Genomic DNA, 57671 nt, shown 5'->3' on the forward strand with positions numbered 1-57671 from the left:
TTACTCGCGGCCGACACATTGCCGGCTGCGTCACGGGCGAAGACGGTCCAGTCGTACGAGGTCTCGGGGTTGAGGCCCTCCACCGTGGCGGCGAGGGTCGCCCCGTCGACGCTCTTCATCAGCTGGCCGTGCTGGTAGATGTCGTAGGCCGTGACCTTGATGTTGTCGGTGGACGCGTCCCAGGCCAGCGAGACGGTGCTCGCCGTCGGCTCCTTGTCCTTGCGCAGGTTCGCGGGCGGCGTCGGCTTTTCGGTGTCGGCCGGGCCGCTCGCGGTGACCGTGAGCTTGTCCAGATTGGGGCCGTCGGTCGCGGCCGTGGTGGCGCGGATCTTGTTGCTGCCCGCCTTGAGCGCGGCGTTGGCGGTGGCGGTCTTCCAGGTGGTCCAGGCGCCGGTGACCGGGAAGGCGAGGTTGTCGGCGACCGTGGTGCCGTTCACGGTGATGTCCATCGGGCGGCCGGCGGGGGAGCCGTTGGCGTACCGGAAGTCCAGGGTGGCGTTGGCGGCCTGTGCGGAGTCGACGGTGAATTCGACATACGCGCCCGTCACGGCCTGGAAGTTGACGAAACCGGTGCCCGAGAAGCCGGTGTGGTTGGACTCGACGGCGCCTTGGGAGACGGTCCCGGACTCGGCCTCGTAGTCCGTTGCTGAGGTCCGCGCTGCGGGCTGGGCATTGCTCACGGTCGGCAGGGCCACGGTTAACGCTGCGATGGCCGCAGCCACGAGAGGGCCGATCGCTCTGCGCGACCGACGGGAGATTGGTGCCACGGATCCCTCCCACTTTCGTTGCGGGACGAGGGGTGATGGGGCTGTGCGTACGGCGTTCTGATCTCGCGATCTCCTAGTTAGGAAACTTTCCTAACACCGAACCAGAGCACACCGTCGACGCGTCCACGTCAAGAGACGTGCAAGCGATTGCTGGAGACGAATTTGGCCCTGCATGCGCCGAGGAATCGGCAGGCAGGGGGCCATACACACGCTGACCGGCGGTTCAGTCCCGGACGAGGTCACCCGGCCCAAATCCGCGAGGCGTGGGCGTACGCCACATGCCCCGCGGGTAACCTCCGTCGGGTCCTCGGCGGCGTCGTCGGCGTCCGGGTCCGGCGCGTAGTCGCCGAGCTGTGACCGGAACGCCTAGCTGGTGGAGTCGTACGTCCACCGCTGGTTCGGTCCGCCGTTGCACGTCCACAACTGCGGGTACGTAGGCGCGGGACGTCCCGAAGCGGACGACGATCGCTTCGGTGCCGTCAGGCGTCTGGATGGGAGGTGTGCGTCTCCTCCACGGACGTGTCGGCGGTCCGGACGCAGGAGATCTGCGCGTCGTCCAGCCAGCCATTCTCCACTTGTGCAGGGCCAGGAAGTCGGGAGAGCCGGCGCCCAGGTAGCCCATCAGGTCGAAACCACCGGAGCGGCGGCCGGTCCCGCCACTGGACCGGCGGCCGCGTGGGCGACCGACGGTCCGGCCAGGACGGAACCCAGAGTGCACAGAGCGGCTAACGCTGCGGCTGCTCTGCGTCTGTCGGGCAGCATGATCTGCGGTTGGTGTCCGCTGGAGGCGGGCGCGGCTGAGGGACTACTGCTCGTTGAGCCGCCAGTGCTGGCTGGTGTCACCGGTGTCGTTCTGCTGGGTGATCTTCGCCCCGTCCGCGGTGGAGCTGCCTTCGACACCGATGACCTTGCCGCTGTGGACGCTGACGAGTTTCACGTAGCCGCCACCAGCGTCGGTGACGCGCCACTGCTGATTCGGGCCACGGTTGGCGGGCCATTGGACGATGGCGGCGCCGTGGGACGTGGAGCCGCTTTGCACGTCGATACATTGCCCCGAATGGGAGTTGGCCAGGGTACTGATCCCGTGGCCCAAGGCGGCGAGGCGCCACTGCTGGTTGGCATCGTCGTGGCGGGTCCACTGGATCAGCTGAACGCCTTGGCTGGTCGAGGCGTCGGGTACATCGAGGGCCTTGCCGCTGCGCCGGTTGGTGAGCACGTAGCTGCTCTGCAGGACGGTGGCGAAGCTGATGGCTTGGGGAGTTGTCTGGTGCAGGTCGAAGACGATGATCTGGTTCTGGCCGACGGTCAGCCATGGTGCGGGGCAGTACAGGCGTTGCTGCGGACCCATGGACCAGTAGCGGCCGAGGTTACGGCCGTTGACCCAGACCACGCCCTTGGTCCAGCCGGACATGTCCAGGTAGGTGTCGCCGACCTTGTCGAGGGTGAGCGTGGCGCGGAAGAAGAGGCCGGCTTTCTTGGGGTCGCTGATCGTCGGGCGCAGGCCGGCCACGAACTTCTCGTCGACGGGCAGCGAGTAGGTCTGCCATCGGGTGAGGGGGCCGTTGAGCGAACCGGCGTTGGACAGCGACACCTGCCCGGTGATGCCCTTGCGGTCGATGTAGCGGCCGAAATTGACCCGGCCCAGGCCCTCAACCAGGACGTCGAGCGTCGGGTTGGTGTTTGCGGCGCCGAGGTTCAGGCTGCTGCCGGTGGTCACCTTCAACGGCCCGGCGTACGACGGGGACAGCGCGGGCCGGCTGAAGCCGCCCTGGTAGGCGCCGTTGAGGAAGACGGTGGCGTAGTCGTGCACGCCCGAGACATTGAGCGTTCCGCCGCTGTATCGGGAAAGCCGGCGGCGGTAGAGGATGAAGCCGGAGTTCTGGCCGTACATCTCCATCGGCTGGGTATTGACCGTCTGGGACGGGGGAAGCGCTGTGGGGAGGTTGTCCCACAGTGAGGCGTACGCCGTGGGAGTCACCGGGCTCGGGGTGATGGTGGCGATGGGTGCGGGGATCGAGGGCAGCGAACCGTCCAGATAACCGTCGATGAGGTTGCGGTACGCGGTGTAACTCGCGGTCGGGCGTCCCTGCTCGGTGATCGCCGCACTGTAGTCGTAGCTGGTGATGTCGGGTGTGTACTTGCTGCCGTCGCTGTCGGCGTTGGCTCCGGCCCAGTAGCCGTAGTTGGTACCGCCGTGAATCATGTAGATGTTGAACGACAGCTTCGACTGCATGAGCCCGCGCAGTATGGCGGACTTGTCCTTGCCGATTCCGCCGAAGGTGCTGTCACCCCACGCGGTGAACCAGCCGGCCCACGACTCACCGATGAACGCGGGTACTGCCGGGAAGCTCCTGCGGCAGTCCGCAATGGCCGCGGCGTCGCCGTCGGACAAGCCGATAGCCCCGCCGGGCACGTTGGTGTGATTGTTCTTGACCTGGTCCAGGCCGTCCTGCGTGTAGAACGGGCCGGTGATGCCGGCGTTGATCCAGGCCTGGCGGATCTCGGCCAGGTAGGTGGCGTCGTTGCCGAACGAGCCGTACTCGTTCTCGATCTGCACCATGAGGACGGGGCCGCCGTTGCTGACCAGGAGCGGCTTGACGACCGGCGCGATCTTGTTGATGTAGCGGGTGACCGCGGGCATGTAGTTCGGGTCCTGCGAGGCCCGCACGCGCAGCTTGGCCGTGGGGCTGGCGAGCAGCCAGGCGGGGAGGCCGCCCAGGTCCCATTCCGCGCACACGTACGGCCCGGGGCGCAGCAGCACCCACATGCCCTCCGCTTGGCACAGCCGGATGAACGCCGCGAAGTCGCGCCGGTCGGTGGTCAGATCGAATACACCGGGGCGCTCCTCGAGGTAGTTCCACATGAGGTACACGCCGATGGTGTTCATGCCCATGGCCTTGGCCATCTGGATGCGGTGGCGCCAGTACTGCACCGGGATGCGGCACGGATGCAGTTCGCCGCTGCGGATCTGGAAGGGCTTCCCGTCGAGCAGGAACTGGCTGCCGTCCGCTGAGAAGCCGAATGTGTGGTCGGCGGCCGACGCGCGGCCCTCGGCGGCCAGGGTGGCGCCGAGCGGGGTGAGGGCGCTGATGATCAGGAAGTTGCGTCGATCCATGGCGGCACTCCGGGTTGAGAAGAAGGCGCTGTCGCCGCGGTCCGTTCAGGCAGGAAGCGACGATAGCGGGTTCCGGTGGTGATGACGGTGCGGGAGTCTCTTGGCTACGGGCGGCTCCATCGCTGGTTCGGGCCGCCGTGGCAGTCCCAGAGCGCCAGTTGGGTGCCGTCGGTCGGCTTGGAGTTCGGCACGTCCACGCAGCGGCCGCTGCCCACGCCCTGGATCGGCCCGCTCGTCGAGTTACCGGGGCCGTCGCCGGTCGGGGGCGTCCCGGTGGGGAGCGTGGTTCCCGCGGCCGTCACCGTGAACGCCACCCCGGTCGGCTTGGTGCCCGTCTTGACGTACAAGGCCCCGGACCGATCGGCGGGGTCGAAGAACCAGCCGGTGCTGGCTGCGTCGTAGGCGGCACGGGTGGCGTGGCGGGTCAGCGTGGTGCCGTCCACGGTCACGGTGGAAGGCGCGTCGGCCACGTGCTCGACGAGCTCGTAGGGGCGGGACGCCGGTTTGCCGGTGTAGGAGCCCTGGGACGCGCCGACGGTGACGGTGACGTTGCCGGTCCCGCTGGTGGGCGCGGTGACGTCGATCTTCTGGCGGGCGGACTCGCCGCTGCGGTGCTTGCGCGTGACCCCGTCGTCCTCGTACAGGCTGAAGGTGGATGAGCCGCGGGGGTAGACGTCGAAGGTGATCGGGCTCGCGGGCTTCTCCCCTGCGTAGTTCATCTTGGGCCACATCGGAACGATCGATCCGCCCTTGACCAACAACGGGAGCCGGTCCAACGGGGCGTGGTAACCATCGATCCAGCCGGGTCCGGTCCAGGTCTTGCCAGTCCAGTAGTCGGTCCACGTCCCTGCGGGCAGGTAGATGTCGTTCCGGGTGGAGGTGTCGGAGGTGACGGGCGCAACGAGGAAGGCGTCGCCGGCCATGAACTGCTGGGTGGTGGCGTTGCCGCGGGAGACGGCGTCGCCGGGGAACTCCAGAGCCATCGCCCGGACCGTCGGCACACCAGACTGCGAGGCATGGGCCGAGTGCGTATAGAAGTAAGGGGTCAAGCGCATCTTCAGCTGCAGGTACTTGCAGTTGACCGAGAGGTAGGGGTCGGGGAACCGCCACGGCTGCTTGTCCTTGTACCCGGCGGCCGGGTTGGTCGAGCCCCAGCCGGACATCGTCATGAACGCCGGGGTGAAGGCCTTCCACTGCAGGTCGCGGGTGAAGGTGAGCGGCGAGCCGGAGTAGATGCCGTCGATGTCGCCGGCGGCGTAGTTGAGGCCGGAGAATCCCGCTCCGGCGATGGATGGGACATGCCAGCGCATGTCGCTGAAGTTGCCGTAGGTGTCTCCGGTCCAGACGACGGCGTTGCGCTGGGTTCCGGCCCAGCCGTCGACGGTCCACACGAAGCGGCGGGCGTCGGAGTTGTTCTCGATGCCGTTGACGGCGGACTGCACGCCGTCGAAGGCGGGCTCGTAGCCTCCGCCCACCCACGCCACATCGGTTTTCACGGCACGGGTCCCTGCGGTGCCGACCTCCCAGCCGATGTTCGACAGACTCCGCTGGGTCCACAGGCCCGTCTGGAAGCCCAGCTTCTTCAACTCGCCAACGATGTAGGGCAGTTCTTCATACTCGCAGCCGTACCCGTCGTTGGGTAAGAACCAGCCGGACGGCATGTCCTTGGCGCGGGCCTCCCGGGCGTAGGCGATGACGTCCGGGGTCTTCAGATGCCCGGGCCGGCCTCTCGGCCCCTGCTCGGGGTCGGTGTTGTACGTCGACCAGCAGTCGGCGTTGCCGAGTTCAAGGCCCCAGATCGGGGCAAGGAACGGCTTGCCGGTGACGTCGGTGTAGTCGCCCAGGAGGTTCTTGGGCGTGTCCCCGACGAAGAAGTAGGCGTCGTAGCGCCTCTCGTCGTGCTTGGTCATGACCGGGGAGAGGAAGTTGTACTGGCCGGGCTTCCAGGTGTTGCGCATGACCGCGTACCCGTTCGTGGACATGTAGAACGGGGCCGGGCTGGCATGGGTGCCCTCGCGCCAGGTGTTGGAGACCTTCACCGGGACGCTTTTGTCGCGCAGCGCCCATTCGCCAAGCCGTAGCCCGGTGCCGTAGAACTGCTCGTCGCGGCCTCGTGACAGGGTCTGGGTGGCGCTCGCTCCGTCCCAGGTCAGACCTGTGGTCTCGGACCAGATCGGAGTGGTGTTGTCGGCCTTGTAGAGCGCGAACCGCAGCGGGTTCTTGTAGACCCACAGGTTGAGGGCGCGGGTGGTGATCCGGTAGTGGCTGCCCGCGTCGACGTAGGTCGGGTCGACCGTGCCGAACTCGGTGCTGATCGCGAGCTTGGCGCCGACCGGGTCGGTGAATGTGCCGTCGGGGGCGAGCCAGAGACGGAAGATGTCGGCGCGGGCGAAGTCCACCCGGACCTTGGCCGCTCCCGCGGTGATCGTGAACGTGTCGCCCGCCGCGCTGAACCCGGTGAGGTTGCCGATCGTCGAGGCGGCGCCCGGTGGCCCGGCGGCCTGCCGGGTGCCGGGGGTACCGGCGACGGCCTGCCCGCCGGAACCGGCCAGCGCGGCGGCTGTGGTGGCGACCGTCGCGGTAGCCAGGGCGACGAATGTTCGCATCGAAGCCTCCTTGGGGGCGTTGCCTTACCAGTCACACGTGACATTGCACAATGGAGGTTCCTACGTTAGCCCGATCGAGTACATGTCAACAGGGCACGCGGACTCAACCTCGAATCCACTTGGTCAACTACTACGCACTGTCGACGAGGCCGGGAGTGCCATCGGCGGTCTGAGCGCGGTAGACGTGATCACGTCCGCGCCGGACCGCTCCACCCTTAGGTTTGGGGACGTCACCAGATCCCGGTACCGGGAGCGGCGGCAGGTCCAGGCGGCGGAATCGGCGCGCAGCAGGTCGACGCGCTGGTCACCGGCGTTGCGCAGCACGGTCCGGCGCTCGATCACGTCGGTGTCGTCGCGCACCGTGTTTCGAAGTTACGGAACACCCGGCGCTCATAAGCGACTTCGGACACCCAATCAGCCGCCTCATTGCATGCACGCAAGGTGACCCCCAGCACCGCCGCCTGCTCCAGCGACGGCAGGAGCTTCACCTGCACCACCAGCTTCACGCCCACGACGCTACAAGCTGCCACTGACAGCACGGTCTGAGCCGCGAAGCGATGCCGCGGCGCTCCGCGCCGCACACTTCAGGATGCGATTCCTCCCAGGGCTGAAGCCCTGGGGTTCCTCGCAAGAGTCCGCTGAATTTCTCGGTGCGGAAGAGCAACCTTTCCGGTCCCCCGGAACCACTAAAGATCGTCGGGCCGACTGGAATGACTGAAGGAGAGCATCGAACATGACCCCATCGCACCCGCGCCGCCGCCGGCGCCTGGCGCTGGCGACCGTCGTGTCGGCGACCGCGCTCGCGGCCGTCGCCGCTTGGTTCCTCGGGCCATCCCAGGTGGCCACCGGAACCACCCCGAGCGCGGGCGGCACGTACACGAATTCCCCGTCACCGGCACCGTCGCCCGCCGCGAGCGCCCTCACGTCGCCGTCCCCGACGAGGACCAGCGCCAGGCCCAGCAGGACAACGACGACCACGTCCTCCCGCCGTTTCCGGTTGCTGGCGCCCGGCGCCGCGCTGCCGTCGGGTGCGCGGTGCGCCACCGCGGTCCGCGCCGTGCCCATCGCGGAGAACAAGGCAGACAACGCGACCGCCAACCGCACCGCCGGGAAGAAGGTGCCGGGCGCCAAGGGCCTGATCACCCGCGTCAACGGGAACTTCACCGGTACCACCGGGCAGATCCTGCGCTGGGCCGCCTGCAAGTGGGGCATCAACGAAGACATGGTCAAGGCGCAGGTGGCCGTGGAGAGCTGGTGGCGTATGAACACCAAGGGCGACTGGGGCACCGATGCCTCGCGCTGCCCGGCCGGCCACAAGCTCGGCGCGGACGGCAAGCCGGGAACCTGTCCGGAGAGCTACGGGCTGCTGCAGGTCCGGTACCCCTACAACGTGACCGCGTTCCCGGGCGCCGGGAAGTCCTCGGCGATGAACGTCGACTACGGGTACGCCGTCTGGCGGGAGTGCTACGAGGGCCGGATGACCTGGCTCAACACGGTGGAGCGCGGATCCGAGTACAGGGCCGGGGACGCGTGGGGCTGCATGGGCGTCTGGTTCTCCGGGCGCTGGCACAACGCCGGGGCCGACAAGTACATCGCCCGGGTCAAGGAATACCGGGCCCAGCGCATCTGGGAGACTCCCAACTTCCAGCAGCCCTGACCGCGGGATCTCCCGAAACCGCCACGGTGGTACCCCAGCTCCTCATTGCCATGTGCCGATTGAAGCGCCGACAAGGGCCGCCGGCCACATCCATCTGGCGACTTCGCAGGCTGTTACAGTGGGTCCCGCTGTATTCCACTGCGCCGGAGCCGACCGTGGTGAGTCTGTTCGACATCGAGGGGATCTTCCCTGGTGACGGCGTCGAATCGGGGCGGTTGCCGCGCCGGCAGTCTGGCAGCTCCCCTCAGGAGCTGACGGCGATCCTGATCGCCGACTACACGTTTCCCGCTCGGGCATGGTTGCCGTCGGCGGCGATCGTGGCGTTGCTGGGCGAGTTCGGAGTGACCGTCGGCGCCGCCCGCACGACGATCAGCAGGCTGGCGCGGCGGGGCGTGCTGGAGAGCAGCCGCCAGGGGAGGTACAGCTCGTACCGGCTTACCAAGGAAGCCGCCGCCAACCTGTGGAGCGGCGGCGGCTCGATCGCCGCGTTCACTGCGCACTCCGACTCGTGGGACGGGTTCTGGACGCTCATCGCCTTCTCCATTCCGGAAGAGCACAGCACGCGGCGGCGGGCGCTGCGAACCGAGTTGCGGTGGCGGGGATGTGCACCGCTGTACGACGGGGTGTGGGTGTCGCCGCAACCGCTGACGCCGAGAGGGCGAGCCGAGTTGTCGGCCTTGCCGCTGGGGATGATCAGCGTGTTCCGTGCCCAGCATCTGGAGCTGGAGACGGGGGCCGACCGCAACCCGGTCGAGGCGTGGGACCTCCGCGGCATTGCCGACCAGTACAACGCCTTCATCCGTCGGTGGAGCAGGCTGGTACCCCGCATTGCGGCCGGCAGCGTCACCGGTGCCGCGGCGGTGCGCGCCCGCACCGAGGTGATGGACGCCTACCGCCGCTTCCCGGTGCTGGACCCGCTGCTGCCCATCGACCTGCTGCCGCCCGGCTGGCCGCGGGCACGGGCGCGTGAGGTGTGTGTCGCGGTCTACGACGGGCTGGCCCAACCAGCCGAGGAACATGTCCGCGCCGTGGTGGCCCGATTCGCCGACGGGCCGCAGCGTGATATCAGGGCCCACACGATCGCCGGAATGAGTGCCGGTATCAGCCATAGCCACCCCTGAGGCGGCCGGTGCGGCCATGACCGCGGGGTTCAAGAACGCGCGAGGTCGAAATCCACGTCCGCCCCGAGAGCGGTCACGCCGACCAACGCGACGCAATGGCCGCTGATGCGAACCCCGCTCGCGCGACCGGTCTCTCGGCACGCGAGGGACACTGTTCCGGTTTCATTGATTGACAGATGGACGCCCGATCGGGAGACTCGCTGTTATACGCGGCTGCCGACGGCTCGTCGTCCTTCCGTGTGGACGCCACGTTTCGCCAGGTTTCCGGCCTGTCGGACGCCTCGTGAGCGTCGTTCCAGTCGCACAACGAGCCCGATCGCTACATCAAACATCAGAACTACCGCCTGCGGTTCGACCCGATCATCGACGCGCTCGGCCGCAACGACAGCACGTTCTGCGTGGCGACCTGAGCACTTGTCGGCCACCGACCTGCCGACGCGGCCCCCGTTGTTCGACAGGTCGGTGTGCCGATCCGCCGCCTCCGAGATCGACGGCATCGCCGCCTCTGCTCCACCGGCCCTCTACGGGCGATTTGTCATGGACGCGCCATTAGCTCACTGCGTACCAACTCGACTTCCGTGGACACGATAAGAGCAGGGAGAAAAGGGGCAATGCACTCGAATATCACAGATGTCCAGGTGCCAGACGGCACTGGGACCAGTCAGGCGAGATCCCGTCCGAGGAGCAGGATGGTCAGGCTGAGGGCGGCCGTGGTCGCGGCCGTGATCGGCCTGGTCGCTGCGCTGTTCTCGATTCAGCTGGCGTCGGCTCAGCCGGCGTCGGCTCAGGGCAACCCGTACGAGCGGGGCCCGGACCCCACGGTGAGCAGTGTCGCAGCTCAGCGGGGAACGTTCGCCACCGCGGAGATGAACGTGGCGCCCGGCAACGGATTCAACGGCGGGAAGATCTACTACCCGACGGACACCAGCCTGGGCACCTGGGGTGCGGTCGCGGCCGTGCCCGGCTACACCGCCCGTTGGGACGCCGAAGGCGCCTGGATGGGGCACTGGCTCGCGTCCTTCGGGTTCGTCGTCATCGGCATCGACACCAACAGCCCCAACGACTATGACACCGCCCGCGGAACCCAGCTTCTCGCCGCGCTGGACTACCTGACGCAGAAGAGCCCGGTGCGCGACCGGGTCGATCCCAACCGGCTGGGAGTGATCGGACACTCCATGGGTGGTGGCGGCGCCATCAGTGCCGCCGAACGGCGGCCGTCGCTGAAGGCCGCCGTCCCGCTCGCGCCTTTCTCTCCCTCGCAGAACCTGTCCACCCTGCGGGTACCGACGATGATCATGGGCGCACGGGACGACGGCACGGTCACCCCGTCCTACCTCGACGGCCTCTACGCCCGTATGCCGGCCAGCACGCAGAGCGCCTATATCGAGCTCACCAGCGGAGGCCACGGTTTCCCCACGTGGGGGAACTCGAACGTGACGCGCCGCATGATCCCCTGGCTCAAGATCTTCCTCGACAACGACACCCGCTACACCCAGTTCCTGTGCCCGTCGCTGGCGGACTCCAGTGGCGTCTCCAGGTACCGCACCAAGTGCCCGTACGTGCCACCGGGCGGCACGACCCCGCCGCCGAGCGGCGGGTCGGTGGTCGGCGCCGGCTCCGGCCGCTGCCTGGACGTCCCGGACTCGTCGCAGACCAACGGCACCCAGGTGCAGCTGTGGGACTGTCTGGACCGGACCGGACAGCAGTGGACACGCACCGACGCCGGGGAACTACGCGTGCACGGCGGCAAGTGCCTGGACGCCGAGGCCTCCGGCACCTCTCCCGGCACACGGGTCATCATCTGGGACTGCCACGGCGGGCAGAACCAACGGTGGAACGTCAACGCGAACGGCACGATCACCAGCAGCCGCTCCGGCCTGTGCCTCGACGCGTACAACGCCGGCACCAACAACGGTACCCAGGTAGTCCTGTGGAACTGCAACGGCGGATCCAACCAGCGGTGGACCCTCAAATAGGACCGTGTTCTATGGAGCATCGATGAAACTCAGACCCGCCCTCATTGCCTGCGTCACCATGCTGGCCGGCACGGTCATGGTGTTGGCAACCACCCCCGCGATGGCGGCGCCAACCCGGTACGAGGCCGAAACTGCGCCGGCGACCTGTAACGGCACCATCGACTCCAACCACCCGGGTTACTCCGGGGCCGGGTTCTGCAACGGCACCAACGCCGTCGGCGCGGCGGCGCAGTTCACCATCAACGCCTCGACAGCGGGCACCGCGACGGTGGGAGTCCGCTTCGCCAACGGCACCACGACCGCCCGGCCGGCGGACGTCATCATCAATGGCTCCCGGATTACGGCGACGTCCTTTGACGGCACCGGCGCCTGGTCGACGTGGGGCACGAAGACGTTGACGGTGTCGGTGAACTCGGGCAGCAACACGATCCGGTTCAGCCCGACCACCGCCAACGGCCTGCCCAGCATCGACTACCTCGACTTCGAGGTGATGGGTGGGGCACCGACGGGCAACGGTCGCCCGAACGACCCGAACATCCAGTACTACGGCCGCTGGAACCGGTCGAACTCGTCGTACTACTCCATGGGCTGGGCCGGCGGTTACCTCGAGACCCGCTTCACGGGAAGCTCCATCGGGGTGCGCCAGCGAAACACCATCGACCTGTACTACTCCATCGACGGTGCGCCGCTGCGGTGGCGCCGCAACGTCTCCGGCAACGTCACTCTCGCCACCGGGCTGACGGGCACCTCGCACACCATCCGGATCGGCTATCGCGAGCGGGCCGGCTCGTACACCGGCGACCCGGTCTTCGGCGGCGTCATCCTCGCCAGCGGAGCGCAGACCGCACCGATCGCCAGGCCGCAGGACTTCGTCGAGTTCATCGGCGACTCGATCACGGTGGGCCAGCCCAACGCCAACCGTCCCTTCACCGCCTACCCGTGGCTCACCGCCGAGGCGATCGGAGCCGGTCACACCCAGGTCGCCCAGGGCGCCGCCTGCCTGGTCAGCCGGGACGGCTGCTACGGGATGATGGACTGGTTCCGCCGGTCGTCCGCGTGGGTCAGCTACGACGACTGGGACTTCTCGACCTACCAGGCGACCGCGGTCGTGATCAACCTGGGCACCAACGACGTCGGTCACGGCGTGCCGACGACGCAGTTTTACCAGAACTACATCGTCATGCTCGAGCGGGTCCGCCGGGCCTATCCCAACGCCCACATCTTTGCCATGGGGACCTTCCGGAACCGCTACGTGCCCGAGACACGCAATGCCGTCGCGGCGCGCAACGCGGCCGGCGACAGCAAGGTCCACTTTGTGGACACCGCAGGCTGGATCAACCCGGCCACGGACACGTATGACAACGTCCATCCGACCGACGCCGGCCACGCGAAGATCGCGCAACGGCTGACCCCGATCCTCGGCCAGTACCTCTAGGAAGCCGCGCTCACATCGCACCGATCGCGGGTCTAACCAGGTTAACGGTGCCCCCAAACGCTGGACCGGAACATTCGGCGACTCGGCTATCACCGGTGCCAACGACCAGTCAGACCGCCCGATCCAGCTTGGGTCCGGCACACAGGCGACACGCCTGTCGCAATTCAGGGATGGGTCAGGGACGGGTCAGGTCGACTGGCGCTTCACCAGTTCCGTCGGGAGGATCACGGCCGCATGGTCCTCGCCGCCGATCTGGGCGAGCAGGACACGGACCATCTCGGTGCTGATGCGGTCCCAGGGCTGGCGGATGGTGGTGAGGGCGGGGGTGGTCGCGGTGGCGGCCGGAGAGTCGTCGAAGCCGCCTACTGCGACGTCCTCCGGGACGCGGCGTCCGGCTCGGTGAAGCGCCGCCAGGACGCCCTGGGCCATCAGGTCGGAGGCGACGAAGACGGCGTCCATGTCCGGGGCCTGCACGAGGAGTCGTTCGGCGCCCGCCTCACCGCCGGCGCGGCTGTAGTCGCCGGAGACGACGAGGCGTTCGTCAAGCTCGATTCCAGCCCCGGTGAGCACCTCGCGATACCCGGCGAGACGCTCGACACCGCCCGAGGTGTCGAGCGGACCGGTCACCGTGCCGATGCGGCGGCGGCCCAGCGACAGCAGGTGTTTCACCATGTCGCGGGCGCCGTCCCGGTCGTCCGCGGCGACATAGCTCACCTTGGAGCCCAGTTCCATCGGTTTACCGCAGGCGACTAGCGCGACCCCGGCCTTACGCAGTTCCTCGACGACCGGGTTACCGGAGTGGCTGGAGACCAGCAGTATTCCGCCGACGTGGCCGGCGGTGATGTAGCGCGTGATGCGGCGGCGTTCGTCCTGGGTGCCTGCGAGCATGAGCAGGAGGGGGATGTCGTGCGCGGCCAGGGCCTGGGTGCAGCCCCGCAGCAGGACGTTGAAGTTGGGGTCCTCGAAGAGCTTCTCCTGCGGCTCGGTGAGCAGGAAGCCGACGGAGTCGGACCGTCCGGTGATCAGGGAACGGGCGTGCCGGTTCACGACGTAACCGGTCCTGCGGATGGCGGCGTTGACCGCCTCATGGGCCGCGGGGCTGACGTAGCGCCCGCCGTTGAGCACGCGCGAGACCGTGCCGCGTGAGACACCGGCCTCACGCGCCACGTCATGGATCGTCGGCGGCTTGCGCCGACCCGCGTGGTTCATGGTCACGACTTTACGGCTCCGGACAGGAGATCGAGGCGCCAGAACCGCTGAATGATTAGGAAGAGAGCGATGAGCGGGATGATCGCGAGCAGCGCGCCGGTGATCACCAGCGTGTAGAGCGCCGGGGTGCTGGACCCCTGCTCGAGGAGGGTGAACAGGCCGATGGTGAGCGGGAACTTCTCGTCGTCGCTGAGCATGATGTACGGCAGCAGAAAGTTGTTCCAGACGGCGACGAACTGGAACAGGAACACCGTCACCAGACCCGGGAGCATCATCGGCAGTGCGATGCGGATGAAGATGTGCCACTCGCCCGCTCCGTCCATCCGGCCGGCCTCGACCACGTCGGCGGGCACGGCCGCGGCGGTGTAGATCCGCGCGAGATACACGCCGTACGGGGACAGGACCAGCGGCAGCAGCACTGACGCGTACGAATCGGTGAGGTTCGCCTTCGCCAGGAGCAGGTACTGCGGGACCGCGAGGATCACCGGTGGCATGAGCACACCGGCCAGGAGCACGTTGAACACGGTCTCGCGGCCCAGGAAGCGGTAGATCGCCAGTGCGTAGCCGCTCATCGCCGAGACCGCGGTCGACAGCAGGGCGCCCAGGCCCGCGTAGAGGGCGGAGTTGCCCATCCATTTCCAGTAGACGCCGTCGCGGTAGGCGTCCAGGTCCTTGAGGTTCTCGGCGAACCCGGTGCCCGGCAGGAACGTGAACGTCGAGAACAGCTCACGGCCCGACTTGGTCGCCGCGATCATCACCCAGGCGACGGGCAGCAGGCAGTACAGGGCGCCAAGCAGCAGTGTGAGGGTGGGGACGAAGGCGATCCGGCGACGCGGCTGCGGGCCCCGGGGGATGCCGGGCGTGATGCCCGCGGCCGGTGCGGACCTGCGGAGGGTGAGAGAACTCATCGTGCCTCCTCTTGCCGGGTCCGGGCGTTCGCGACGCGCAGGAAGCCGAAGGACAGCAGGAGCGTGACGAGCGCGATGATCACCGCCGCTGCAGCGGCCGAGTAGGTGTCGCCCTTGACGAAGGCGTCTTGGTACACCTTCATCAGCGGGCTCCAGGTCGTGGAGACGGAGTTGGTGAGTGGTTTGAGGGTGGTCGGCTCGCTGAACACCTGGAGCGTCGCGATGATCGAGAAGAAGAATGTGAGCACCAGCGAGGGCGCCACCATCGGAATCTTGATCTTCAGTGCGATCTGCAGTGGGGAACAGCCGTCCAGCCTGGCCGACTCGTACACCTCGGTCGGAATGGCCCGCAGCGAGGTGTAGATGACGATCATGTTGAAGCCGGTGCCGCCCCAGACGGCGATGTTGGACAGTGCGAGGTACAACGGCCCGCCGTCCAGCAGGTCAGGCTGCGGCAGCCCCAGCTTGCCGAGCACGAAGTGGAAGGGGCTGACGTCCGGCAGGTAGAGGAAACCCCACAGCAGCGCGGCAACGACGCCGGGGATCGCGTACGGGAGGAAGATCGCGAGGCGGGTGAAGGGCGTGAGCCGTACCCGGTCCGTGTCGAGCATCAGGGCGAAGAGCAGGGCGAGGCCCAGCATCACCGGGATGACGATGGCGGCATAGCCGAGCACGCGCAGTGCCCCGTCGAGCAGTTCGGAGTCGGTGAGCGCGTCTGCGTAGTTCTCCAGGCTCGCCCACACCTCGTTCCGGGCGCCCGCGCCCAGACCCAGGCCCTTGACCTCGACCTTGTGGAGGCTGAGCCATACCGCGTAGCCGATGGGCAGCGCGAAGAACAGGGCGAACAGGACCACCGCGGGGAGGAGGAAAAAATAGGGGGCGCGACGCGCTCGTTTGAGGGTGGTGGGAGACGGGTGGGCGAACGGGGCGGCCCTGAGCCCATGGGACTTCCGGCTTGCGGTGGTCACCGGGCGACCTCGAAGCCCTGCTTCTTCAGGTCGGCGACCGTGTCGTCCTGCATCGCCTCCAGGGCGGCGCCGAAGTCCGACTTGTTCTTGGCGGCCGCACCGAAGGCGTCGTTGAACGAGGCGTAGGCGACGTTCACGTTCGGACCCCACGCGGAGGGCACGGTGGTCTTGGCGATCTCAGCGGCCTGCAGGTAGAAGTCCGGCTGGTTGGGGAAGAAGACAGGCGGTGCGGAGAACGTGTCACCGGTCTGCACAGTCGTGGCGGCCGGGTAGATACCGCCCTCCTTCACCAGCGCGGCCACCGCCTCGGGATCGGTGTTCAGCCAGGTGGCGAACGTGGCGGCAGCCCTCTTGTGCTGGGAGTCGGTGGTGACAGCAGTCGAGGAGCCGCCCCAGCTGCCGGTGACGTTCTCGCCGTCCGACCACTGAGGCAGCGGGGCCATCGCCCACTTGCCCTTGGTGTCAGGGGCCGCGGTTGTGAGCGTGCCGGGCGCCCAGACCGCGCTCACCCAGGCGATCTGCCCACCTGTGTTGAGCGCCTTGTTCCAGGCCGGGGTGTACATAGGCTGGTTGTCGATCGCGCCCTCCTTGACGAGGCCGCCCCAGAACTCGGCCACCTTCCGCGTCGCTGTGTCGTCGATCTCGACATTCCACTTCCCGCCCGAGGTGGTCCACCACTTGGCGTCGACCTGCTGCGCCAGACCGGCGAACAGACCGGCGTCGTTGGCAGAGAAGGTGGTCAGATAGGTATCGGGGTGCTGCTTGCGCAGCTTCCGGGCTGTCTCGGCGAACTGCTCCCAGGTCTGCGGCACGTCCAGGCCGTACTCCTTGAAGAGGTCCTGGCGGTAGTAGAACATCATCGGCCCGATGTCCTGGGGCAGCGCGTAGACCGCGTTCGAGCCGAGCGTGACCTGCTGCCACACGGCGTCGGCGAACTTCCCCTTCACGTTGTTGACCTCGCCGGATATGTCGGCGAGCGCATCGTTGCTGACGAGGGTCGGCAGGGCCTGGTACTCGACCTGGACCAGGTCCGGCGCCTTCTTCGCCTTGTGCGCGGTCAGGATCTTCGTGACGAGCGTGTCCCCGGCCCCCTGCTTCTTGAACGTGACGGTGATCTGCTGCTTCTTGCCCGGACCCTTGTTCCATAGGTCCACCGCCTGGTCCATGCCGGGCGTCCAGGACCAGAAGACCAGCGACACCGGACCGGACTCGGCTCCCTCGTCGTCGGACGAGCCGCAGGCGGTGAGCGTGGCGCCACCGAGGGCGGCGGCGAAAGTGGTGGCCACGAAACCGCGGCGCGACATGTGCGGCATGGATCGTTCTCCCCTGACCTGGTAGGTCTCGCGGTCTCCCCCTGCTGCGGAGAACCGCCCCGTTTATGTGAACGCTCACAGTAGTGAAACAGCGAGGATCCTTGTCAATGGCCCTCACGTGCTGTTTCGTTGGGCCCACTTCCGAGGGTATATCTGTGCACGTTCCCAACGATCGACAACCCCGGGAGACATGCATGCCGGAGACCACCCCGAAGGGCCTCACCGGGCTCGCCTTCGGTGGGGACTACAACCCCGAGCAGTGGCCGCAGTCCGTCTGGCACGAGGACGTCCGGCTGATGCGCGAGGCGGGCGTCACCATGCTCAGCGTCGGCGTGTTCTCCTGGGCGCTGCTCGAACCGGAGCCGGGGACTTACGCGTTCGGCTGGTTGGACCGGGTGCTCGACCTGCTGCACGAGAACGGCGTACGCGTCGCCCTCGGCACACCGACGGTGGCGCCGCCGGCCTGGTTCTACCGCGCGCACCCCGACGCCCTGCCCGTCGCCGCTGACGGCACCCGCTACGAGTTCGGCTCGCGCGGCGCCATCTGCCACAGCAACGCCGAGTACCGGACCGCCGCCGCGGACATCACCACGCGGCTCGCCATGCGGTACGCCGACCATCCCGCGCTGGCGCTGTGGCACGTCCACAACGAGTACGGAGTCCCCGTCTCGGCCTGTTACTGCGAGTCCTGCGCCGTGTGGTTCCGCCGCTGGCTCTCGCGGACGTACCAGACCGTCGACGCGCTCAACGAGGCTTGGGGGACCGCCTTCTGGGGCCAGCGGTACGCGGACTTCGACCAGATCAACCCGCCGCGGGTGACACCCACGGTGGGCAACCCGGCCCAGGCGCTGGACTACCGGCGGTTCGCCGACGCCACTATGCGCGAGAACTTCACGGCCGAGCGGGACATCCTGCACCGTCTCGCCCCGGGCATCCCGGTGACCACGAACTTCATGACCGCGCTCAGCCAGTGCGACTCCGTCGACTACTGGGCCTGGGGCCGCGAAGTGGATCTCGTCGCCAACGACCACTACCTGATCACCGACGGCCGCCGCACCCATGTGAACCTGGCGATGGCCGCGGACCTCACCCGCTCGGTTGCGGGCGGCGCGCCCTGGCTGCTGCTGGAGCACGCCACGTCGGGCGTCAGCTGGCAGCCCCGCAACCCCGCGAAGGCCCCCGGTCAGATGGCCCGCAACTCGCTCGCCCATGTGGCACGCGGCTCCGACGGAGCGATGTTCTTCCAGTGGCGGCAGTCCCGGCGCGGCGCCGAGAAGTTCCACTCGGCGATGCTTCCGCACGCGGGCACGGACTCACGCGTGTGGCGCGAGGTGGTCGAGCTCGGGGCGTCGGTGGACGCGCTGGCGCAGGTCCGGGGCACCCGCACCGTCGCCGACGTCGCCATGCTCTGGGACTGGCACTCCTGGTGGGCGCAGAGCCTCCAGTGGCGCCCCAGCGAGGACCACGACCCGCGCGAGCGCGCCGATGCGTTCTACGAGGCTCTCTACGACCGCCACCTGACCGTCGACTTCGCCCACCCCGAAGCCGACCTGTCGGCGTATCCCCTGGTCGTCGTGCCCGCGCTCTACCTGACCACCTCGGCTGCCGGAGACAACCTCAAGGAGTACGTCGCAGGCGGCGGCACCCTCGTGGTCTCGTACTTCTCCGGCATCGTCGACGAGCACGACGCCTTGCACGAGGGCCCTCACCCCGGCCCGTTGCGGGATGTGCTCGGTCTGACGGTCGAGGAGTTCTCGCCGCTGCTTAAGGACGACCGCGTCCGCGTCTTGAGGACTCCGGGGCGCAGCCCTGCAGTGGCCGGGGAGGACCGCGAGCTCATCGGCGACGTGTGGACGGAGTTCGTGGTGCCGCGAGGCGCCGAGACCATCTGCACTTACGGCGACGGGCTCACCGCGGGCCATCCCGCCATCACCCGGCACCGGCTCGGTCAGGGCTCGGCCTGGTACGTCTCGACCCGCCTGACGTCCCGGGGCCTGGACACCCTGCTGGGCTGGGCGGCCGACGACGCCCGGATCGCACCGCGTGCCGAGCTGCCGCCCGAGGTCGAAGTGGTGCGCCGCACCGGCGAGTCGGGCACGTTCCTTTTCGTGATCAACCACGCCGCCACCGACGCCAAGGTGCCGCTCGACGCGCCCGGCGCGGAACTGCTCACCGGCGAACGCGCGGCCACCTGCTTGGCCTTGCCCCCCGGCGCCGTCCGGGTCGTACGCCTCGATGGCTGATCCAACCGTCGGACTCCCTACCGAATGGAGATCGGAATGCCGATGTACACCCCCGGCCGCAGAGCGAAGATCGCCATGCTGACAGCGGCCGTCACCCTGCCGGCGACCATGCTCACCGCGTCCACGAGCGCCTCCGCAAGCGCCTCTGCCGTGAACTCGCTCAGCATGCTCGGCGCCGACGTGTCGACCGCGCAGCGGGCCCTCGACCTGGGCGCCAAGTACTACGACGCGAACGGCAACGCCAGGGACCCGCTCGACATCCTCAAGGGCGTCGGCGTGAACTACGTCCGCCTGCGCATCTGGAACAACCCGGCCAGCGGCTACAACAACAAGGCGAAGGTGCTGGCGTACGCGAAGACGGTCAAGGCCAAGGGCCTCAAGTTGCTGATCGACTTCCACTACTCGGACACCTGGGCCGACCCGGGCAAGCAGCACAAGCCCGCGGCCTGGGCCAGCCACGGCATCAACCAGTTGCAGACCGACGTCTACAACTACACCTACGACGTCTGCAACAGCCTCAAGTCCCAGGGCACCACACCGGACAGCGTGCAGATCGGCAATGAGATCAACACCGGCATGCTGTGGAACGACGGCAAGGTGATCAACAACAACTTCACCAACCTCAGCCTGCTACTCAAGGCGGGCTACAACGCGACCAAGGCGTGCAACAGCGGCACCAAGGTGATCATCCACACCGCGAACGTCGAAAGAGCCTCGGAGGCGCGCTGGTTCTATGACGGGATCAAGGCGAAGGGCGTCAACTGGGACATCACCGCGCTGTCGTACTACTGCATGTGGCACGGCTCGCTGTCCAACATGGGCAACGTCGTCGCCAACATGAGGTCCCGGTACGGCAAGGACGTGGTCATCGCCGAGACGGCATACCCCTTCACCTCGGCGAACGCCGACAGTACCGGTAACGTGGTCACCTCCGGGTGCTCAGGCTACCCGCGCACCTGGCGGGGCCAGGCCGCCAACTTCACCGCCGTGCAGAACACGGCCCGCAACGCCGGCGCGATCGGCATCTTCTACTGGGAGCCGACCTGGTACGCGGTCCCCGGCAACGGCTGGGATCCGGCCGACATCAACAACAGTGGAAACGAATGGGACAACATGGCCGTCTTCAACTGGACCGGCCACATCAACCCGAACATCAGGTGGAGATCGTAGGCATCTGACGGTACCGCCCGTGCGGACCGGGTGGTCCGGACCGGCGCTACCCGCGGGAGCGTCCGCTGCGCGTGGCCTCTGCGGGCAAATATGACGTCGTCAGGGTGATGACCAGGTGCTTCGCAACGCCGTCCGGCCACCACCAGGTTCTCGCGGTATTCCGCGCAGATGTCCATGAAGGCGTTCGCCGCCGCGTAGCCCGTCCGTCCCACGTCACCGACCGGTTGGGGCATCACACCCTCGGTCCTGAACGACACCCACGCCGTCTTCGTCGCCCCCATCACCACCGGCGTGCTGGCCCTGGCCCGGCTGACCAGGCTGACCGTGCCGTCGCCGTGGTCGACGATCCTCCACTGCTGGCTGGCGGCGCCGGTGTCGGGCTGCGAGGTGATGTCGGTGCCGCTCCCACTGGATGAGTCTCGCCCCGGCGGCGGTGGAGGCCTCGTTGATGTTGGCGGCCTTGCCGCTGTGCTGTGCCACCAGGGTGTAGGCGGCCGGGCCGCCGGGCTAGTCGCCTAGCTGGGCTTCCCACCTGGTGTTGGGCCCGGCCGCGTCGGCCGGAAGGCGGTCCCGTGCGGCGGTGTCGCCGTACATGGTCCAGCGGGCCCAGTCGACGACGGTGTTCGGGAAGCGCTTGTCGCTCCAGAAGCTGGTGTGGCTGCCGCCGACGAAGGTGAGGAACGCCTTGGGCCAGGTCATCTCCGTGTACGCCCGCCGGGCCGAGTCGTACCGCGTGAGGTTGTCGCGGTCGCCGTGGACGAACACGACCTTGGCCGTGATCGAGGCGGCGGGGGTGCCCATGTCCTCGCACGACTGCGGGTTGGCCGAGACGATCCGGCTGTCGGGCCAGGCGGTCAGCAGGCCGTGGGTGGTCATGCCGCCCAGGGAGTGGCCCGAGACGCCCACGCCGATGTCGGTGTTGATGTGCCCGGCCAGCGGTCCGCTCGAATTGAGGGCGAGGGTCTGCGTGATGATTTCGGAGACGTCCTTCGACGGCTCGCCGCGCCGGACTTCGCCAGCGCCGTTGTAGTTGAAGTGCGGGGCGGGGACGATGAAGCCCGCCGCGGCCAGCGGCCGGATGAAGAACAGCGAGCCCTGCGGGCTGCTGCCGAAGCCGTGGGTGTAGTTGTAGACGGGGAAGACGCCGTCGGCGACCGGGGCGTTCGTCACCGGGTTGCCGCCGGGGGTGCCGGTGGCGGGGTAGTAGACGTAGGTGGTGCACCGGCGGCTGCCGCGGGTCCAGTCATACCGGCGCACACCGACCGCGAACGGTTTGGTCGGCGCCGGGTCGCGCGTGCCGATGGTGGCGAGCGCCTGCCCGGCACCGAGCAGGGACAGGCCCATGCCCGCCGCTCCGGCCGCGCTCAGGCTCAGGAAGGTCCGCCGTTGCATGGTCATGGATGACTCCTTGTGTGCAGGGATGGTCGTGGGTGTTGGGGTCTTGGTTGGGTCCGCTGTCGGGTGCGTCCAGTCGACGGCCGGTCGGCCGGCTGCGTGGTGCGAAAGTGGAGGTGGGCGCTCCTGCCGCCCGTGAGGGGTGGCAGGGAGCGTTGTGGTGCGCCGTCAGGGGGTGGCGAAGCTGGGGTGCGGCGGCTGGTTGTACGCCGTGTTCTGCCACGCCACCGCCAGGCGGTACTGGCGGTCCCGCATCAGCGACGGGCGGCTGATGCTGGTCGGGTCGGTGGTGGAGTAGATCCGCAGCGCCCGGTTGTCGCTGGTGCGCCAGATGACCTCTTCGCGCCAGTCGCCGAGGATGTCCGCCTGGAGGACCGGGGTGGACTTGGTGCCGTTGTTGGACGCCACCCCGGAGCCGGTCAGCAGGCGGGTGTCGCCGCTGGTGCCGTACTTGTCGATGTGCGTGCCGTCCAGCAGCTCGCGCTGGGCGTCGCCGTCCCACCAGATCACGAAGTTCGCGCTGCCAGGCGTCCTGCCCACACTGCCGCCGGAGGAGTTGAACAGGTTGGTCAGCCCGGTGCCCCTGCCCCAGAACTCGGCGCCGGCGTTACCGGCGTACACGTCACCGGCCACTCCGCGGGCCGGGCCCTCGCAGTTGCAGGTGTTGTTCTTCTGCATGATGACCCTGCCGTTGTTGGCGTCGCGCAGGGTGGCGGCGGCGCCGGAGCTCTGCTCGTGGATCTGCCAGATCTCCTTGCCGGAGCGGCTGGGCACGAAGTCGCCCACGTGCAGGGCGTCGCCGTGGGCGTAGAAGTTGGTGGTGTACCGGCCGGTGCCGTTGGCGTTGATGGTCATGCCGCCGTAGATGATCTCATCGGTGCCGTTGGCATCGACGTCCGCGATCGACAGGGAGTGGGTGCCTCGGCCGGTCCACTGCCTGCCGGCGCTGCCGGAGTCGAACTTCCAGCGCAGGGTGAGCTGGCCGTTGCGGAAGTCCCACGCCGCGATCGTGCTCTTCTCGTAGTAGCCGCGGCCCATGATCAGGCTGGGCCGCTGCCCGTCGAGGTAGGCGGTGCCGGCCAGGAACCGGTCACCCCGGTTGCCCTTGCAGTCGCCCCAGTCGCAGATGTTGCCGCGGGCCGGCTCGAAGTTCACCGTGGACATGACCGCGCCGGTGAGCCCGTTGAACACGGTCAGGTACTCGGGTCCGGTGATGATGTAACCGGAGGAGTTGCGGTGGTCGGCCGACGCGCTGCCGATCACCTTGCCGGTGCCGTCCTTCGTCCCGTCGGCGGTCTTCATCGCGACCTCGGCCTTGCCGTCGCCGTCGTAGTCGTACACCTGGAACTGGGTGTAGTGCGCGCCGGAGCGTATGTTGCGCCCCAGGTCGATCCGCCACAATCGCCTGCCGTCCAGTTTGTAAGCGTCGATGATCGTGTTGCCGGTGTAGCCGGACTGGGCGTTGTCCTTGGCGTTGGTGGGTTGCCACTTCAGCACGATCTCGTACTGACCGTCGCCGTCCAGATCGCCCACGCTGCCGTCGTTGGCCTCGTAGGTGTAGCTGCCCGACGGCGTCGACCCGCCCGGCGGGATCTGCAACGGCACATCCCGCGTGCTCGCGGTGACACCCACCCCGCCCTCGGTGTGCGCCGCCATCCGCAGCGACCGCTCCGCCGAGGCGGTGCTCGTCTGCTCGACCTCGTTCACCACCGGGCGGACCGTGTACACCGCGTCCGCCGCAGCCCCGCTGTCCACGAAGTTCGTCCGCGTGATCGGCGTCGCCGTTACCTTCCTGCCGTCGCGATAGACATTGAAGGCCGTGCCCGGCGCGTCCTGCGCCAACAACCTCCAGCTGAGGAAGTTGCCGTTGCCGGTGTGAACACTGATCAGACCGCGATCCAGTTTCTCAACCTGTGGGGTGTCGGGTGCGGCTGCCACCGTCGGGTACTCGGCGGGCCCCGCCACCAGGGCCGCCGACGACACTGCGACCAGCAGTGCACGCCTTGCCTTTAACTTGTACATGACAAACTCCGCTCGTCAAGGTTGGTCGTGAAGGCGGCGGATGGGTCGAACACCCGGCTGCATGACCGGCGCTGGCATTGCCATGGGTGCGGCACGCCGCGGAGGTGCCGGGTTGAGTCGGTCACGATGACCTCCGGTGCATGTGGGGGAGAGTGAACGCGGCGCCCGGGCGGAGGGCGTGACGACGGTGGTCCACTCAGGAGGTGTCGGAACACACTGTTGGGAACGCTCCCAGCCGGCGAGACTAGGAAAGCCCTGACGCGAGGTCAAGTTTTTTGTACAACTTTGTTGTTCGGTCATGTTCGAGTTCGAGGGGATGCGGCAATCCCCGAGCCGGCGCATCCATCGGCCGAGCCTCCGGAGAGCGCCGGCTGACCTGCACCGATTCTGGCAAGGCGCCGACACGGCGTGGCACAGGCCGCGCTTGCTCTGCCAGCACCGATCGAACAGGCCATCCCAGCAATTGATGGTTGCCTGTTGACAGTTGGGTGCCCGATCAGGAAGCTGCGTGTTGTACTTCACGCTCATTCGACATCGATCCGAACCAGAACTGTGAGCGTTCACAGACCTGATCCCGGGTGAAGCTACGGTTTGCGGCGCCAAGTTCGGCCAGGGGCGCGGGCCGGTCGGGCGTGGTCTGCACCGCGGACGCCGCGCAGGAACCGTCCCCGGTACATGCCCGGGACAACCCTGGCAAAGGCCAGGGTGGCTCCCTTCCCCCGTATGCGTCCTTCACAAAGCACTCTTGTGCCCGTCGTTGCTACACCAAGGAGGTTCATCGCCATGCCAAAGGGATGAATCCAAGCTTGCGCCCCCGGGGGAACCGCGGAGTGTAACGGGCCACGTGATCGCGCGGGGTCGAGCCGATTGCCCGTGCTAACAGCCTCTTGGGCAGCGGTGGAGCTCTGATCACAGGCCGACGGGTGTCGTCCGCGCCAAGGCCGATGCCCTCGGCACGCGAATCCCGATCCCCTGGCTGAAGAGCTTCGCGCGCAACGAGACCTGCTGCCTTCTGCCACGCCCGCGCGCCGACAGGTTCCCCCCGGCCTCTCGAAGTACCGCATAAGTGCCGGCTCACCGCATGCGTCCGCCTCCGCCGCATTCGGCTCCCCCCCGGCGCACCGCTGGCCGCCCCGCTCACCCTCGCCGTCGCGAAGAAGCGTCTCTCCCCCACCGGCTGCCGGCCGACGCGCCGTCTCGCGCGCGACCGGCGGAGCGAAAGGACCGACCATGGCCGCACCGTCCCCCGGATCCGGTTCTGAAGGCATCAGCCGCCGGACCCTGATCAAGGCCACCACCGCAACCGCCGGGGCGATCGCCACCGCTGTCGCGTTCGCCGAACTCGAGACGCCGGCCGCGGCCGCCGCGGATTTCGTCAAGGGCGTCGACATCAGCTGGGCGCCGCAGATGGAGGCGCGCGGCTACTCCTGGAAAAACGCGAGCGGTCAGACGCAGGACCTGCTGACCATCCTCAAGGGCTACGGCATCAGCGCGGTTCGGCTGCGCACGTTCGTCAACCCCTCCAGTGATCCGGCCAACGGGCACTGCAGCATCACCGAGGTCGCCGCCTTCGCCAAGCGGGTCAAGGCCGCCGGAATGTCGATCATGCTCGACTACATGTTCGGCGACACCTGGAACTCCGTCGGCGTGCAGAACCCGCCCGCCGCCTGGAAGAAAATGAGCTACAGCCAGATGCTCACCGCGATGAGCACGTACGTGAACCAGACCATGACGGTAATGAAGAACAACGACGTGCTGCCCACCTGGGTGCAGATCGGCAACGAGATCAACAGCGGGATCTGCCGCCCCGTCGGCAGCGTCTCCAACCCGGCGCAGATGACCTGGCTGCTCAACGCGGCGTACACCCAGGTCAAGGAGGTGTCGCCGAGCTCGACGGTGTGCATCCACCTGGCCCAGCCGCAGAAGTACGACTCGATGACGACGTTCTTCAGTCGCTACGCCGCCAACGGCGGCAAGTGGGACATGTCGGTGTTCTCCTCCTACGGCAGCGCCGACCTCGCCCCCGGGATCGTGGGGAACATGAAGAAGATCTCCGCCGCGTACGGAAAGCCGTTCATGCAGACCGAGTTCGGCGGTCGGGTGGACAGGGCTTCCTCCACCCAGGCCTCACTGGTCGCTTACATCAAGGCACTCAAGGCCAACGGCGGGCAGGGCATCTTCTACTGGGAGCCGGAGTGCATGTCCCCGTTCACCGGCTACAACATGGGCGCCTGGGACTCCTCCACCAAGCGGCCCACCGTCATCATGAACGGCTTCACCCAGGCCTGAGCGACGGGCCGCAGACCTCAACCCGCACATCTCCGTGGTCAAGAATGGATGCGTGATTGTAATGGACATGGCATGGTCGCGCTACGGAAGACATGGGGCCCGGCTGGGAGCAGCAGGCATCCTGACCCTTGCGGCGCTGGCCGGTACCGGTGTGGCGTATGCCGACACCGCCACGCCGCAGGCTCCGCCGGCCGGCTGTTCCGGCACCTCGCCGATCACCTGTCACTACGCGGTCTCGCCGGGCAACTACGACGTGACGGTCTCCATCGGTGGCGCCTCCGCCGGGCAGACCGAGATGTGGGTGGAGGCCCGGCGTCTGATGCTTCCGGCGACCAGGACGGCTCCCGGAGCCGTCACCACGTACTCGTTCACGATCAACGTACGCCAACCGGAGGGGCAGCCAACCGGCCAGGGCGGCACCGGAAACCCCGGTCTGGACATCCGGTTCAGGGGCTCCAGCCCGCAGGTCTCCGCCGTCTCGGTGAAACCGGCGACCCGCCCACTGGTCGCCTACCTGGCCGGTGACTCGACCACGTGCGACCAGCTGATCGCTCCCTATACCGGATGGGGACAGATGATCACGACTGCGGTGGGTCCCGGCGCGGCCATCGCCAACTACGGCGACTCGGGGGAGAGTTCGGGCAGCTTCCTGCGCAACTCGGCCCTCTTCCCGGCTCTGCTGTCGAAGGTCAAAGCCAACGACCCGGTCTTCATCCAGTTCGGCCACAATGACAAGCAGACCAGCGCGTCCACCTACCGGAGCAACCTCACCTCCATGATCACTCAGGTCCGCGCCAAGGGCGGCGACCCGGTGCTGGTGACGCCACCGGTCCGCCGGCGGTTCAACGGCAACCGGCTCACCCCCACGGCACTGCACGTCAACGGCGTCGGCGTGGACCTGCCCGCCCAGATGCGCTCGGTCGGTGCGGCGCAGAAGGTGCCGGTGATCGATCTGACCACCAAGAGCAAGACGTTGGTCGAGTCCCTCGGCCCGTCCGCCTCCGCACAGCTCTTCCTCCGCTCCTCCGTCGACGGCGTCACGGACAACACCCACTTCTCGCAGTACGGCGCGACCCAGTTCGGCGGGCTGGTGCTCCAGAGCATCCGCGAGCAGCGCCTGCCCCTGGCCGAGTACCTGCGCTGACGACGCGTGGTGCCCCTCGCCGGAGAGACCCGAAAACCCGCCGGATACTCATCCCGGCCGCGATGCCTCCCGTACGGCCCGCGGACAGAGAGGACCGACCGTGCTACCCCTATCCCCCCGACAGGCTCCGGGCAGAGCAGCCGCCGGAGCCTGTTCAGAACCCTAAGGACGTGGCTTCGCTGCGGACGGTATTGCGTCGCTGACGGCGATCCGCGTCGGCCCTGCGCTCGTCCTCGGCAGTGTCTTCGAGTTCCTGCGCAATTGCATCGAGTTCGTCGGCCTTGGGCACGGCCTTGGCCAGGCGCGTGCGGGCGCCGATGTCCAGCCGCCTTCCTCCGCGGTCTGTGAGCCACAGGTCGGGAAGGGCCGCTCCCTGGTGCTTGGCGCGGGCGCGCAGGTAGCGGGTGATCGCCCGCGCGGTCCTGGGCCCGAACCGCACCCGCCGGTCCCGGCTGCCCTTGCCGTGGTAGTGCACGGAGTCGCTGTTCAGGACGATGTCGTCGAGGGTGACGTTGCCGACCTCGGACAGGCGCGCTCCGGTGTTGCAGTACAGCCGGATGATGGCCTCGTCCGGGAGCTGGAGAAACGTCTTCCCTTTGCAGGTGGCGAGGGCCTTTTTCGTGTCATCGTTCCGGATGACGGGGATGAGTTTCTGGGGCGTCTTCGGTTGCCGGACCCGTTCCATCGGGGAGCGGGGATCTCCTCCTCGTCGACCATCAGCAATTTGAAGGACTGCTGCAGGCCCTTGTGCTTGTTCAGCGTGGTCGCCGCCGACCGCGTTTCGATCATCCACGCCTGGAACGCCTCCACATGCCCGCGGGTGACCTCGGTCGGGTCCTCGGCCGCGTCGTCGGCGTCCGGGTCCGGCGCGTATTCGCCCAGATATCGGGCCAACTGCGCGGCGGCCAGCAGATAATTGTAGCGGGTGGTCTCCGGATAGGTTCCCGCCCGCAAGGAGCGGTCCCAGTCCCGCAGGAAGCCCTCCCAGGTCTTCGGGAGCCCCGCGGTCACGGATGGCACCAGGGTGCCGTCCACGATGTGCACAGTGTCCTTCCGCGGGCGCCGTGCCGACGAGATCGCCAGCAGCGGCGCGAGGTGCTCGATGACATCGGCGAGGGTGCGCGGCCGGATACCGCCACGCCAGACGACCCACATCGTCCGGGTCGGGTGGCCCTGCCGGTCCACGTCCACCGACCGACCGGCCGGAGTGGTGGGGAACGTACCGGTCACACCTCCCCGCCCGGCCTCCCCACCGCTCCCGCCACGCCGAACAGTTCCGCCTCCACATGGTCGAGGGCGAGCCGGACCGCGCCGAGCGCCACCGACTCGTCGCCCAGGACCGAGGTCTCGACCTGCACCGGGAAGAGGCACAGCCGGGCCAGCTCCGCGCGCAGCGGCTCGGCGAGCAGGTCGCCCGCCTGGGACAGTCCTCCGCCGATCACCACGAGTTGGGGGTCCACGGTGAGGACCGTGGCGGCGACGCCCGTGGCCAGGTCCGCGACGAATGCCTGCACGATCGCCGCGGCTCCCGGGTCCCCTGCCCGTACCGCGTCGAAGACCCTCTTGGCGGCCTCGCTGGACGGGCCCGACGCCGGGTCGTCCTTGCCGTAGGAGAGGAAGCCGTCGAGGGCCGTGTGCCAGCCGAGCTGGCGCAGTACGCCGATCTCGCCCGCGCCGCCGTTGTAGCCCTTGTGGATCTTGCCCCCGAGCAGCACACCGACCGAGATGGACCGGCCGACGAGCAGGTAGATCACGTCCCCCGTGTCGTGGGCCGCGCCCCGCCAGTGCTCGGCCAGCGTTGCGAGCTTGGTGTCGTTTCCGGCGAGCACCGGGTAGGGACGCCCCGAGCCCAGCTCCGCGACGAGGTCCACGCCCTCCCAGTCGGGCAGCCGGTCGCTGCGGACAACCTTGCCGGCCGAGACGATACCGGTGGTGCCGACTCCAAGGACCCGCACCCTGCGGCCGCCGGTGGCCTCCTTGACGGCGGAGTGCGCAGCGGCGAGCCGCTGGGCGGCGCTCATCTCGGGGCGTACGTCGACCCGTGCGCTGCCGACGATTTCGCCGCGCAAGTCGGAGACGAGGCACAGCACCTTGTGCGGGCCGATGTCCAGGCCCGCGAGGCACCCGGCGTTCTCCCGGAAGCGGTAGCGCTTCGCGGGGCGGCCGACCGGTCGGGGCGCGCCCGGCTGCACCGTGACCTCCACGACGAGGCCTTGCTCCTCCAGGTCGGCGATGATCTCCTCGACGGTGGGCCGGGAGACCTCGCTCGCCTTCACCAGTTCCGTGAGGGTCAGTTCACCGGCGTCGTACAGCGAGCGCAGGACCGCGACGACGTTGAGACGTCTGAGCAGTGACGGGTCCCCGCGCGACAGTCTCGCCATGTGTCCCCCTGTCAGTTCGGCTTCCGTCCGAAAGTCGCGTGCACGACTCTTGCTGCCCGCTCGGACCCGGTGCTAGACAAGGAACCGGGCTGGATTATTAAACCACCCCAGATTAAATAACTTCCAGAGTTCGCGGTACCCGTGCTGATTCTCGGGCTGAACAGGGAGGACCAGGGAGAGCCGATGAGAGAGCCGACGAGCAAGCCGAGAAGGACGGCCGTCTGCCTCAGCGCGCTCGCACTCGTCGCACTCGCGGCGTGCGCGCCCGCGGGAAGCCAGTTACCCGGCGACGGCGAGACGTCCGGGGGTGGGAAGAAGACGATCTCCTTCCTCGTCTTCGAGACGCCGAACCTCACGCCCGAGTACTGGGACGCGGCGATCAAGCGCGTCACCGACAAGCATCCGGACATCAAGGTCAAGAAGATCGTCGCGCCCAGCGCCGGCGAGCGGAACGCATACGCCAAGCAGCTTCTCGCATCCGGCCAGCTTCCCGACGTCATGCAGGCCATCGCCCCGGCGGGCTTCGCCGAGAGCGGCAATCTGTACGCGTGGAGCGACAAGGAACTGCAGCAGTACGAGTACCCGCGGTCCAATCCGCTCGGCGGCAAGATCTACCAACTCCCCTACAACACCCAGCCGACCCCGCTGGTCTACTACAACAAGAAGCTGTTCGCCGACGCGGGCGTCACGGCGCCGCCGAAGACGTACCAGGAACTTCTCGATGTGTCGGGCAAGTTGAAGGCCAAGGGCATCAACCCGTTCGTGGTCGGCGGCGGCGGCAAGGACGCGTTCGCCGCCGGGTACCTGTGGATCGCACTCGTCGGCTCCGATGTCTACAGCCAGAAGCCCGACTTCCTCGCGCAGCGGCGCGCGGGCAAGGTGACGTTCTCCGACCCGCTTTTCGTGAAGGCGACGCAGAAGTTCGCCGACCTGGTGAAGAAGGGGTACGTCGACAAGGCGGGCCTGTCGCGTGACTATCCGGCGACCGAGAAGGCGTTCCTGAGCGGCAAGGGCGCCATGTACCCGATGGGTTCGTGGTTCGCCGCATCCGCCGACGCCAACAAGCCGTCGTTCGACGTGGGCGTCTTCGCCTGGCCCACGGACTCTGGCAAGACCGTCATCCCCGCGTACACCGGCGGCGGCCCGATCGTGAATGCGAAGTCGAAGCACCTGGACGCTGCGCGGACCTTCGCGTTGGAGTTCAACCAGAACGCTGCGAACAACGACGTCCTCGTGCAGACCGACGCGGCGATCATCGCGATCAAGGGCTACGAGCCGCCGAAGGTCGGCCCCGTCTACACCGAGACGCTGAACGTCCTGAAGTCCGGGTCCGTCGTGAACGCCTTCACTGTGGAGACCGGCGACGACGCGCTGCTGCCGGGTGTCGGCGACAAGGTCTTCGCGATCGCCCAGCAGATCATCGCCGGGAAGACGGACGGCGCCGAGGCGGGCAAGCTCCTGGACCGGGAGTGGGCCAAGGCCGGCGGCGAGTGACCGGCATGCTGGTCGACGGTAAGACGTCCGGCCGCGCCACGGCGGTAGGGAAGCGCACCGACGATCCGGCCGGCGGCGAACGCCCGCCCGCGGGAGGGTTATCTGCAGCGCCCGGCGACGGGGCGGGCGCTGCACACCGGGCCACCCGCCGCCGCGCCGGACGACGAGCGAGTTGGTCGTACGCGCTCGTGTTCGCCTCCCCCGGCCTGCTCGTCTACGCCTGCTTCGTCCTCGCGCCGATCCTGCTCAGCTTCGGATACAGCCTCACCAACGCCGATCTCTTCCACCACGACGTACAGTTCATCGGCGCGCGCAACTACACGACGCTGCTCGGCGACGAGGCCTTCCTGCGCTCGCTGCGGGTGACAACCGTCCTCACGCTGATCATCGTGATCCTGCCGAATGCCGGCGGGGTCGCGGTGGCGATGCTGCTGGACCGGCGGGGCTGGCTCTACAACGCGCTGCGCAGTGTGTTCTTCGTGCCGGTCGTGCTCAGTTCCGTCGTGGTCAGCGTGGTGTGGATGGCCATGCTGTCCGACGAGGGGCTGATCAACACGCTCTTGCACGGGCTCGGTGTCGCGAGCCCGCCCGGCTGGCTGTCGGACCCAGATCTGGCGCTGTACACGATCGGGTTCGTCATCTCCTGGCAGATGCTCGGGTTCTGCTCGGTCGTCTATCTCGCCGGGCTGCAGAGTGTGCCGAAGGAACTCCTGGAGGCCGCGGAGATCGACGGCGCGGGCGTATGGCTGCGCTTCCGCAAGGTCACCTGGCCGATGCTCGCTCCGGCGATGACGCTCAACACGGTGATGCTGCTGATCACCGGCTTCAAGGCGTACGACCACGTGCAGGTGCTGACCGCGGGCGGGCCCGGCCTCGGGACGACGGCGACGCTCGCCTTCAACGTCATTCAGACCGGGTTCACGGAGAACCGGACGGGCCTGTCCTCGGCCATGGCCGTCCTCATGCTGGTGATCGTCGCCGTGGTCTCCTCGCTGGTCCTGCACGTGCTCAAGCGCAGGGAGGTGGACCTGTGAAGCCCTATGTGCGGCCGCTGGTGGCGCTGTTCGTCGCCGCCGCGTTCTTCCTGCCGCTGTATCTCGTTTTGACCAACGTCTTCAAGCCCGGCCCCGACATCACGGCCTCGCCCATCTCGCTGCCCGTCTCGCCGACGCTGAACAATCTCGCGGACGCGCTCACCCGGCCCGACCGGCTGTTCTGGGACGGCCTGATCAACAGCGTCACCGTGACGCTGCTGTCCATGGTCGTCCTCACGGTCGTCTCGGCGATGCTCGGTCACTACGTGGCCCGTACGCGCAGCCGCTTCGGCCGGGTCGCGCTGCTCGTGCTGCTCGCGGGGCTGATGATCCCGCCGCAGGTGATCCTCGTCCCGGTCACCGAAGTCCTCGGCACCACCGGGCTGATGGGCACGATCGGCGGCCTGGTGCTGTTCAACGTCGGCTACTACGTGCCGTTCGGAGTCTTCGTGTTCTCCGGGTTCGTCCGCACGATCCCGATCGAGCTGGAGGAGGCCGCGGCGATGGACGGCTCGGGCCGTTTCGGCACGTTCTGGCGGGTGGTGTTCCCGCTGCTCCGGCCCGCTACCGCGAGCGTGCTGATCTTCCTCGGAGTGTGGATCTGGAACGACTTCCTCAATCCGCTCATCATCCTCGGCCCGGTCGGCGGGACCACGGTCACCGTGGGCGTCTACCGCTCGCTCGGGCAGTTCCAGCGGGACTTCGGCGGCATGTTCGGCCTGATGTTCATGGCCACGCTGCCGGTGCTCCTGTTCTACCTCGTACTGCAGAAGCACTTCGTGAAGGGCCTCACGGGGGGAGCCGTCAAGGGATGACCACCACCATGGACACACACGCCACGCCCGCCGGAGGTGCCGGCGAACCAGAGATGCGCACGCACGCGAACCTGCGGGCGCACATCGGCGCACCACTGGACCGGCCGGTCCGGATCGCCGTCGTCGGCGCGGGCGCGCGCGGCGCCGCCTACGCGGGGCTCGCGGCGCAGTGGCCCGAGCGTGCCGAGATCGTCGCGGTCGCCGAGACCCGGGACGCAGTGCGCGAGGGCTTCGTGGACCGGCACGGGATCGCCGCGGAGAACGTCTTCGCGGACTGGCGGGAGCTGGCCGCGCGCGGCCGGATCGCGGACGCGGTGATCGTCGCGACCCTGGACGCCGACCACCTGGCGCCCACGAAGGTGTTCGCCGAGCAGGGTTACGACATCCTGCTGGAGAAGCCGATCGCCCCGACCGAGCCCGAGTCGGTCGCGATCGGCGAGGTCGCCGCCCGGACCGGCGCGGTGATCGCGGTGTGCCACGTCATGCGGTACACGCGGTACACGCGCAAGGTGAAGCAACTCCTGCCGGCGATCGGTGACATCGTCAGTGTCGAGCACCTGGAACCCGTCGGTGCCTACCACTTCGCGCACTCCTTCGTCCGCGGGAACTGGCGGCGCACCGACGAGACAGCCTTCAGCCTCCTGACCAAGTCGTGCCACGACATCGATTGGCTCGGATACGTGATCGGACGCCCCGTGGTCCGTACGTCCTCCTTCGGCGGGCTTCTTCACTTCCGCCCGGAGAACCGGCCCGCCGAGGCCACCGACCGCTGCCTGGACTGCCCGCTGCAGGACTGCTGCGCGTACTCGGCGACCCGGTTGTACCGCGACGGACTGTACAAGGGCGGTACGAAGCAGTACTTCACCCGCATCATGACCGGAGGCGTCCTCACCGAGGAAGCTGTCACCCAGGCACTCGCCGAGGGACCGTACGGGCGGTGCGTGTACGCGAGCGACAACGACGTCGTCGACCACCAGGTGGTCAACCTGGAGTACGAGGGCGGGGCCACGGCGTCGTTCACGATGACCGCGTTCACGCCGCTGGAGAACCGGCGCACGAAGATCTTCGGGACGCGCGGCCAGCTCACCGGCGACGGCCGTCACATCCACCTGTACGACTTCCGCACCGAACGCACGACCACCATCGACACCTCACTCGACGGCTCGTCGGCCGCCGAGGGCCACGCGGGCGGTGACGAGAACCTGATCAGGTCCTTCGTCGACGCACTGCACCAGGGCCGCCTGGAGCTCATCCTCTCCGGGATCGAGGAGAGCGTGGACAGCCACCGGGTCGTCTTCGCCGCCGAGCGCGCCCGTCTGACCGGCACGGTGGTCTCGCTCTGAGCCATTGATCTCCGCTCCACCGGGCACGGCAGTTGTCATGCCCATGATCCTCACACACACCACGAGGAGCGACGCCCATGAAAGCCACGAGACGGGCCCGGACAGGGCTCGCGTTAACGCTCGTCGCGGCGACCCTCGCCGCACTGCCGCTCACCCCCACCGCGACCGCCGCCGAACGCCCCGCCGCGGCCACGCCCGAAGAGGAATGGGCCGAGATCAAGACCCTGCTCGCCCAGGCCGACGACGCCTACACCTCGCCGCCCACGCTGAGCGGTGTCGAGACCACCGGCTACACGACCGGGCTGCTGCTCGGCAACGGTGACCTGGCCGTCACCACCGACGCCCGGGACCACCGGCAGACGTACTACATGGCCAAGTCCGACTACTGGAACGTCTCCAGCGGGCAGGGCTTCTTCGGCAAGATCAGCGTCGGCAGCCCGGCTGACGCTGGCTCCGCCACCGTCGCGACCAAGGACACCCTGGAGTGCACCGCCTCCTGTGTCATCGACGGGAACCCGGAGACCCGCTGGGTGTCGTCGACCAACGCGAGCACGACGGCCCCGCAGTGGGTCACCGTCGACCTCGGCACCGAGCGGACCGTCGACCGCTGGGTGGTCCGCCACAACGGCTACCAGGGCCGCGCCGACAACTACCAGAAGCTCAACACCCAGGACTTCGCGCTCCAGAAGAGCAACGACGGCACGAACTGGACCAACGTCGACACGGTCACCGACAACACGAACGAGCTGACGGACCGCACGGTGCCGGCGTTCTCCGCGCGCTACATACGGCTGAACATCACCGCGGCGGTACGTGTCCCCGACGACCCCAACCAGAAGGCGTACATCCGCGACCTGCAGCTCTTCCACGGCTCGACGAACGTCATCACCCCGGGCTCGGGCACCGCCGACCCCGCGTACCGGCAGTTCCAGGACATCCAGAACGCCGAGGTGCGCGGGACGCAGACCATCGGCGGACAGAAGGTCAGCACCCGCACCTGGACCGCCGACGGTGAGGATCTGCTGGTCACGGAGTTCAGCACGGAGGCGAGCGCGGCGAAGGTGCCCCTGCGGGTCGATCTGACGGTGCCCTCGGGCAGCGCCGGTGTCGCCCGCGACGGTCAGGTGTGGGTGACCCGCACCACCGGCGCCGACAACAGCACCAACTGGGTGTCGCGGGCCGCCGCTTCGGGGAAGGTCCTCGGCTCGCCGACCGCCGTCACCGCGAGTACCCCGTCGAGCGGGGTCGCCCGGCTCGCCTTCGACCTGCAGCCCGGCAAGCCGGTACGGCTGGTCACTTCCGTGCACGGCAACGGCTCGTACAACAACCCCACCAGCGTCCAGACATTCAGGGACCGTGCGGTCGCTCGGGTGACCGGGATCGACGGGGCCGGCGTGGACTCGGCGCAGTCGGCGCACCGCGACTGGTGGAAGAAGTTCTGGCTCAAGTCGTACGTGAGCACGGGCGACAAGACGCTCAACAAGTTCTACTACGGCGCGCTGTACGCGGTCGCCGCCGCGAACCGTGAGGGCTTCTTCCCCGGCGGAACCTACTCGCCGTGGCGCACCACGGACTCTGGGAACCTCGGCAACCGTTACTTCCTGAACTACAACACCGAGTCCCAGTTCTACGGTGTGTACGGCGCCAACCGTCCCGAGCTGGCGAAGCCGTACTACAAGGTCATCCAGGCACAGATCCCGTACCAGCGCAACAAAACGCATGCGGCGGGGTACGAGGGGATCACGTTCCAGCGGTCCATCACGCCGTACGACACGACGCGGCCGGGACCGGCGCCGACGCCGGTGGCGGGGACGAAGAACCCGGACAAGCTGCCGAGCGACCAGCAGACCAACGGCACGTTCGCCGCGCTGCCGTTCCTGATGAACTACGAGTACACCGGCGACACCGAGTTCTACCGCACGGTGACCTACCCCTTCCTCAAAGAACTCGGCGCCTTCTGGATGGACTTCGTCGAAACCGACCCGGACACCGGCAAGTACATCGTCAAGCACAGCGGGGTCAACGAGGGCGGCGACGACGTCAACTCCGTCTACGACCTCGGCTACATCCGCCGGGTGCTCACCGCGCTGATCGACGGCAGCAAGGCGCTCGGTGTGGACGCCGACCTGCGCCCGCGGTGGCAGGCGGTCCTGGACAACCTCACGCCCTACCCGCTCGGGGTCCGGGACGGCCTGGACGTGATCCTCCTCGCCTCGAAGATCGAGAATCCGATCAAGGGCAACCTGCTGCTCAACAAGAACGACCAGCCGATCAACCTCGAGGGCGTCGTGCACCCCAGCGACAACCTCGCGATCGGCGGCGACCCGCGGATGCTGCAGCTGGCCCGGAACACCCTGCAGTGGGTGGACCCGTTCCTGCCCGGCTCCCGCGGCTCCTCCGGCAACGGCTTCCCGAAGACGTTCACCATCGCGGCACGCGTCGGCTGGGACCCGGAGGACCTGATCGGCAAGTTCAAGACCGTCATCAACAACCTGTGGCGCAAGAACCACACGGTCCGCCAGTTCGGTGGCGCGCAGGAGACGTCCGGTTCGATCGAGACGGTCAACTCGATGATGCTGCAGACCTATCAGGGCACCACCCGGGTCTTCCCGTCCTGGCCGGGAGAGCGCGACGCGAAGTTCGTACGGCTGCGCGCCAAGGGTGCCTTTGTGCTCTCCGCCGAGCAGAAGAACGGCACGGTCCGGTACGTCGACGTCACCAGTGACAGGGGCAAGCGGTTCGCACTGGCCAATCCGTGGCGCGACGAGCCGGTGACCGTCGTCGACAGCAGCGGCCGGGTCGTGCCCCACCAGGTCGACGGCGGTGTGATCTCGTTCCCGACCACGGTCGGCCAGACGTACCGCATCACGGCGCAGCCGTCCACGATCGAGGTCACGGTGCCGGGGCACGGGACCAGACAAGGGGGTGGTGAAGGCTGACGCTCACGCAGCCGATGTCCGGCGCGCCGTGGCGGCGCGCCGGATGGGGGGCGTGCGTCCACAGGGGCCGTTTCGTCAGTCCGTTCACCTGAAGGTTCACCGGCCGCATGGCGTGAAGGCCGTGGCGAGGTCACGCGGTGGGACCGGTGGCCTGCCCCGAAGGCGTCCCCGTTCGAAAAGTGATGGATTCGTCTGGACAACCACATCCGGGAGATCGCATGGCACTCCAACGGGAAAGAACCCACCCATCAGCGCGGGGCCGTCGTACCGATCGCTCCGGTTGGTTCTTCTCGAGAGCCCGTCGGTGGTACTCCGGCGCTGGTGTCGTCGCGGCTGCCTTCGTTCTGGTGATGGCGATCGCGCCGGCCAGCCACGCCACCATCATCTGGCAGGGCGGCAGTAGCCTGCCCGGCTACGGGACCTGCCCCAACGGCACGATCAACTGGCAGAACGACGCGCAGCACGGCAACGTGGTCCGGTTCGGGATCAAAGAGGTGACCGACGGGAACAGCGAACGCTGCGAGATGGCCGTGGCCAGAAGGCTCCTGACCGACGGAATGACCGTCTACATCGGCTGGAAGTCCCGGGTCTCCGCGCCCACCACGAACACGTGGAACTACATTCTCCAGCTCAAGTGCCACGGCACCAATGTGGCTAATCACCCGCTCACCCTGGGGGTCGGCGGCGGGCGGCTCACGCTCCGGAACGACGAGGACATCAACGGCACCCAGATCGGGCGGACTGTGTGGTCCACGCCGCTGCAGCAGGGCCAGTGGTTCTCGATGATGTTGAAGATCCGCTACTCGGAGAACCGCAGCGTCGGTTACGTGAAGGTCTGGTACAACGGCGAGTGGCGGACGCTGGCCAACGGCTCGACCACCCACTACGGACAGACGTGGGACGGCAGCGAGAACAACGTGCACTGGGGCATCTACCGGCGCTCCAGTGTCAACGGCCCCCAGACCCATGACCTCTACCGGCCGCGCATCGCCACCACCTGGCAGGAGGCCATCCCCAACGGCTGACGTTCCGGTATGCGCCTCCGCCCCGCCGCCATCTTGGGATAGAGGGCGGCATGCGGGGCGGGGGTGCCGGTAAACGAACAGGGCGAAGCTGGACATGGCTGGTCATCGCCACCCACACCCAACTCCGTCTGGACGGTCGCTGGCCACCGATCTCCGTCGCCCGTGGGAACGTCGACTTACCGCAGCCTGTGCTGCCACAAGCGACTCGGCCGCCTCACCACGTAAGGCACGGTCTTCATGACGGTGCCGACGCCCGCCGGACAACAGCGAGTCATGCGATTCCTGCAGTAAACAGCGAATCAGAGTGCTTCGACAGATGACTACGGCTTGGGAAGGACATGGTGAGTGAGTCTGTGCCACCGACCGACACCATGGAGCGGCTTGGTCGACAGCTGCGTGTCCTGCGTCTGCGGGCCGGTCTGACCGGCAAGCAGTTGGCGCAGCGGATCGGCACGAACCAGTCACGGGTATCGCGGACGGAGTTGGCGAGGTTCCGGGTGAGCCTGGACATGGTGCGGCGCTGGTTGGAAGTGACGGGTGCCGATCAGGCTGAGCGGTGGGAACTGCTGGAGCTGGCTGAACGGAGCCTGGTGGAGACGGAGCCGTCCCGCCGCACCTTCCTCGATTCGCCGGGCCCGGGTCCGGCGAGCCCCGACGGCGTACCGGCCGGCGTCCGGCACCTGCGGCCGTTCCGGCTCCCGGACCAGCCCCAGACGTGGGAGTCCGGGATGCTGGAGGCGCTGGGGCTGGCCCCGGCCGAGGAGGAGCTGTGGCAGGCCTTGGTGGACCGGCCCCCGGCGACCATGGGCGAGCTGTGTGACCTGGTCGGCCTGAGCGCCCGGACCCGATGAGCGGCAAGCTCGACCTCGACGCCCGGAACCGGAGCACGCAAAGAGGGTCCTCACAGGCTCTGACCTGCGAAGACCCTCTGCAGTGTCGGGACGACAGGATGTGCAGATACAGAGGGCTGATCGCCCACACCAACTCGCTGGCAGGGCTCATGGGCATCCCCCGCCAAGGCCCCTACTCCGCCGCGAAGGCCGCCGCCCGCACCCTCATCGACGCCGCGCGCGTCGAACTGGCGCCCAGCGGAATCCGGTTCACCAGCATCCACCCCGGCTTCGTGGCGACCGACCGGGTCAACGCCGACGGCCTGCCCAAACCCTTCCAGGTCAGCACGGAGCGTGGCGGCACGCTGCGTCATCCGTGCTCTGGAAAGAGAACTGGCGCAGGCCTACTTCCCGTGGCCGACAGCCGCGCTGGTTCGCACGCTGAATGCCCTGCCCGCTTCGGTCTCCGCGGTACTCCTCCGGAGCCTGGCCTCCCGGTAGAAGCCCGTCGGAACCGGCTCCCACCAGTGGGGCAACCCCCAGAGCGGCGATGGCCGGTGACCCCGGAGATCTACGGCCCCGTATACCTCACCCGCTCGAGCTGCGGCACCCCCTATGGCGACCGGCTCTGCACGTGATCCGGTCGAGCAACCATGTGCAGCCACCGACCACAGTGAGGGAATGAGCTGGCTGCCGACCTCGTAGCCTGGCGAGCCAGTAAATAAAGTAGCCTGGCAAAGCAGCCGGGTGGAGGGTGGAACCGTGGCGAGGAGCCCGATCTGGGCAAGCCGGCCGAAGACGCGCGGCGTGGTCCTGGATGTGATCAGGGCTGCGCGCACGATCAGCCGGGTGGAGATCGCGGCGGCGACCGGTCTGACCGGGGCGACGATTTCCGAGGTCGTGAGAGAGCTTCTGGGCGACGGCCTGGTCGTCGAGGTCGGTCGTGGTGCGCCGACGGGTGGCAAGCCGCGCACGCTGGTCCAGCTCAACCCGCCGGCCCGCTACGGCGTGGGCGTCCTGCTGGAGCGCAACACGTGCGTCATGGTGGTCGTCGACCTGGCTGGACGACCGGTGGCCCGGACTTCGTTCCAAGGCGTGGCGTCGATGCCGCCGGAGCGGGCGCTGCCGCTGGTGGCGTCACAGGTGGATGCCCTGCTGACGACGGCGGCTGTCGACCGCGAGAAGGTGCTCGGGGTCGGCCTGGTCAGTTACGGTCCGCAGGACCGGCGTGCGGGTGTGCTGTTGACGCCGCAGCCCACCGAGGAGTGGTGCGACTACCCCGTCGCGCAGCGCCTCGCGGAGAGTCTCGGCCTGCCCGTGCTACTCGACAACGACGCCTCGGCGGCCGCCATCGGCGAGTACTGGATGGGTGCGGTGGACCCGCACAGCACCTATGGCTGCATCTACATGGCCACCGGAATCGGCGGCGGGGTGGTGGTCGCCGGTGAGGTGTATCGGGGCAGCTCGTCGAACACTGCGGAGATCGGCCACATCTCGATCGACGTCCACGGCGACGAATGCACGTGTGGCAACGTCGGGTGCCTGGAGAACTACGCCGGCCCGTCGGCTCTGGTCCGGCAGGCGTTGGCGACACCGGGACTCGCCCGACGGCTGGCGCTCGATCCGGCCGGCGATGACTTCCTCACCGAGTTCGCGCGGATCGCGGCAGCCGCGAACGCCGGCGATCCCGAGGCCCGTGAACTCGTCGAGCGGTCGGCGCGTTACCTCGGTCATGCCGCGGTCACCCTGGCGGGCCTATTCGACCTGGATGCGATCGTCCTGGCCGGGCCGAGCTTCGCTGTGGCGGGTTCGATCTACCAGGCGGTGATCCAGCAGGAGGTGGACCGCCGGTTGTTCGCTCGGCGGGCGCACCCGGTGCGGGTGGTGCCGTCGGTCAACGGGTCGGACGCGGCGGCGATCGGCGGGGCGGTTCTCGTCCTGCAGAGCGAGCTGACACTCGGCCACGGCCGCTCCGAGAACGGGGCGCGGCCGGTGCCCGCCGGTGCGGGCGGGACACCCTGATCATTTGCGATCAGGGCTAGTGCGGCGCGGCGAGCAGTCCCCGTCCCGCCGATGTTGGTCTGTGCGTACGGGTTGAAGTTGATCGGGTAGTCGCCGGACTGGCCGGTGTGTGCCACCAGAGTGGAACTCTCGGGCCCCGGCAGATGTGTCCGACGGTCCGCAGCCCGCGGCCACGACCGCCGCAGCGAGCAGGACGGGTGCGGCGCGCACACCTCGCGCCGGGAAGCCTCGACACCATCACGACGTCCTCCTCGATGGGTTGCGCGCGGGCGTGTCACGACAGCCGTCTGCACCGCGTGATTATTCAGTTTCCTAATACGCCGTCAATGCGGGACGGCTGCCGATCAGCCAGCGACAGCACAGCAGGCCTCAGCACTCGTCGTACCAGGGTGTTGACTTACTTCGGCTGCCTGAGTAACTATCTTCCTGGTCTTCGACCCTGCGTCGACCAACAAGGAAGAGGGCTGCCATGGCGCGCTCGAACTTGCACGACGGCTGGCGTCTGCGCGCCGTGGGAGGCCCGGTGCCGGAGGTCCTCGTCGATCGGGACGTGCCCGCCCAGGTACCCGGCAGCACCCACCTCGACCTGATGGCCGCGGACTTCATCCCGGACCCTTACCTGGACCGCAACGAGGCGGCGCTGACCTGGTTGCACCGCGTCGACTGGCAGTACTCGACGACGTTCCAGGCGGAGGCGCCGCAGGTCGGTGAGCGAGTGGAACTGGTCTTCGATGGCATCGACACCGTCGCCACCATCGAGTTGAACGGAGATGTGCTCGGCCGCACCGTCAACATGCACCGCGGCTACCGCTTCGACGTCGGGCGATCGCTGCGCGACGGCGGCAACGACCTGACCGTGACGCTGCGGTCCGCCCTCACCCACGCCGAGCAGGCGGAGGCCGAACTCGGTTGGCGCCAGCGGGCGTACCCGCACCCGTACAACGCGATCCGCAAGATGGCCTGCTCCTTCGGCTGGGACTGGGGGCCCGACCTGCAGACCGCCGGTCTGTGGAAACCCGTACAGCTGGAACGCTGGGACACCGCCCGTATAGCCCAGGTGCGCCCGCTCGTCACCGTCGACGCCGACGGCACCGGCCGCGTCGACGTGCACCTCGAACTCGACCGCGCCGCGGATCGCGACTACACCGCGCTGGTCACGGTCGGCGACCGCGCGGAACAAATGGCGATCACCGGCGACATCGCGCACGTCACCGTGCTCGTGCCGGACGCCCGGTTGTGGTGGCCGGTGGGCTACGGCGACCAGCCGCTCTACGACCTGACCGTCGCGCTGCTGGCCGATGGCCGGCAGGTGGACTCCATCCGGCGCCGGATCGGGTTCCGCACCGTCACCGTGGATACCGAACCGGACGAGTTCGGCACCCCGTTCGTCTTCGTCGTCAACGGCAAGCGCGTCTTCGCCAAGGGTGCCAACTGGATCCCGGACGACCACTTCCTCACCCGGATCACCCGCGAGCGGCTCGCCCGCCGGATCGACCAGGCCGTCGACGCGAACATGAACATGTTGCGGGTCTGGGGCGGCGGCATCTACGAAACCGACGACTTCTACGACGCCTGCGACGAACGCGGCGTGATGGTGTGGCAGGACTTCCCCTTCGCGTGCGCCTACTACGCCGAAGAGGAACCACTGCGCGGGGAGGTCGAGGCCGAGGCCCAGGAGAACCTCACCCGCCTCGTCGCCCACCCGTCCCTCGTGCTGTGGAACGGCAACAACGAGAACCTCCCCGCCTACACGGACTGGGGCTGGGAGGACGGCCTGGAGGGGCGAAGCTGGGGCGGCGGCTACTACCACGAGCTGTTACCCAAGATCGTCGAAGAACTCGACCCCACCCGCCCGTACGCACCGGGCAGCCCGCACAGCCTGGGCGACCTGCCACCCAACGACGCCGACCACGGCACCCGCCACGACTGGGACGTCTGGAACTTCCTGGACTACACGCACTACCGCGACCACGTCCCGCGGTTCTGCGCCGAGTTCGGCTTCCAGGGGCCACCCACCTGGGCCACCCTCACCCGATGGGTCCACGACGAGCCGTTGACGCCCACCTCGCCCGCATTCCTGCTCCACCAGAAAGCAGACGACGGCAACGGCAAACTGGACCGCGGCCTCGCACCCCACCTGCCGCCCCCGGCCGACTTCGAGCAGTGGCACTGGGCGACCCAGCTCAACCAGGCCCGCGCGGTGGCCTTCGGCATCGAGCACTACCGCTCCTGGTGGCCGCGGACGGCGGGAGCCCTGGTCTGGCAGCTCAACGACTGCTGGCCGGTCACCTCGTGGTCCGCCATCGACAGCGACGAACGCCCCAAGCCCCTCTACTACGCCCTCAAGCACGCGTTCGCGCCACGGCTGCTGACCGTCCAGCTCCGCAGGGAAAGGCCCACCTTGGTCGCGATCAACGACCACGACGAGCCCTGGGCGGGTGCGGTGCACGTGACCCGGCAGGACTTCGCCGGCGAACTGCTGGCCACCGCCGAACTGCGGCTCAACGTGCCCCCTCGATCCACCGCGCTGCTGGCCCTGACCGATGACCTCCTCGAACCCACCGACCCGGCGAGCGAAGTGCTGGTCGCGACCGCCGGCGACGTCCGCACCCACCACCTGTTCGGCGAAGACCTCGACCTCCGCTACCACCCGGCACCGTTCACCGCCGGCGTCACACCCGTGGCCGGTGGGTACCGCGTCGACGTGCGGGCCACCTCGTACGTCCGGGACCTCAGCCTGCTGGCCGACAAGGTGGCCGCCGACGCGGTCGTCGACGACATGCTCATCTCGCTGACCGCCGGCGAAGCACACCACTTCATCGTGCGCACGTCGGAGAAGTTGCACGAACCGGCCGCTTTGCTGCACCCGCGCGTGCTTCGCTGCGCCAACACGTCGGCGTCGGGCGCCTCGTGAACCACTCGTCAAGCCGGGTGTGCGACCGAGGTGAGCATAAAAGTCAATAGCCGTGCGCCCGGAGTTCGGAGCCGATAAACGCTGTTGATTCACTCGGCCACGACTCCGGGAGCTGAACGTCACCTGCACAAAGGAGTGCTGATGTCGGGAACAGTCAGAAAACGCCGCACCGCGCTCGCCGCGTTAGCTGCCGCGGCGTCCATCGCGTGCACGGCCCTGATGGCAGCGGCGGGCGGGTCGTGGGCGAGTGACGCGAGCGCGGCGGCCGCGTTCGCGTGCCGGGTCGACTACACGACCAACGACTGGGGCAGCGGGTTCGGCGCCAATGTGACCGTCTCCAACGTCGGTTCATCGGCGGTCAACGGCTGGGCGCTGACCTACACCTACGCCGGCAACCAGACCCTTCAACACGGCTGGAGCGGCAACTGGTCCCAGTCGGGCAAGAAGGTCACCGTCACCAGCATGAGCTGGAACGGCACCATCCCGGCCGGCGGCAGCGTCAGCGCAGGGGCGAACTTCTCCTACAGCGGCAGCAATGCCAAGCCAACGGACTTCGCCGTCAACGGTGCCGCGTGCACCGGCACCGACCCGACCACTCCCCCGGTCGACGGTCCCGCACCGGCGCTGCGCGTCTCCGGCAACAAGATCGTCACCGAGAAGGACAAGCCGTACCGGCTCCTGGGCGTGAGCCGCTCCAGCGGCGAGTTCGCCTGCGTGCAGGGCAAGGGCCTGTGGGACGGCGGTCCGGTGGACCAGGCGTCGGTGAACGCGATGAAGACCTGGAACATCCACGCGGTGCGCATCCCGTTGAACGAGGAGTGCTGGCTGGGTGTCAACGGCTCGCCCGGCGGTGCCGCCTACCAGCAGGGTGTCAAGGACTACGTGGACCTGCTGGTGGCGAACGGCATCAACGTGATCCTCGACCTGCACTGGACCTGGGGCGCCTACGCGAACGGGCCGGACTGGCACTGCAAGGACGAGCACGCGATGTGCCAGAAACCGATGCCGGACGCGCGGTACGCCCCACAGTTCTGGACCGGCGTCGCCACTGCGTTCAAGGGCAACAACGCCGTCGTCTTCGACCTGTTCAACGAGCCCTACCCGGAGATCGGCAGCGACTGGAACAAGACCTTGGGCTGGCAGTGCTGGCGGGATGGGGGCACCTGCACCGGCCTCCCCTATGAAACCGCCGGCATGCAGGACCTGGTCGACGCGGTGCGGGCCACCGGCGCGACCAACGTCCTCATGCTGGGCGGCCTGGAGTGGGCCAACGACATGCGGGAGTGGCTGACCCACAAGCCGACCGACCCGTTGAACAACATCGCGGCGTCCTGGCACGCCTACAGCTTCAACGCCTGCGCCAACGAATCCTGCTGGGACAGCCAGATCGCCCCGCTGGCACGGCAGGTCCCGGTCGTGGTCGGTGAGTTCGGCCAGGACAACTGCGGCTTCGACTACATGCAGCGGTTGGTGAACTGGGCCGACGCGCACGACATGGGTTACCTCGCGTGGACCTGGAACCCGTGGGGGTGCAGCACAGGTGCGGTGCTCATCAAGGACTGGAACGGCACACCTGAGCCCGGCGTCGGCGAGGGCTTCAAGGCCCACCTGCTCCGCCAAGACCCCTACGACACCCCGTAGCCGAACACCGGTCGGTTGCCCGCTGCCGCAAGGCGGCGGGCCCCGTCGCACGTTGCAGATATCGGTGTCCGCTGGTACTCCCGAGCACCAAGGAGGGCGTTCATGCGTCGCAAGATTGCCCTGATCGTCTCGGCACTGCTTCCCCTTTCCGTCCCCTTCACCACGTCGACTGCGGCCGGCGGCGAGCCTTCCGGAGCAACGGCCGCTGTGTTGTCCACTCCGCCGTTGGGGTGGAACTCGTGGAACGAGTTCGGGTGCAACATCGACGAGAACCTCATCCGGCAGACCGCGGACGCCATCGTGTCGTCGGGGATGCGTGACGCCGGGTACACCTATGTCAACATCGACGACTGCTGGATGGCACGCGAACGTGACGCCGCGGGCAGGCTGCAAGCGGACCCGACACGCTTTCCGAGCGGTATCAAGGCGTTGGCGGACTACGTCCACGGCAAGGCTCTGAAGCTGGGCATCTACTCCTCGGCGGGAACGCACACGTGCGCGGGCTTCCCCGCCAGCCTCGACCACGAGGAGATCGACGCGCGGACGTGGGCGGACTGGGGCGTCGACTACCTCAAGTACGACAACTGCTCCAACGAGAACCGCCCGGCGCTGGACCGGTACCGCGCGATGGGTGAGGCGTTGCGCAAGACCGGCCGGAACATCGTCTACAGCCTGTGCGAGTGGGGTCAGAACCGGCCGTGGGAAGGGCTCGGCCGGGAGGTCGGCGGACACCTGTGGCGGACCACCGGCGACATCTCCGACAACTGGACGTCGGTGATGGGCATCCTCGACCAGCAGGTCGGTCTGGAGCGGTACGCGGGCCCAGGCGGGTGGAACGACCCGGACATGCTGGAGGTCGGCAACGGCGGCATGACCGACGCCGAGTACCGCGCGCACTTCGCACTGTGGTCCGTGCTCAACGCGCCGCTCATCGCGGGCAACGACGTCCGCTCGATGGACGACGCGACCAGGCGCATCCTGCTCAACCGTGATCTGTTGGCGGTAAACCAGGACTGGTCGGGCACCCAGGGTCGCAAGGTGCGTGACGACGGCGACCAGGAGGTGTGGGCCAAGCCCATGTCGGACGGCTCGGTCGCGGTCGTCCTGCTCAACCGCGGCGCGGGCAACGCCGCCATCGGCGCGACCGCCGCCGAACTCGGGCTGCCGGCGGGAAGGTCGTACCGCGTCAAGGACCTGTGGAGCAAGGAACAGCACGCGAGTTCCGGCATGATCCGCGGTGGCGTCCCGTCACACGGCGCGGTGACGTACCGGGTGTGGCCGGGAGGCACGGCGAAGCTCGCTCCGCTGACGTCGTTCACCCTGGCCGGACCGGAGCTGGTCGAGGGCGCCCGGCCGTTCGCGGTGACCGCCGGCCTGGTCAACGACGGCACGTCCCCGCTGATCGCCGCCAGGGTACAGCTCCAGGTGCCGGACGGCTGGGTGCTCAACGGCCCGTCGGTGCGCGAGACGCCGTTCGTGCGTCCCGGCGGCAGCTTCACCGCCACCTGGACGGTGACCGCCAGACCCATCACGTCGGCCGCGACCGTGAAGCTGACCGCGGCGGCGGGCTATCACACGACGGCGGGTGCGCAGTCGCGATGGAGCGAGATCGCGCCGCCTCTGGTGACCGCACCGCCCAAGGGCGCCCACAGCGTTTCGGGTCTGCCGTTCGTCTCGGCGGTCAACAGCTGGGGCCCGGTGGAACGCGACCGCAGCAACGGCGAGCAGTCCGCCGCCGACGGCGGGCCGATCACCATCGGCGGTGTCCGGTACCAGACCGGCCTGGGCGTGCACGCCTCGTCGTCCGTGCGGATCTACCTCGGCACCGCCTGCTCCGCGTTCTCCGCGCAGGTCGGCGTGGACGACGAGACGGACGGCCGCGGCAGCGTGATGTTCCGAGTACTGGGAGACGGCCGTGAACTCGCCGTCACCCCGGTACTGCGGGGCGGTGCGGTGGCCGTGCCGGTCCGAGCCGACGTGACCGGTGTGCGGATGCTCGACCTCCAGGTCACCGACGGCGGTGACGGCAACAACTCCGACCACGCGGACTGGGCCTCGGCCACCATCACCTGCTGACCACGCGGCCAACGGAGGCCGACGAGGCAGTACTCCGCACAACGCCGTGCTTGGAGGAGCGGATGAATCCTTTTCCCACCGTCCAATTAAGACGTCGAAGCCGGTGGCTCGGCGCACTGTCGGCCACCGCCCTGGTGGGCGCGACCCTGCTCAGTGCCCCGGCAGCGTCGGCAGCGTCGGCAGCGACCAGCGGCGCGCTCGTCGGCGCCGGTTCCGGCCGGTGCCTGGACGTGACCGGAGCGATCCAGACCGCCGGAACCGCGCTGGAGATCTGGGACTGCCACGGCGGCGACAACCAGAAGTGGGCGTTCAACGGCGAAGGCGGCGGCGATTGCAACGTCGCACCGGTGGATCCGAACGCAACGGCGCAGGCCCGCCGCCTGCTGTGCTACGTCTACAGCCAGTACGGCAACCACATCGTCTCGGGCCAGCAGGAGACCAACGGCAGCGAGAACGAGTTCAACTTCATCTACAACAACACTGGCCAGAGACCGGCGATCCGCGGGTTGGACATGTGTGACCGCCCCGGCGCCGTCGATCGCGCCGCCTCCTGGTGGAACGCCGGAGGCATCCCGATGATCGGGTGGCACGTCGGTGCACCGGGCACCAGCTACTGCAACTACGGCGGCACCGCGTCGATCAACAACACCCTCACCCCTGGCACCCGCGAGTACGCCTCCTACACCGCCGAACTGGACGCTGCGGCGAGCCAGCTGCTGCGCCTGCAGTCCCAGAACGTCGCCGTCCTGTGGCGGCCGTACCACGAGGCCGGCGGCACCTGGTTCTGGTGGAGCAAGGAGGGCGGCGCGCAGTACCAGCGGCTGTGGAAGTTCCAGTTCAACTACTTCGTCAACGTCAAGGGCCTTCACAACCTGGTGTGGCTGTGGCCGGCCAACGGCTCCCCGAACTCCTCGTTCTACCCAGGTAAGTCCTATGTGGACATCGGCGGCGCCGACACCTACGTCAACGACCGCGGTCCGCTGACGTCGCTGTTCAACTCCACCCGCAACATCGTCGGTTCCACGATCCCGATCGCGCTGCACGAGAACGGCGCCATCCCCGACCCGGCCCGGCTCCAGGCCACCGGCACCCGCTGGGTCACGTTCTGCACCTGGAACGGCAACTGGATCACCGGCCAGGACCCCGGTTACCTCAGGACCACCTTCAACAGCCCCTATGTCGTCACCCGCGACGAGGTACCCAACCTCAGGTAACTCCACGAACCACCGCCGCCGCATCGCCACCGCTCACGCGACCCGAGCGGGACTCCACCCTGCCATGGAGGAAAGATGAGATCGTTCTTGATGAAGGAGAACGGCGCGCCGGCCCGGTTGCCGCGTTTCGCACTCGTGTCACTGCTCGCGGTCGTGCTCGGCGCGGCGGGTGGGACCCCGCAGGCTTCGGCGGTACCGGCGAGCGCCGACCTGGTGGCCCCCGCCGCGACAGCCGACGTCAACGGGGTCACCGCGGGCAATGCGGCGATCACATCGGTCAACCTGGCCGGGAGGTGGAGCTTCACGCCAGCGGGCCGGGCGCCGACCTCGATCGCGGTGCCCGGCGGTGGTTGGTACAAGCAGGGCTTCACCGACGTGAACGAGGCGGTGTACTCCCGCACCATCACCGTGCCGGACTCGGGGCAACCGCAGTCCGCCTGGATCGAGTTCGGCGCCGTCAATCACCAGGCGACCCTGTCGGTGGACGGACGGGTGGTCGCCACTCAGACCACCTCGTTCACGCCGTCCAACTTCGACATCAGTGCCTATGCCGCCCCCGGCACGACCCATACGATCAGCGTGGCCGTCAAGGGCCGGGGCGCGTTGAAGACGTCGGCGGGCAAATACCTCGTCCCCCAGGCCGCCGAGTGGTCGGAGGCGATTCCGCAGGGCATTTTTCGCTCGGCGTTCCTGCGGGTGTATCCAGCCGTGTACGTCAGTGACGCGTTCGTCCGCACCTCCGTCGCGAACCAGACGCTCACCTACGACGTGTCCGTCACGAACACCTCGGCCAGCAGCCGGACCGTGACCCTGACCGGATCGCTCGCCTCGGACACCGGCGCGTCGTTCAGCTACCCGGCGCTGCCGAGCCGCACGGTCACCGTGGCCGCCCGCTCGACCGCCAAGGTGACGGTCGGGCCGGTGGCGTGGAACCTCGGCTCCGCCTCGTACTGGTGGCCCAACGTGCCCTACCGGCCGGGGTACCGCGCCCAGCTGCACACCCTGTCGGTGCACGCCGCGACGGACGACGGCCGCACCAGCGACGCCCGCTACCGGTTCGGATTCCGGGAGAGCACCCAGAACGGCGAGCACTACTACCTCAACGGCGTGCGGGTGAACTATCGCGGCGACAGCCTGCAGGGCGCCAACTACGACCGGATCAACAACGGCGGCAAGGGCGACGCGTACGACACGCTGCCCGGCTTCCTCCCACCGTCCGGCACCAACGGCGGATGGCCGCAGGCGGTCGACAACTACCAGCGGCTCAACTTCAACGTGGTGCGGATCCACCAGGAGCCGGCCAGCCCGTACATGCTGGACGTCGCCGACGAGCGTGGCCTGATGATCATCGACGAGACCGCCATCCGGGGCTGGGCACAGGACTTGGCCGCCGGCCGCCAGTACAACGTGAACCACGCCCGCGACCTCGTCCTGCGCGACCGCAACCACCCGGCGGTCGTCCGGTGGAGCCAGATCAACGAACCGAACTTCACCGATGACTCCGAGAGTTTCGAGCAGGCCCTCTATGCGGCGATGAACGGCAACGACGGCACCCGGCCGATCAGCATCGACGCCTCGCCCGGCGGCGACTCGCCCAGCCGGTACCCGAACATGAACTACCCGAACTTCGCCATTTTCCCGCACTACCTCGACGGCAACAGCAAGTACGGAGAGGCCGTGCGCCCGGTGGCCGGCAGGCCCGACGGCGAGGGCGAGTACCTCTGGCCGGCATGCAGCACCAAACAGGGCTTCCTGTGGTTCGCCACGACAACCATCGCCAAGCGCGGCAAGGGCGCCGACGACCTGCGCCCGTACACCCTGTTGTCCGCTTGGGCCAGCTTGGTTCCGGGGGTGCGGACCACCGACTTCCTCACCGAGGAGAACCGCAAGCCCGTCTACGGGGCGGACAACCTGCCTGACCCGTGGAGCAACTCGGTAGTCCAGCGAGTGCAGGCCGCGTTCAACCCGGTCGCCGCGATCGACCTGCCCTACTGGTCGGCCTCCGGCGCATCGGACTCGAACGCCACCTTCCCGCTCCCGCAAGCGGTGGGCAGGTACTCCCCCGGCAGCACGATCAGCCGCAACATCACAGTGTTCAACGACGATTTCACCGGCACCGCTGTGGGGCTCAACTGGAGCGCCCGGCTCGACAGTCCTACTGGGACGGAGGTCGCGTCAGGCAGCACCACCCTCACCATCCCACTGGGCTCCCGGACGACTCACAACGTGTCGTTCAGGGCCCCGGCCAGCGGCTCACGGGTGTACCTCGTCCTGTCGACCACCAAGTCCGGGATCACCACGTTCCGCGACTCGGTGGAGTACTTCACCCTCGGCAGTGCCGGCCCGGCACCGGGCAACTATCGCATCGTCGCCCGCCACAGCGGTAAGCCGCTGGCCATCGTCGCCAACTCCACCGCCGACGGCGCCAAGGCCGTCCAGCAGTCCGGAACCGCGACCTGGACCCTCAGCACCGTCCAGGACGGGGCCTACACCCTGCGCTACATCGCGACCGGCAAGATGCTCGACGTCGACGGACACTCCACGACAACCGGGGTGCAGTTGCAGCAGTGGACCGCTACCGGCGGCGCCAACCAGCAGTGGCAGCTGATCCCGGCGTGACGGTGGCGTGATCCCCGATGTGCGGTCGGCAAGAATGCCTGCCGACCGCACAAGCCACGCAACTCGACGAGGGCGGTGTGCTACCCCACTCCACCGGCGATCAGCAGGCGCAGCGGGTACAGATCGTGCTGCGCAGCAGTAGCGACCTCGGGCGGCCGGCCTCCGCCGGCCGCCCGAGCTTTCGCGGTCAGCTCGGTGCGACAGCGCGGCCGGTCTGCGGAGAGATCATGCCCGCGCACAGGCCGCGGCTGGCCAGCAGCTGCGCGATGCGGGGGATTGCGGCGACCGTGTTGGGTGGCCCATCGTGCATCAGGATGGTCTGGCCGTTGGTGAGTTTGCTGTGCGCCTGCACGATCCTGTCGACGCTGACGCCGCTCCAGTCTGCTGTGGTGACGTCCCAGATGATCTCCCGCAGACCGTGCTTGGCTGCGATGGACTTGATCGTCGAGTTGGTGGTGCCGAACGGCGGGCGGAACAGCTTCGGCGTGCCGCCACCGGCGGCGGCGATGGCCTGCTGGGTGCGGGAGATCTCCGAGTCGATCTGCGCTTTGCTGATCTGGTTCAGGTGCGGGTGGGTGTAGCTGTGGTTGCCGATCCACATTCCGGCGCTGACCTCGGCCTTGACCAGGGCGGGGTAGGCGGCGGCGAATCGGCCTTCGTTGAACATCGTGGCCCGCAGCCCGTTCTGCTTGAGGGCGTCGAGCAGGGCCGGGGTGTTGCTGGTCGGGCCGTCGTCGAAGGTGAGCCCGACGTACCCCTTGCTGCAGGCGGCGGCGTGCGAAGGACTCGCGCTGATGACACTTGTGGCGGCCACTACGGCAGCGGCCAGTCTTATGACGAGGAAACGTCGCATGTTTCTGGTCCTTGGATCGCTGGGGAACTTGACTGTCAGTTCACGGTTTCGACCTCGCGAAGCCGAGGCTCACCCGAGGATCGCGGCGAGCCGGGTGGCGATCTTCTGATGACCGCCGTCGTTGGGGTGGGTGCCGTCTGCGGTGTCGGTCGCCGGGTGCAACCGCGGTGTCCGAGGGACCGGTGCCCCACTCCTCGGCCGCGGATCGTCGCTCCCGCACGGGAAAAGTCCCGTTGCGGGAGCGACGACAGGCTATGCGGCCACCACGATGTGGTCGCTGGCCGCAGGGTCCTCAGCCCTTCACCCTCAGATCACGATGCGCACCACACCGACACTCCGGCGAGCGGCGCCGGGGTGTCGGTGTGGTGCCTGGCTACATTTCCGGTCAGGCGTTTGCCGTCGTGAAGACGTAGCGTCCGCTTGGCACTGTGTAGAGCCGGTAGTTGCCTTCCGACCCTGCTGGGACGGCTCCAGGCGGCGCGATCACCCTCTGGCCACCCGTGACGGGCACGTAGATTGTGCCTGTCCGGTTGACCGGCACCTCGACGGTGAGCGTGAGCTGGCCGTTCTCAAGCCTCCAACTGGATGAGGCTGTGCCGCCGTTGGTCTGCAACGAGGTGGAGGCTCGTTGCAGACTCGCTGGTATGTGCGGCTTGACAACAACCCTGGTTGAAGCCCTCCCGGTTTGAGCGAGTCCGGCGATGTCGGCGAGCATCCAGTCTTCGGCTGTGCCGAGGAAGGGATGTCCCTTCGATCGTGGGCTTGTCCACTGCTCCCACAGGGTGGTAGCACCGTTGGCCATCCATGCGCCGTAGCCGGGAGCGGTGCGTTGCGTTGCGGCTTTGTAGGCGGTCTCGAGGTGTCCGTACTGGGTGAGCACGCGGAACAGCCACTTGGTGCCCAACACGCCAGTACCGAGGTGGTCGCCGCGGGCCGCGACGTCGGCGGCCACGGCGTTGACCACGGCTTGGCGGTTCGCCTCGGGCGTGATCCCGAACGCAACCGGGAGCACGTTGTTGGTCTGCAGGAACCTGGCCCCGCTCGCTGTCCGGTAGGTGCCTGACCTGAAGTAGTCGGTGTTGAACGCTGTCCGTGCGGCGGCGGCGCGGCGTGCGAACGTCGCGGCGTCGTCGGTATGGCCGAGCTGCTGGGCAACGCCGGCGAATTGGTCGAGTGTTCGGTATACGTAGGCGCGCGCCACCAGCTTCTTGTCGGCTGCGGTATTGCACACGCTGTCTCCGCCGGGGCATACCCAGTCGCCCCAGAGTTCGACGGGGTTGGTGGCTTGGGACGACACGAACTCGGCGTATGCCTTGAGTTGCCCGTAACGGGCGGTGACGGCCTGCTTGGCGTCGTGGTCGCGCAGGAGCAGTGTCGCCACTTCGGTGAAGGCGTTACCCCATGCGGCGCTGGACAGATCGGCTGCCTTGGTCGGGACTGGGGCCCAGGCGGGCAGGTCGCCGTTGCTGCGTAGGCTGTCGGCGATGTCGTTGTACCATTTGATGTAGAGGGTCTTGGCGTCGAAGTTGCGCATCGTCGCGTCGGCCATGAGTGCGCCGTCTCCAAGCCAGGGCAACTTCTCGACGTAGGACCCGTCGGTGGGTGCTGCGAGCACGAAGTTGTTCAGGATTGTTTCCCGGCCAGCTTTGTGGACGAAGTTCAGCACATCATTGGACGACTCGAAGGTCCCCACGCTCTGGATGTCGTTGTGGATGCGCAAGGCTGTGACCCGGGGTGCTGGGGCGCCGCTTGGCAAGCCGCTGACTTCGATGTACTGGAAACCCTTGTGGGTGAACGACGGCGCCCAGGTTGCTGATCCCGAGCCCTTGCTGATGAAGGTGTCGTCTTGCGGGCGGTTGGCCACGACCACAGCTCGTCCGTTGCTCCCGAGCGACTCTGCGTACCGAATTCTGACCGCGGTGCCGGCTGCCACGTCGAGCGTGATGCGTGCGTTGCCGGAGATGTTCTGGCGGACGTTGTAGACGAACACCCCTGGGGCCGGCGTGGCAGGGTTCCCGAGGCTGATTTCGCTGACGATGCGTGAGGGCTCGATCGGGCTGGCCTGCAGGCGTGCCGTGCCGTTGCTGACGGTCACGGCCGGCGCCCATCGGCTGTCGTCGAATGAAGGAGTGTTCCAGCCGGGTTGCTCCTTCCGGGCGTCGTAGCCCTCCTTTTCCGGGAATACGGCGTTGTTGGCAAAGGGCAGGGACGGTCCCTGTGCGGCGGTCCAACTGGTGCTGGTGGGCACGGGCTGCGTTGTGCCGTCCGCGTAGGTCACCTGGAGTAGTGCCTTTGTCCGAAGGATGCCGTCCCAAGCGCCGCGGTTCTCGGGCCTGGCCCAGTTGTGCAGGCCGTTGAGTGTTCCCTGGCCGAGCGCGATGCCGACGGTGTTCTGGCCCCCCTGGACCGCGGATGTGACGTCGATGCCGTCGTAGTAGGTGACCTTGTCGTACTTGGTCCATCCGGAGCCGAGCACGATGGTGCCGGCCGGTTTGCCATTGATGGACGCCGCGTACGCGCCGAGACCCGAGATGTAGAGGCTTGCGTTGGCGATCGGCTTGGTGACGGAGAAGTTCGTGCGCAGAAGGGGAAGGCCGAGCAACGCGCCGCCGGGTGCGGGTTCTCCTCGACCCGCCACCCAGTCTCTTTGGGAGATCCAAGCCGCCCCGTTCCAGTCCTGGTCGCGCAGCATCCCGGTACCGAATCGGAAGTCCGGACTCCAGCTGCTCCAATCACCGGTGGCGTCCCTCACCCGCACGCGCCATGTGTAGCGGTGCTTCGTCGCCAACGACGGCCCGCCGTAGGTCATGGCGGCGACACCACTGGCCTCGGCACGGTGGGTCCAGATCGGCTCGGCGGTCCGTTCCGCATCACGCACCTCGACCTCGGCCGCCGTGACGGCAGCGCCGGGTCGGCTGGACGTCACACTCCACGCGAACTCAGGCCTGGGGTTGTCGACCGCGAGCGGGGCGTTCAGACCCTGGGTGGTGCCCCGGACGGCCACGAGCGGCGACACGAGCGACGATCTGGGGTCGGGAGGGGGAGCCGCCCCCGACAGCATCGCCGTCATGGTGACCAGGGCGACGAGTAGTGCAGTTGCTGCGGACGTGCTCGTGCGACGTGGAGATCTCACTGGCCCCACTCCAATCGTTAAATCGTTTCAATGCCTCCGAGTAGAGATCACTGGTTGTGCGAGTGCATCCGACCTGGGGAGGATGGCCGCCGCGCCGCTTCCGGGAGATGTCAGCGCGCGAGACTGCCCGGCAACTCCGTCGCAAGCACTGGGACTATGCGGCGACGACGATGTGGTCGATGTTGGCCAGATCCTGACCGGTGGACTCGAACCGGATCGTGTTACCGGTACCAGCGTTCAACGGCACCGTCACCGTCATCGTCTGCCAGGTGGACCACGAAGCGGTTGCCGGAGTCGTGATGTTCTGACCGGCACCGTTGACCACCAGCCGGCCGGTGCGGCTGTTCCCGCTGCCGTTGGCGAACCGGACCGTCAACATCCTGCTGCCCCCGGCGCCACCGTCGACGTTGTTGAACTGCAACGACCCACCACTGGCCGGGAAGTTCACGAACCCTGTCCCGGTGAACCCTGCGTGGTTGGAGTAGACGCTCGCGCCATCACCCAACACGGCGTTCTCGGCCTGGTACGTGGTGCCGCCCCCGCCTGACGGGGGGCCGGCCGTGGGGTCGCCGGCGACCTCGACCACGACCACGGACACGTCCGCGTTGGGCGCCGACGCGGGCAGGGTGACGGTGATGCCACTGCTGCTTCTGGTGTAGGGGAGTGAGGTTCCGGGGTTGTTGAGCAGGTAGACCCGGTTGATGGTGTTGGTCAGCGAGCCGATCACCAGCTGACGGCTGGTGGGCCAGGTGGAGACGTGGGCGAACAGCTTGCCGGGCTTCTTGGTGTAGTAACCCCAGGACGGCTCGGACGTGAACGGGCTGCCGGTGGTGCCGTAGATGCTGTCGCTGTAGGTGCTCATCCAGGCGCCCATGCCGGTCAGCGCGTTGACCGACCCGGTGGTCACCACACCGTCGCCGCGCGGGCCGATGTTGAGCAGGTAGTTGCCGTCCCGGGAGACCACCCTCACCAGTTCCCGCACCAACGTCCGGACCGACTTGTACTGGTTCTCCTTACGGGAGTCGTAGCCCCACGCGCCGTTCAGCGTCTGGCAGGTCTCCCATGGCCGGGGCAGCGGTCTGGCCGGAACGGTCTGCTCCGGGCAGAGGTAGTCACCCAGCCCCGTGTTGCGCTTGACCCGCTCGTTGATGACAAGGTTGGGCTTGAGGCTGATGCAGAAGTTGTACAGGTCGCGGCCGTCGTCGGCGTTCCACCAGTCGGTCAGGGTCTGCGGGTTCCGCTCGGGGAACCAGTCTCCGTCGAACCACAGCAGCGCCGGGTCGTAGCGGGTTATCAGCTCCCGTAGGTGCTCCTTCATGTCCCTGATGTAGTTGGCGCGCGCGGTCATCGACGCCATCGTGGTCAAGCCAGTGCTGCGGACGGTCTGGGACGGGTGGCACCAGTCGACGATCGAGTAGTACAGCGCGAAGACGATGCCCTGCCGCTCACATTCGGCCTTCAATTCCGCGAGCAGGTCACGCTGGAAGCCGGTGTAGGACGGCAGCGTGTACAGCCGCCTGCCCGTGGTGTCGGTGAAGCTGGCCACCTTGGAGTCCCACATCGCGAACCCCTCGTGGTGCTTCGCGGTGATCACCAGGTACTTCATTCCGGCTCTCTTCGCCAAACCGACGATGCTGGCCGCGTTGAAGCCGGCCGGGTTGAACCTGGCCGAGACCTGGGTCTGGTAGTCGGCCTTCGACCACCCCTCGTTGTAGAAGGCCCACTCGCCAAGGCCGCGGTACGAGTACGACCCGAAGTGGATGAACATGCCGAACCGGGCCGCGTACCACCACTCCATCTTTGCCGGGACGGGGTACGCAGCCGCTGACGTCGCGGGCAAGGCGGGCGGCAGGGCGACGGCAGCCGCGCCCACGGCGCCCGCTTTGAGCAACTGTCGGCGGTTCAGATGGATTGACATGCTTCACTCCCTCGGGTCGTCTGCGCGGCCGACGCGGCGGGAGCCAGACCGGCGCCCGGCGCGGGTCTTACCCGCGCGCCGT

38 protein-coding genes and 3 pseudogenes (1 of these 41 cut by a window edge) are annotated in these 57671 nt (G+C 68.0%); 23 read left to right on the plus strand and 18 right to left on the minus strand.

Going from position 1 to position 57671, the window contains the following annotated elements; translation table 11 throughout:
* The 5 genes from ACTWQI_RS15830 to ACTWQI_RS15850 all read right to left on the minus strand — a co-directional run.
* Positions 1-680, minus strand: partial view of a PQQ-dependent sugar dehydrogenase gene (locus ACTWQI_RS15830; protein WP_443270933.1) — the 5' end (the start) only. Its footprint begins 1813 nt before the window's first position; only the first 680 of its 2493 coding nucleotides appear in the window; the start codon lies at positions 678-680; the stop codon falls past the left edge of the window.
* An 892-nt stretch (positions 681-1572) separates the two neighbouring features.
* Positions 1573-3882, minus strand: a complete 2310-nt coding sequence (locus tag ACTWQI_RS15835) for a beta-galactosidase (RefSeq protein ID WP_443270935.1) — start codon at positions 3880-3882, stop codon at positions 1573-1575.
* A 104-nt stretch (positions 3883-3986) separates the two neighbouring features.
* Entirely contained in the window at positions 3987-6488 is a 2502-nt protein-coding gene (locus ACTWQI_RS15840) for a TIM-barrel domain-containing protein (protein WP_443270937.1), read from the minus strand.
* Between the two features lie 123 nt (positions 6489-6611).
* Positions 6612-6848, minus strand: a complete 237-nt coding sequence (locus ACTWQI_RS15845; protein ID WP_443270939.1) for a hypothetical protein — start codon at positions 6846-6848, stop codon at positions 6612-6614.
* On the minus strand, positions 6827-6994 hold the full coding sequence (locus ACTWQI_RS15850) for a hypothetical protein (RefSeq protein WP_443270940.1): 168 nt from the start codon (positions 6992-6994) through the stop codon (positions 6827-6829). The genes ACTWQI_RS15845 and ACTWQI_RS15850 overlap by 22 nt, the downstream gene beginning before the upstream one ends.
* Before the next feature lie 227 nt (positions 6995-7221).
* Between ACTWQI_RS15850 and ACTWQI_RS15855 the strand changes: the two genes are divergently transcribed.
* The 5 genes and pseudogenes from ACTWQI_RS15855 (at position 7222) to ACTWQI_RS15875 (ending at position 12677) form a co-directional block, all read left to right on the plus strand.
* Positions 7222-8145 (plus strand): hypothetical protein, encoded by a 924-nt coding sequence (locus tag ACTWQI_RS15855; RefSeq protein WP_443270942.1) that lies wholly within the window; start codon positions 7222-7224, stop codon positions 8143-8145.
* A 155-nt stretch (positions 8146-8300) separates the two neighbouring features.
* Positions 8301-9266, plus strand: coding sequence for a PaaX family transcriptional regulator (locus ACTWQI_RS15860; RefSeq protein WP_443270943.1), 966 nt, complete (start codon positions 8301-8303; stop codon positions 9264-9266).
* A gap of 302 nt (positions 9267-9568) precedes the next feature.
* Positions 9569-9676, plus strand: a pseudogene (locus ACTWQI_RS15865) (hypothetical protein); the annotation flags it as partial.
* Between the two features lie 279 nt (positions 9677-9955).
* Positions 9956-11242: a poly(ethylene terephthalate) hydrolase family protein gene (locus ACTWQI_RS15870; RefSeq protein WP_443270945.1), complete on the plus strand. Its 1287-nt coding sequence runs from the start codon at positions 9956-9958 to the stop codon at positions 11240-11242.
* Between the two features lie 22 nt (positions 11243-11264).
* Entirely contained in the window at positions 11265-12677 is a 1413-nt protein-coding gene (locus ACTWQI_RS15875; protein WP_443270947.1) for a GDSL-type esterase/lipase family protein, read from the plus strand.
* Positions 12678-12863: 186 nt separating this feature from the next.
* Here the strand turns inward: ACTWQI_RS15875 and ACTWQI_RS15880 are convergent, their stop codons facing one another.
* From ACTWQI_RS15880 to ACTWQI_RS15895, 4 genes are read right to left on the minus strand one after another with little or no spacing between them, the layout of a single operon-like run.
* On the minus strand, positions 12864-13892 hold the full coding sequence (locus ACTWQI_RS15880) for a LacI family DNA-binding transcriptional regulator (RefSeq protein ID WP_443270948.1): 1029 nt from the start codon (positions 13890-13892) through the stop codon (positions 12864-12866).
* Complete coding sequence (locus ACTWQI_RS15885) at positions 13889-14794, minus strand: carbohydrate ABC transporter permease (RefSeq protein ID WP_443270951.1); 906 nt, start codon at positions 14792-14794, stop codon at positions 13889-13891. The genes ACTWQI_RS15880 and ACTWQI_RS15885 overlap by 4 nt, the downstream gene beginning before the upstream one ends.
* Entirely contained in the window at positions 14791-15762 is a 972-nt protein-coding gene (locus tag ACTWQI_RS15890) for a carbohydrate ABC transporter permease (RefSeq protein WP_443270952.1), read from the minus strand. The genes ACTWQI_RS15885 and ACTWQI_RS15890 overlap by 4 nt, the downstream gene beginning before the upstream one ends.
* Entirely contained in the window at positions 15759-17075 is a 1317-nt protein-coding gene (locus tag ACTWQI_RS15895) for an ABC transporter substrate-binding protein (protein ID WP_443270954.1), read from the minus strand. Before ACTWQI_RS15895 ends, ACTWQI_RS15890 begins: the two co-directional genes overlap by 4 nt.
* 194 nt (positions 17076-17269) lie before the next feature.
* On the opposite strand from ACTWQI_RS15895, the gene ACTWQI_RS15900 reads away from it, so the two are divergent.
* On the plus strand, positions 17270-19318 hold the full coding sequence (locus ACTWQI_RS15900; RefSeq protein ID WP_443270956.1) for a beta-galactosidase: 2049 nt from the start codon (positions 17270-17272) through the stop codon (positions 19316-19318).
* A 36-nt stretch (positions 19319-19354) separates the two neighbouring features.
* On the plus strand, positions 19355-20488 hold the full coding sequence (locus tag ACTWQI_RS15905) for a glycoside hydrolase family 53 protein (protein ID WP_443270957.1): 1134 nt from the start codon (positions 19355-19357) through the stop codon (positions 20486-20488).
* Between the two features lie 507 nt (positions 20489-20995).
* Here ACTWQI_RS15905 and ACTWQI_RS15910 read toward each other — a convergent pair.
* Positions 20996-21886, minus strand: coding sequence for an alpha/beta hydrolase family protein (locus ACTWQI_RS15910; RefSeq protein ID WP_443270958.1), 891 nt, complete (start codon positions 21884-21886; stop codon positions 20996-20998).
* 165 nt (positions 21887-22051) lie between these two features.
* Positions 22052-23905: a rhamnogalacturonan lyase gene (locus ACTWQI_RS15915; protein ID WP_443270959.1), complete on the minus strand. Its 1854-nt coding sequence runs from the start codon at positions 23903-23905 to the stop codon at positions 22052-22054.
* A 1230-nt stretch (positions 23906-25135) separates the two neighbouring features.
* Here ACTWQI_RS15915 and ACTWQI_RS15920 point away from each other — a divergent pair.
* A complete protein-coding gene (locus ACTWQI_RS15920; RefSeq protein WP_443270960.1) occupies positions 25136-26194 on the plus strand; it encodes a glycosyl hydrolase 53 family protein in 1059 nt (352 codons plus the stop codon).
* Positions 26195-26255: 61 nt separating this feature from the next.
* Positions 26256-27338: a rhamnogalacturonan acetylesterase gene (locus ACTWQI_RS15925; protein WP_443271046.1), complete on the plus strand. Its 1083-nt coding sequence runs from the start codon at positions 26256-26258 to the stop codon at positions 27336-27338.
* Positions 27339-27492: 154 nt separating this feature from the next.
* Here the strand turns inward: ACTWQI_RS15925 and ACTWQI_RS15930 are convergent, their stop codons facing one another.
* The 4 genes and pseudogenes from ACTWQI_RS15930 to ACTWQI_RS15945 all read right to left on the minus strand — a co-directional run bounded on the left by ACTWQI_RS15930 (position 27493) and on the right by ACTWQI_RS15945 (position 29719).
* The gene (locus ACTWQI_RS15930) at positions 27493-28023 is read right to left on the minus strand and encodes a tyrosine-type recombinase/integrase (protein ID WP_443270961.1); all 531 of its coding nucleotides are present in this window, start codon (positions 28021-28023) and stop codon (positions 27493-27495) included.
* Positions 28024-28073: 50 nt separating this feature from the next.
* Positions 28074-28373: pseudogene (locus ACTWQI_RS15935) on the minus strand (phage integrase N-terminal SAM-like domain-containing protein); the annotation flags it as partial.
* Positions 28350-28439: pseudogene (locus ACTWQI_RS15940) on the minus strand (IS5/IS1182 family transposase); the annotation flags it as partial. The pseudogenes ACTWQI_RS15940 and ACTWQI_RS15935, both read right to left, overlap by 24 nt.
* A gap of 125 nt (positions 28440-28564) precedes the next feature.
* Positions 28565-29719 (minus strand): ROK family transcriptional regulator, encoded by a 1155-nt coding sequence (locus ACTWQI_RS15945; RefSeq protein WP_443270962.1) that lies wholly within the window; start codon positions 29717-29719, stop codon positions 28565-28567.
* A gap of 183 nt (positions 29720-29902) precedes the next feature.
* Between ACTWQI_RS15945 and ACTWQI_RS15950 the strand changes: the two genes are divergently transcribed.
* The 14 genes from ACTWQI_RS15950 to ACTWQI_RS16015 all read left to right on the plus strand — a co-directional run bounded on the left by ACTWQI_RS15950 (position 29903) and on the right by ACTWQI_RS16015 (position 51685).
* Positions 29903-31213 carry an ABC transporter substrate-binding protein gene (locus ACTWQI_RS15950; RefSeq protein ID WP_443270963.1) on the plus strand — a complete coding sequence of 437 codons (1311 nt, stop codon included), beginning with the start codon at positions 29903-29905 and terminating at the stop codon, positions 31211-31213.
* 5 nt (positions 31214-31218) lie between these two features.
* Entirely contained in the window at positions 31219-32247 is a 1029-nt protein-coding gene (locus ACTWQI_RS15955; RefSeq protein WP_443271048.1) for a carbohydrate ABC transporter permease, read from the plus strand.
* Positions 32244-33062 (plus strand): carbohydrate ABC transporter permease, encoded by an 819-nt coding sequence (locus tag ACTWQI_RS15960; protein ID WP_443270965.1) that lies wholly within the window; start codon positions 32244-32246, stop codon positions 33060-33062. Before ACTWQI_RS15955 ends, ACTWQI_RS15960 begins: the two co-directional genes overlap by 4 nt.
* Positions 33059-34405 (plus strand): Gfo/Idh/MocA family protein, encoded by a 1347-nt coding sequence (locus ACTWQI_RS15965; protein WP_443270967.1) that lies wholly within the window; start codon positions 33059-33061, stop codon positions 34403-34405. The genes ACTWQI_RS15960 and ACTWQI_RS15965 overlap by 4 nt, the downstream gene beginning before the upstream one ends.
* Positions 34406-34482: 77 nt before the next feature.
* Positions 34483-37344: a glycosyl hydrolase family 95 catalytic domain-containing protein gene (locus ACTWQI_RS15970; protein ID WP_443270969.1), complete on the plus strand. Its 2862-nt coding sequence runs from the start codon at positions 34483-34485 to the stop codon at positions 37342-37344.
* Positions 37345-37694: 350 nt separating this feature from the next.
* Positions 37695-38369, plus strand: coding sequence for a heparin lyase I family protein (locus ACTWQI_RS15975; RefSeq protein WP_443270971.1), 675 nt, complete (start codon positions 37695-37697; stop codon positions 38367-38369).
* Between the two features lie 338 nt (positions 38370-38707).
* Positions 38708-39220, plus strand: a complete 513-nt coding sequence (locus ACTWQI_RS15980; protein ID WP_443270973.1) for a helix-turn-helix domain-containing protein — start codon at positions 38708-38710, stop codon at positions 39218-39220.
* Between the two features lie 98 nt (positions 39221-39318).
* Positions 39319-39837, plus strand: coding sequence for an SDR family NAD(P)-dependent oxidoreductase (locus tag ACTWQI_RS15985; RefSeq protein WP_443270975.1), 519 nt, complete (start codon positions 39319-39321; stop codon positions 39835-39837).
* A gap of 124 nt (positions 39838-39961) precedes the next feature.
* Positions 39962-41221, plus strand: a complete 1260-nt coding sequence (locus ACTWQI_RS15990; RefSeq protein ID WP_443270977.1) for an ROK family transcriptional regulator — start codon at positions 39962-39964, stop codon at positions 41219-41221.
* 469 nt (positions 41222-41690) lie between these two features.
* The gene (locus ACTWQI_RS15995) at positions 41691-44135 is read left to right on the plus strand and encodes a glycoside hydrolase family 2 protein (RefSeq protein WP_443270978.1); all 2445 of its coding nucleotides are present in this window, start codon (positions 41691-41693) and stop codon (positions 44133-44135) included.
* A gap of 141 nt (positions 44136-44276) precedes the next feature.
* On the plus strand, positions 44277-45776 hold the full coding sequence (locus ACTWQI_RS16000; protein WP_443270980.1) for a cellulase family glycosylhydrolase: 1500 nt from the start codon (positions 44277-44279) through the stop codon (positions 45774-45776).
* A gap of 102 nt (positions 45777-45878) precedes the next feature.
* On the plus strand, positions 45879-47852 hold the full coding sequence (locus ACTWQI_RS16005) for an NPCBM/NEW2 domain-containing protein (protein ID WP_443270982.1): 1974 nt from the start codon (positions 45879-45881) through the stop codon (positions 47850-47852).
* 62 nt (positions 47853-47914) lie between these two features.
* Complete coding sequence (locus ACTWQI_RS16010; protein WP_443270984.1) at positions 47915-49066, plus strand: glycosyl hydrolase; 1152 nt, start codon at positions 47915-47917, stop codon at positions 49064-49066.
* 75 nt (positions 49067-49141) lie between these two features.
* Positions 49142-51685, plus strand: a complete 2544-nt coding sequence (locus tag ACTWQI_RS16015) for an RICIN domain-containing protein (RefSeq protein WP_443270985.1) — start codon at positions 49142-49144, stop codon at positions 51683-51685.
* 187 nt (positions 51686-51872) lie between these two features.
* On the opposite strand, the gene ACTWQI_RS16020 is transcribed toward ACTWQI_RS16015, so the two are convergent.
* From ACTWQI_RS16020 to ACTWQI_RS16030, 3 genes are all read right to left on the minus strand, one after another.
* The gene (locus ACTWQI_RS16020; RefSeq protein ID WP_443270986.1) at positions 51873-52538 is read right to left on the minus strand and encodes a polysaccharide deacetylase family protein; all 666 of its coding nucleotides are present in this window, start codon (positions 52536-52538) and stop codon (positions 51873-51875) included.
* Positions 52539-52923: 385 nt separating this feature from the next.
* Positions 52924-55608 (minus strand): family 78 glycoside hydrolase catalytic domain, encoded by a 2685-nt coding sequence (locus ACTWQI_RS16025; RefSeq protein ID WP_443270988.1) that lies wholly within the window; start codon positions 55606-55608, stop codon positions 52924-52926.
* Positions 55609-55825: 217 nt separating this feature from the next.
* A complete protein-coding gene (locus ACTWQI_RS16030; protein ID WP_443270990.1) occupies positions 55826-57589 on the minus strand; it encodes an alpha-L-fucosidase in 1764 nt (587 codons plus the stop codon).
* Between the last annotated feature and the right edge of the window lie 82 nt (positions 57590-57671).

The organism is Streptomyces sp. KR80 (assembly GCF_052245555.1).
Taxonomy (GTDB): domain Bacteria; phylum Actinomycetota; class Actinomycetes; order Streptomycetales; family Streptomycetaceae; genus Streptomyces.

What these genes read in the sequence shown, in the direction of transcription:
- ACTWQI_RS15835 (WP_443270935.1), bottom strand. Translation starts at nt 3,882, where the DNA reads ATGGATCGACGCAACTTCCTGATCATCAGCGCCCTCACCCCGCTCGGC.
- ACTWQI_RS15840 (WP_443270937.1), bottom strand. Translation starts at nt 6,488, where the DNA reads ATGCGAACATTCGTCGCCCTGGCTACCGCGACGGTCGCCACCACAGCC.
- ACTWQI_RS15855 (WP_443270942.1), top strand. Translation starts at nt 7,222, where the DNA reads ATGACCCCATCGCACCCGCGCCGCCGCCGGCGCCTGGCGCTGGCGACC.
- ACTWQI_RS15870 (WP_443270945.1), top strand. Translation starts at nt 9,956, where the DNA reads ATGGTCAGGCTGAGGGCGGCCGTGGTCGCGGCCGTGATCGGCCTGGTC.
- ACTWQI_RS15875 (WP_443270947.1), top strand. Translation starts at nt 11,265, where the DNA reads ATGAAACTCAGACCCGCCCTCATTGCCTGCGTCACCATGCTGGCCGGC.
- ACTWQI_RS15885 (WP_443270951.1), bottom strand. Translation starts at nt 14,794, where the DNA reads ATGAGTTCTCTCACCCTCCGCAGGTCCGCACCGGCCGCGGGCATCACG.
- ACTWQI_RS15895 (WP_443270954.1), bottom strand. Translation starts at nt 17,075, where the DNA reads ATGCCGCACATGTCGCGCCGCGGTTTCGTGGCCACCACTTTCGCCGCC.
- ACTWQI_RS15900 (WP_443270956.1), top strand. Translation starts at nt 17,270, where the DNA reads ATGCCGGAGACCACCCCGAAGGGCCTCACCGGGCTCGCCTTCGGTGGG.
- ACTWQI_RS15905 (WP_443270957.1), top strand. Translation starts at nt 19,355, where the DNA reads ATGCCGATGTACACCCCCGGCCGCAGAGCGAAGATCGCCATGCTGACA.
- ACTWQI_RS15910 (WP_443270958.1), bottom strand. Translation starts at nt 21,886, where the DNA reads ATGACCATGCAACGGCGGACCTTCCTGAGCCTGAGCGCGGCCGGAGCG.
- ACTWQI_RS15915 (WP_443270959.1), bottom strand. Translation starts at nt 23,905, where the DNA reads ATGTACAAGTTAAAGGCAAGGCGTGCACTGCTGGTCGCAGTGTCGTCG.
- ACTWQI_RS15920 (WP_443270960.1), top strand. Translation starts at nt 25,136, where the DNA reads ATGGCCGCACCGTCCCCCGGATCCGGTTCTGAAGGCATCAGCCGCCGG.
- ACTWQI_RS15925 (WP_443271046.1), top strand. Translation starts at nt 26,256, where the DNA reads ATGGACATGGCATGGTCGCGCTACGGAAGACATGGGGCCCGGCTGGGA.
- ACTWQI_RS15930 (WP_443270961.1), bottom strand. Translation starts at nt 28,023, where the DNA reads ATGGAACGGGTCCGGCAACCGAAGACGCCCCAGAAACTCATCCCCGTC.
- ACTWQI_RS15945 (WP_443270962.1), bottom strand. Translation starts at nt 29,719, where the DNA reads ATGGCGAGACTGTCGCGCGGGGACCCGTCACTGCTCAGACGTCTCAAC.
- ACTWQI_RS15950 (WP_443270963.1), top strand. Translation starts at nt 29,903, where the DNA reads ATGAGAGAGCCGACGAGCAAGCCGAGAAGGACGGCCGTCTGCCTCAGC.
- ACTWQI_RS15955 (WP_443271048.1), top strand. Translation starts at nt 31,219, where the DNA reads ATGCTGGTCGACGGTAAGACGTCCGGCCGCGCCACGGCGGTAGGGAAG.
- ACTWQI_RS15965 (WP_443270967.1), top strand. Translation starts at nt 33,059, where the DNA reads ATGACCACCACCATGGACACACACGCCACGCCCGCCGGAGGTGCCGGC.
- ACTWQI_RS15970 (WP_443270969.1), top strand. Translation starts at nt 34,483, where the DNA reads ATGAAAGCCACGAGACGGGCCCGGACAGGGCTCGCGTTAACGCTCGTC.
- ACTWQI_RS15975 (WP_443270971.1), top strand. Translation starts at nt 37,695, where the DNA reads ATGGCGATCGCGCCGGCCAGCCACGCCACCATCATCTGGCAGGGCGGC.
- ACTWQI_RS15980 (WP_443270973.1), top strand. Translation starts at nt 38,708, where the DNA reads ATGGTGAGTGAGTCTGTGCCACCGACCGACACCATGGAGCGGCTTGGT.
- ACTWQI_RS15985 (WP_443270975.1), top strand. Translation starts at nt 39,319, where the DNA reads ATGTGCAGATACAGAGGGCTGATCGCCCACACCAACTCGCTGGCAGGG.
- ACTWQI_RS15995 (WP_443270978.1), top strand. Translation starts at nt 41,691, where the DNA reads ATGGCGCGCTCGAACTTGCACGACGGCTGGCGTCTGCGCGCCGTGGGA.
- ACTWQI_RS16000 (WP_443270980.1), top strand. Translation starts at nt 44,277, where the DNA reads ATGTCGGGAACAGTCAGAAAACGCCGCACCGCGCTCGCCGCGTTAGCT.
- ACTWQI_RS16005 (WP_443270982.1), top strand. Translation starts at nt 45,879, where the DNA reads ATGCGTCGCAAGATTGCCCTGATCGTCTCGGCACTGCTTCCCCTTTCC.
- ACTWQI_RS16010 (WP_443270984.1), top strand. Translation starts at nt 47,915, where the DNA reads ATGAATCCTTTTCCCACCGTCCAATTAAGACGTCGAAGCCGGTGGCTC.
- ACTWQI_RS16015 (WP_443270985.1), top strand. Translation starts at nt 49,142, where the DNA reads ATGAGATCGTTCTTGATGAAGGAGAACGGCGCGCCGGCCCGGTTGCCG.
- ACTWQI_RS16020 (WP_443270986.1), bottom strand. Translation starts at nt 52,538, where the DNA reads ATGCGACGTTTCCTCGTCATAAGACTGGCCGCTGCCGTAGTGGCCGCC.
- ACTWQI_RS16025 (WP_443270988.1), bottom strand. Translation starts at nt 55,608, where the DNA reads ATGACGGCGATGCTGTCGGGGGCGGCTCCCCCTCCCGACCCCAGATCG.
- ACTWQI_RS16030 (WP_443270990.1), bottom strand. Translation starts at nt 57,589, where the DNA reads ATGTCAATCCATCTGAACCGCCGACAGTTGCTCAAAGCGGGCGCCGTG.